The sequence below is a fragment of the Hylemonella sp. GW821-FHT12C09 genome (assembly GCF_058807395.1).
Genome location: NZ_JBXAQQ010000004.1, coordinates 302,405 through 352,800, shown reverse-complemented (window position 1 = coordinate 352,800; position 50,396 = coordinate 302,405). Strand labels below are relative to the sequence as shown.

General features: G+C 62.9%; 34 protein-coding genes (1 of these 34 cut by a window edge). 10 read left to right on the top strand and 24 right to left on the bottom strand.

The window, feature by feature from the left end:
- Nucleotides 1-100 precede the first annotated feature (100 nt).
- The 8 genes from gph to AC1RRP_RS09535 form a co-directional block, all read right to left on the bottom strand.
- The gene (gene gph / locus AC1RRP_RS09570) at nucleotides 101-784 is read right to left on the bottom strand and encodes a phosphoglycolate phosphatase (protein ID WP_493035512.1); all 684 of its coding nucleotides are present in this window, start codon (nucleotides 782-784) and stop codon (nucleotides 101-103) included.
- Between the two features lie 19 nt (nucleotides 785-803).
- Nucleotides 804-2,852, bottom strand: coding sequence for a transketolase (gene tkt, locus AC1RRP_RS09565; protein ID WP_493035510.1), 2,049 nt, complete (start codon nucleotides 2,850-2,852; stop codon nucleotides 804-806).
- 1 nt (nucleotide 2,853) lies between these two features.
- Nucleotides 2,854-3,738 carry a phosphoribulokinase gene (locus AC1RRP_RS09560; protein WP_493035508.1) on the bottom strand — a complete coding sequence of 295 codons (885 nt, stop codon included), beginning with the start codon at nucleotides 3,736-3,738 and terminating at the stop codon, nucleotides 2,854-2,856.
- 147 nt (nucleotides 3,739-3,885) lie between these two features.
- Nucleotides 3,886-4,980 (bottom strand): class 1 fructose-bisphosphatase, encoded by a 1,095-nt coding sequence (locus AC1RRP_RS09555; protein ID WP_493035506.1) that lies wholly within the window; start codon nucleotides 4,978-4,980, stop codon nucleotides 3,886-3,888.
- Between the two features lie 15 nt (nucleotides 4,981-4,995).
- Nucleotides 4,996-5,751, bottom strand: coding sequence for an HAD-IA family hydrolase (locus tag AC1RRP_RS09550; protein ID WP_493035504.1), 756 nt, complete (start codon nucleotides 5,749-5,751; stop codon nucleotides 4,996-4,998).
- 8 nt (nucleotides 5,752-5,759) lie between these two features.
- Nucleotides 5,760-6,725 (bottom strand): CbbX protein, encoded by a 966-nt coding sequence (gene cbbX / locus AC1RRP_RS09545; RefSeq protein WP_493035502.1) that lies wholly within the window; start codon nucleotides 6,723-6,725, stop codon nucleotides 5,760-5,762.
- 65 nt (nucleotides 6,726-6,790) lie between these two features.
- The gene (locus AC1RRP_RS09540; protein WP_493035500.1) at nucleotides 6,791-7,225 is read right to left on the bottom strand and encodes a ribulose bisphosphate carboxylase small subunit; all 435 of its coding nucleotides are present in this window, start codon (nucleotides 7,223-7,225) and stop codon (nucleotides 6,791-6,793) included.
- Between the two features lie 121 nt (nucleotides 7,226-7,346).
- Nucleotides 7,347-8,804 (bottom strand): form I ribulose bisphosphate carboxylase large subunit, encoded by a 1,458-nt coding sequence (locus AC1RRP_RS09535; protein WP_493035498.1) that lies wholly within the window; start codon nucleotides 8,802-8,804, stop codon nucleotides 7,347-7,349.
- A 102-nt stretch (nucleotides 8,805-8,906) separates the two neighbouring features.
- On the opposite strand from AC1RRP_RS09535, the gene AC1RRP_RS09530 reads away from it, so the two are divergent.
- Complete coding sequence (locus AC1RRP_RS09530; RefSeq protein ID WP_493035496.1) at nucleotides 8,907-9,854, top strand: LysR family transcriptional regulator; 948 nt, start codon at nucleotides 8,907-8,909, stop codon at nucleotides 9,852-9,854.
- A 64-nt stretch (nucleotides 9,855-9,918) separates the two neighbouring features.
- Nucleotides 9,919-10,830, top strand: coding sequence for a LysR family transcriptional regulator (locus tag AC1RRP_RS09525; RefSeq protein ID WP_493035495.1), 912 nt, complete (start codon nucleotides 9,919-9,921; stop codon nucleotides 10,828-10,830).
- A 22-nt stretch (nucleotides 10,831-10,852) separates the two neighbouring features.
- On the opposite strand, the gene AC1RRP_RS09520 is transcribed toward AC1RRP_RS09525, so the two are convergent.
- Nucleotides 10,853-11,560 (bottom strand): Crp/Fnr family transcriptional regulator, encoded by a 708-nt coding sequence (locus tag AC1RRP_RS09520; protein WP_493035493.1) that lies wholly within the window; start codon nucleotides 11,558-11,560, stop codon nucleotides 10,853-10,855.
- A 98-nt stretch (nucleotides 11,561-11,658) separates the two neighbouring features.
- On the opposite strand from AC1RRP_RS09520, the gene AC1RRP_RS09515 reads away from it, so the two are divergent.
- The 4 genes from AC1RRP_RS09515 to AC1RRP_RS09500 are packed head-to-tail and all read left to right on the top strand — an operon-like array spanning nucleotide 11,659 to nucleotide 15,792.
- Entirely contained in the window at nucleotides 11,659-12,462 is an 804-nt protein-coding gene (locus AC1RRP_RS09515; protein WP_493035491.1) for a class II glutamine amidotransferase, read from the top strand.
- A 48-nt stretch (nucleotides 12,463-12,510) separates the two neighbouring features.
- A complete protein-coding gene (locus AC1RRP_RS09510) occupies nucleotides 12,511-13,074 on the top strand; it encodes a TlpA family protein disulfide reductase (protein ID WP_493035489.1) in 564 nt (187 codons plus the stop codon).
- A 25-nt stretch (nucleotides 13,075-13,099) separates the two neighbouring features.
- On the top strand, nucleotides 13,100-14,008 hold the full coding sequence (locus AC1RRP_RS09505; protein WP_493035487.1) for a 5'-nucleotidase: 909 nt from the start codon (nucleotides 13,100-13,102) through the stop codon (nucleotides 14,006-14,008).
- A gap of 20 nt (nucleotides 14,009-14,028) precedes the next feature.
- Nucleotides 14,029-15,792, top strand: a complete 1,764-nt coding sequence (locus tag AC1RRP_RS09500) for an ABC transporter ATP-binding protein/permease (protein ID WP_493035485.1) — start codon at nucleotides 14,029-14,031, stop codon at nucleotides 15,790-15,792.
- Here AC1RRP_RS09500 and queC read toward each other — a convergent pair.
- From queC to AC1RRP_RS09465, 7 genes are all read right to left on the bottom strand, one after another.
- On the bottom strand, nucleotides 15,783-16,487 hold the full coding sequence (queC, locus tag AC1RRP_RS09495; RefSeq protein WP_493035536.1) for a 7-cyano-7-deazaguanine synthase QueC: 705 nt from the start codon (nucleotides 16,485-16,487) through the stop codon (nucleotides 15,783-15,785). The two genes, AC1RRP_RS09500 and queC, sit on opposite strands and share 10 nt — an antisense overlap.
- 47 nt (nucleotides 16,488-16,534) lie before the next feature.
- Nucleotides 16,535-17,059, bottom strand: a complete 525-nt coding sequence (locus AC1RRP_RS09490) for a hypothetical protein (protein WP_493035483.1) — start codon at nucleotides 17,057-17,059, stop codon at nucleotides 16,535-16,537.
- Between the two features lie 242 nt (nucleotides 17,060-17,301).
- Nucleotides 17,302-29,631: a putative Ig domain-containing protein gene (locus tag AC1RRP_RS09485; RefSeq protein WP_493035481.1), complete on the bottom strand. Its 12,330-nt coding sequence runs from the start codon at nucleotides 29,629-29,631 to the stop codon at nucleotides 17,302-17,304.
- The gene (locus tag AC1RRP_RS09480) at nucleotides 29,628-30,530 is read right to left on the bottom strand and encodes a hypothetical protein (RefSeq protein WP_493035479.1); all 903 of its coding nucleotides are present in this window, start codon (nucleotides 30,528-30,530) and stop codon (nucleotides 29,628-29,630) included. The genes AC1RRP_RS09485 and AC1RRP_RS09480 overlap by 4 nt, the downstream gene beginning before the upstream one ends.
- A gap of 265 nt (nucleotides 30,531-30,795) precedes the next feature.
- Nucleotides 30,796-35,490: a calcium-binding protein gene (locus AC1RRP_RS09475; protein WP_493035477.1), complete on the bottom strand. Its 4,695-nt coding sequence runs from the start codon at nucleotides 35,488-35,490 to the stop codon at nucleotides 30,796-30,798.
- 193 nt (nucleotides 35,491-35,683) lie between these two features.
- The gene (locus tag AC1RRP_RS09470) at nucleotides 35,684-35,965 is read right to left on the bottom strand and encodes a response regulator transcription factor (protein WP_493035475.1); all 282 of its coding nucleotides are present in this window, start codon (nucleotides 35,963-35,965) and stop codon (nucleotides 35,684-35,686) included.
- Nucleotides 35,962-37,383, bottom strand: a complete 1,422-nt coding sequence (locus tag AC1RRP_RS09465) for an HlyD family type I secretion periplasmic adaptor subunit (protein ID WP_493035473.1) — start codon at nucleotides 37,381-37,383, stop codon at nucleotides 35,962-35,964. Before AC1RRP_RS09465 ends, AC1RRP_RS09470 begins: the two co-directional genes overlap by 4 nt.
- Before the next feature lie 60 nt (nucleotides 37,384-37,443).
- On the opposite strand from AC1RRP_RS09465, the gene AC1RRP_RS09460 reads away from it, so the two are divergent.
- Both AC1RRP_RS09460 and AC1RRP_RS09455 read left to right on the top strand, forming a co-directional pair.
- Nucleotides 37,444-37,707, top strand: a complete 264-nt coding sequence (locus AC1RRP_RS09460) for a type II toxin-antitoxin system HicA family toxin (protein ID WP_493035534.1) — start codon at nucleotides 37,444-37,446, stop codon at nucleotides 37,705-37,707.
- A complete protein-coding gene (locus AC1RRP_RS09455; RefSeq protein WP_493035471.1) occupies nucleotides 37,704-38,039 on the top strand; it encodes a type II toxin-antitoxin system HicB family antitoxin in 336 nt (111 codons plus the stop codon). Before AC1RRP_RS09460 ends, AC1RRP_RS09455 begins: the two co-directional genes overlap by 4 nt.
- An 11-nt stretch (nucleotides 38,040-38,050) precedes the next feature.
- On the opposite strand, the gene AC1RRP_RS09450 is transcribed toward AC1RRP_RS09455, so the two are convergent.
- From AC1RRP_RS09450 to AC1RRP_RS09420, 7 genes are all read right to left on the bottom strand, one after another.
- Complete coding sequence (locus tag AC1RRP_RS09450) at nucleotides 38,051-40,216, bottom strand: type I secretion system permease/ATPase (protein ID WP_493035532.1); 2,166 nt, start codon at nucleotides 40,214-40,216, stop codon at nucleotides 38,051-38,053.
- A gap of 414 nt (nucleotides 40,217-40,630) precedes the next feature.
- Entirely contained in the window at nucleotides 40,631-40,918 is a 288-nt protein-coding gene (locus AC1RRP_RS09445) for a hypothetical protein (RefSeq protein ID WP_493035469.1), read from the bottom strand.
- A 205-nt stretch (nucleotides 40,919-41,123) separates the two neighbouring features.
- Nucleotides 41,124-41,726, bottom strand: coding sequence for a chalcone isomerase family protein (locus tag AC1RRP_RS09440; RefSeq protein ID WP_493035467.1), 603 nt, complete (start codon nucleotides 41,724-41,726; stop codon nucleotides 41,124-41,126).
- A 116-nt stretch (nucleotides 41,727-41,842) separates the two neighbouring features.
- The gene (locus AC1RRP_RS09435) at nucleotides 41,843-42,835 is read right to left on the bottom strand and encodes a Bug family tripartite tricarboxylate transporter substrate binding protein (RefSeq protein ID WP_493035464.1); all 993 of its coding nucleotides are present in this window, start codon (nucleotides 42,833-42,835) and stop codon (nucleotides 41,843-41,845) included.
- 44 nt (nucleotides 42,836-42,879) lie between these two features.
- Nucleotides 42,880-43,998: an amidohydrolase family protein gene (locus AC1RRP_RS09430; RefSeq protein ID WP_493035462.1), complete on the bottom strand. Its 1,119-nt coding sequence runs from the start codon at nucleotides 43,996-43,998 to the stop codon at nucleotides 42,880-42,882.
- Nucleotides 43,999-44,006: 8 nt separating this feature from the next.
- Nucleotides 44,007-44,489, bottom strand: coding sequence for a (2Fe-2S)-binding protein (locus AC1RRP_RS09425; protein WP_493035459.1), 483 nt, complete (start codon nucleotides 44,487-44,489; stop codon nucleotides 44,007-44,009).
- A complete protein-coding gene (locus tag AC1RRP_RS09420) occupies nucleotides 44,486-46,693 on the bottom strand; it encodes a xanthine dehydrogenase family protein molybdopterin-binding subunit (protein WP_493035457.1) in 2,208 nt (735 codons plus the stop codon). Before AC1RRP_RS09420 ends, AC1RRP_RS09425 begins: the two co-directional genes overlap by 4 nt.
- 273 nt (nucleotides 46,694-46,966) lie before the next feature.
- Here AC1RRP_RS09420 and AC1RRP_RS09415 point away from each other — a divergent pair, with 273 nt between their 5' ends.
- Nucleotides 46,967-48,169 (top strand): tetratricopeptide repeat protein, encoded by a 1,203-nt coding sequence (locus tag AC1RRP_RS09415; protein ID WP_493035456.1) that lies wholly within the window; start codon nucleotides 46,967-46,969, stop codon nucleotides 48,167-48,169.
- Between the two features lie 163 nt (nucleotides 48,170-48,332).
- Here AC1RRP_RS09415 and glmS read toward each other — a convergent pair whose 3' ends face one another.
- Complete coding sequence (glmS, locus tag AC1RRP_RS09410) at nucleotides 48,333-50,183, bottom strand: glutamine--fructose-6-phosphate transaminase (isomerizing) (RefSeq protein ID WP_493035454.1); 1,851 nt, start codon at nucleotides 50,181-50,183, stop codon at nucleotides 48,333-48,335.
- A 134-nt stretch (nucleotides 50,184-50,317) separates the two neighbouring features.
- Between glmS and AC1RRP_RS09405 the strand changes: the two genes are divergently transcribed.
- Nucleotides 50,318-50,396: the 5' portion of an Lrp/AsnC family transcriptional regulator gene (locus AC1RRP_RS09405; protein WP_493035452.1), read on the top strand. The gene runs 410 nt beyond the window's last position; only the first 79 of its 489 coding nucleotides appear in the window; the start codon lies at nucleotides 50,318-50,320; its stop codon lies beyond the right edge, outside the window.

The window sequence follows — 50,396 nt, the reverse complement described above, 5'->3', positions numbered from 1 at the left end:
CTTGAAGTTCGCCACGGCCGACCGCAGCACGTTGCGTCCGATGCGGCCGAAGCCGTTGATGCCTACCTTGATCGTCACAAAACTCTCCTCGAATGCGTTGTCAATTCACTAACGGGCGGAAGTCGGGAATCACGCGATCGGGCCCGCAGGCCTCGATGGGCTGGCCCATGTTGTAGCCATAGGGCAGTGCCCAGACCGGTACACCGGCATTGCGCGCGCTGGCCACGTCGATCGACGAGTCGCCGACGAAAAGCGCGCGCGCGGCGTCCACCTGGAACTGCACCAGGCAGCTGTGGATGCCGGCCGGATCGGGCTTCTTGGTGGGCAGGGTGTCGCCACTGACCACGCGGTCGAACATCGGCGCCAGGTCGTGCGCAGCCAGCACGGTGCGCGTGTACCGCGCCTCCTTGTTGGTGACCACCGCCAGATAGATGCCCTGGGCGCGCAAGCTCTTGAGCACCTCGCGCACATGGGGATAGAGATGGCTGCGCGTGCCGCAACGGCGCTGGTAATGGCGATCGAATTCGGCGGCGATCAGGGGCAGGTCATCACAGCGGCGAACCTCCTCCGCCGTGAGCCGGCGCACCTGGGCCAGCGCCTGCACCAGCAGCTCGCGCGTGCCGTGGCCGATCCAGCGGTCCACCTGGTCCTGAACCACCTGCGCCAGGCCAAAGTGCTGCAGCGTGTCGTTGACGGCGTCGCAGATTTCGGGAGCGGTCTCGATCAGCGTGCCGTCCAGGTCGAACATCACCAGATCGAAAGATGCGCTTACTTGCTTATTCATGGAAGTCCATCTGAAAAAATCAGGCGACCGCTGGGGCACCTTGCTGCACCCGTTCCCGCACGGCCTGCACGATGGCTTGCACCGTGATGCCAAAGTGCGGGTACAGGTCCTTGGCCGGCGCCGACTCGCCGAAGCTGGCGATGCCCACCACGTGACCGCGGCGCCCGACGTACTTGCGCCAGAAATCCGGGTGCGCAGCCTCCACCGCCACGGCGGGCAGGTCCAGCGGCAGCACGGCGTCCTGGTAGGACGAAGGCTGGCGATCGAACACATTGCTGCAGGGCATGGACACCACACGCGTGCTGATGCCTTCCTTGGCCAGTTGCTCGTGCGCCTGCATGGCCAGCGTGGTCTCGGAGCCGGTGGCGATGATCACGGCCTCGGGCTCATCCCGCTCGGCCAGGATGTAGCCGCCGCGGCGGATGTGGGTGGCCAGCTCGGCACGATCGGCCAGGCGTGGCAGGTTCTGCCGCGACAGGGCCAGCGCGCTGGGGCCGTCCCGGCGTTCGATGGCGCAGACCCAGGCCACCGTCGTCTCCAGGCTGTCGGCCGGACGCCAGACGTCCAGGTTGGGAATGATGCGCAGCGAGGGCACGTGCTCGACCGACTGGTGCGTCGGACCATCCTCGCCCAGGCCGATGGAGTCGTGCGTGAACACATGCACCACACGCTGCTTCATCAGCGCAGCCATGCGGATGGCGTTGCGCGAGTAGTCGCTGAAGGTCAGGAAAGTGCCGCCGTAGGGGATGTAACCCCCATGCAGACCGATGCCGTTCATGATGGCCGCCATGCCGAATTCACGCACGCCGTAGGACAGATGGTTGCCCCAGACGTCACGCCCGGCCAGCGTACAGTTCTTGAAGTTGGTCAGGTTGGAGCCGGTCAGGTCGGCGCTGCCGCCGAAGAACTCGGGCAACAGCGGGGCCAGCAGGTCCAGCGCATTCTGGCTGGCCTTGCGCGTGGCCACGGCCTCGGTGCGCGCGGCAACGGACTCGAAGATCTGAGCCAGACGCTCGCCGAATGCGGGCAGCAGGTCGCCCTGCATGCGGCGCTCGAACTCGGCCGCATCCTCCGGGTAGAGCGTGCGGTAGCGCTCGAAACGCTGCCGCCACGCCTCCTGCAGGGCCTGGCCGCGCGCCACGGCATGCCAGGCCTGGGCCACGTCGGCTGGAATCTCGAAGGGCGCGGCGGTCCAGCCCAGCGCTTCGCGCGTGGCGGCCACTTCGGCCGCGCCAAGTGCCGCGCCATGCACGTCGTGCGTACCGGCCTTGTTGGGCGAACCCTGGCCGATCACGGTCTTGCAGCAGATCAGCGTGGGCTTGCCGTCGGAGCGCTGCGCCTGCGCGCGCGCCTGGGCGATGGCGCGGTCGATGGCGGCAGGGTCGTGACCATCGACATCGGGGATCACATGCCAGCCATAGGCGCGGAAACGCGCCGGCGTGTCGTCGGTGAACCAGCCTTCGACATGGCCGTCGATGGAGATGCCGTTGTCGTCGTAAAGCGCGATGAGCTTGGACAGGCGCAACGTGCCGGCCAGCGAGCAGGCCTCGTGGCTGATGCCCTCCATCATGCAACCGTCACCGAGGAAGGTGTAGGTGTGGTGATCCACGATGGTCAGCTCGTCGCGGTTGAACTCGGCAGCCAGCAGCTTCTCGGCCAGCGCCATGCCCACGGCATTGGCGATGCCCTGGCCCAGGGGGCCGGTGGTGGTTTCCACACCGGGTGTCACACCCACTTCGGGGTGGCCCGCGGTCTTGCTGTGCAGCTGGCGAAAGCGCTTGAGCTCCTCCATCGGCAGGTCATAACCGGTGAGGTGCAGCAAGGCGTAGAGCAGCATGGAGCCGTGGCCGTTGGAGAGCACGAAACGGTCGCGGTCGGCCCACTGCGGATTGGCCGGGTTGTGGCGCAGGTGGCGGTTCCACAGCACCTCGGCGATGTCGGCCATGCCCATGGGCGCACCGGGGTGGCCGGACTTGGCCTGCTCGACGGCGTCGACCGCCAGCATGCGGATGGCGTTGGCCATGCGGCGGGCGAGTTCGGGCGTGGGCGGTGTCATCACTGCGCTCATCTCAGTTCGCCCCCAGCGCGCGCTTGCGCCGTTCCATCATGCGCCAGACGAAGGGCGTGAAGATCAGCTGCATGGCCAGTTCCATCTTGCCGCCGGGCACGCAGATGGTGTTGGCCCGGCTCATCCAGGAGTTGTCGATCATGCCCAGCAGGTAGGGGAAGTCGATGCCCTTGGGGTTGGCGAAGCGGATCACCACCATGCTCTCGTCGGCCGAGGGGATGTCGCGCGAGATGAAGGGATTGGAGGTATCCACCATGGGCACGCGCTGGAAGTTCACATGCGTGTGCGCGAATTGCGGCACGATGTAGTTCACATAGTCGGGCATGCGACGCAGGATGGTGTCGGTCACCGCTTCGGTGCTGTAGCCGCGCTGGTGCTTGTCGCGCCAGAGCTTCTGGATCCACTCCAGGTTGATCACCGGCACCACACCGATGCGCAGGTCCGGGTGCTGGGCGATGTTGTGCTCGGGCGTGACCACGGCACCGTGCAGGCCTTCGTAGAACAGCATGTCGGTGTCGCCGGGCAGATCTTCCCAGGGGGTGAAGGTGCCGGGCTCCTGCTTGTAGGGCGCGGCTTCTTCATCGTTGTGCAGGTATTTGCGCGCCTTCCCGGTGCCGGATCTGGCATAGGTGGCGAACAGGCTCTCGAGCTCTCCGAACAGGTTGTTGTCGGAGCCGAAGTGGCTGAAGTGCTTGTTGCCCGTCTTCTCGGCCTCGGCCGCCTTGCGTTTCATCTCCTTGCGGTCGAAACGGTGGAAGCTGTCGCCCTCGATGATGGCGGCCTTCACGCCTTCGCGGCGGAAGATGTTGGCGAAGGTGCGCGTCACGGTGGACGTACCGGCCCCCGATGAGCCGGTGATCGCGATGATGGGATGACGTTCAGACACAAAGGTCTCCTGGAACTAAAAAATCCTGGTTGCACAACCCAATTGCCTGCTGCCTTGTGTTCGCGCGGGACACCGCGGAACCGGCTTCGCCGGGCCGCTGGTGTCGTCCCCCCTTGGGGGGAAGGGCCCGCAGGGCACTCAGGGGGGTCATACTCTAAAAAGGCCGCGTTCGGCAAACAGCGGGCTGTCGTTCTCGATCTTGATCGGCTCGGCGTGGTAGCGCTCGATGCGCTCCACTTCGTTCTTCGAGCCGAAGATCAGGCCGATGCGCTGGTGCAGCGAGGTCGGCTGCACCGCCAACATCGGCTGGCGCCCCGTGCTGGCGCGGCCGCCCGCCTGCTCCATGATGAAACCCACGGGGTTGGCCTCGTACAGCAGGCGCAGGCGGCCGTTCTTGGCCGGCTCCTTGCTGTCCTTGGGGTACATGAAGACCCCGCCGCGCATCAGGATGCGGTGCGCTTCGGCCACCATGGAAGCAATCCAGCGCATATTGAAGTCCTTGACCCGGGGGCCGGTCTTGCCCGCCAGGCACTCGTCCACGTAGCGTCGGATCGGCGCTTCCCAGAAGCGGCTGTTGGACGCGTTGATGGCGAATTCCTGGGTATCGGCCGGGATCTGCAGCTTCGGATGCGTGAGCATGAACTCGCCCAGGTTAGGGTCGAGCGTGAAACCATTGACACCGTTGCCCACCGTCAGCACCAGCATGGTGGTGGGGCCGTAGAGCGCGTAACCCGCTGCCACCTGCTGCGTGCCGGGCTGCAGAAAATCGGCCTCGACGACATCGCGACCCGAGGCCACCACCTCCTGCGGCGCCCGCAGGACGGAGAAGATGCTGCCCACCGAGACATTGACGTCGATGTTGCTGGAGCCGTCCAGCGGATCGAACACCAGCAGGTACTTGCCCCGTGGATGCTTGGCCGGGATCTGGTAGGGCAGGTCCATCTCCTCGGAGGCCATGCCCGCCAGGTGCCCACCCCACTCGTTGAGGCGCGTGAAGAGCTCGTTGCTCAACACGTCGAGCTTCTTCTGCGTCTCGCCCTGCACATTGATGGCCGCACCGGCTTCGCTGGCCTGGTTGCCCAGCACCCCACCGAGTTCGCCGAAGGCGACGGCGCGCGCGATGGCCTTGCAGGCCAGCGCCACGTCGAGGATCAGCGCATTGAAATCGCCCCGGGCGTCCGGGAAACGACGGCGCTCCTCGATCAGGAACTGGGTCAGGGTGGTGCGTTTGGACAGCGGCATGATGGATGGGTCTCTTTATTGATCGACGGTCAGGAGGCGTTCACCGGACCAGTGCGCCTGGTGCCATTGCTGCAGGTCCGCCAGGTGCACCTTGCCCAGGTCGGGCAGCACATGCATGGCGCGGCTGAAGTCGTGGTGGCGGGTGTACTGGGTGGGCGTGATCACCGTGGCCAGGCCGGCCAGGGTGGCCGCCTTCAGGCCGTTGCCCGAATCCTCGAAGGCCAGGCAGGCCCGCGGATCGAGCTGCAGGGTCTGCAGGATCTGGACGTACACCATGGGGTGCGGCTTCTTCAGCGGCGCCGTGGAGCCGTCCCCGATGGCCGCGAAGGCGTGGCGCCAGCCCGGCCCCATGGCCCGGCGCAGCAGGGCTGCGATGTTGACCGGCGAGGTGGTGGTGGCAATGGCCAGCTGCACGCCGGCGCCGGCGGCTTCATCGAACAGCTCGAGGATGCCCGGGCGCAGGCCCACGGCACCGGCGTTGATGGCCCCCTCGTAATAGGCGGTCTTGAGCTCGTGGATGCGGTTGACGGTCTGCTGCACCGCCTGCGCGTCCAGCGCCTTCACATCGGCGTTGATCCGCTTCCAGTAGTGCTGGACGCGCTCCTTGCCGCCGGAGACTTCCAGCAGCTCGGTGTACAGCGCCTCGTCCCAGTGCCAGCCCAGGTCCAGCTCATTGAAGGCATAGTTGAAAGCCTCCAGGTGCAGGCTCTCGGTATCGGCAATGGTGCCGTCGACGTCGAAGATCAGGGCTTGTAGCGTGGGCTGGGTCATGGTGAACCTCACTCGGTTTTGAACAATCGGCTGGCCAGGATGTCCTGCGCCTCGATGGTCGTCAGGTCGTCCCGGGTCAGTTCGCGGTCGCGCTCGGCAAACAGGCGGCTGGCCTGGCGCAGACGGGCCCGGTCCAGCGCGTTGCGCACGCTGCGTGCGTTGGCGAAATGCGGCTGGCCGATGCGCAGTTGCAGGTAGCGGTCGAAGGCCTCGGCCGCACCGGGGCCGAAGCGGTAATTCTGCGTCCCCAGCATTTTCCCGGAAATCTGCATCAGCTCGCCCACCGAGTAGTCGGGAAAGTCCAGATGGTGCGCAATGCGCGAGGACATGCCGGGGTTGGACTGGAAGAAGGTGTCCATCCGGTCCTTGTAGCCGGCCAGGATCACCACCAGGTCGTCGCGCTGGTTTTCCATCACCTGCAGCAGGATCTCGATGGCCTCCTGCCCGTAGTCGCGCTCGTTCTCGGGCCGGTAGAGGTAATAAGCCTCGTCGATGAAGAGCACGCCCCCCATCGCCTTCTTGAGCACTTCCTTGGTCTTGGGCGCGGTGTGGCCGATGTACTGGCCCACCAGGTCGTCACGCGTGACCGCCACCAGATGGCCTTTGCGCACATAACCCAGGCGGTGCAGGATCTGCGCCATGCGCAGGGCCACCGTGGTCTTGCCCGTACCCGGGTTGCCGGTGAAGCTCATGTGCAGGCTGGGCGCCTGACTCGTCAGGCCCAGGTTGATGCGCAGCTTGTCGATCACCAGCAACGCGGCGATGTCGCGGATGCGCGCCTTGACCGGCGCCAGGCCGACCAGATCACGGTCCAGTTCGGCCAGGACATCTTCGACCTGCGATTGCGCCAGCACCTGCGCCACGCTGCGCGCGCCGCTGTCCACCATCGCCAGGGTGGTGGCGTCTTCGGCGGCAGCCTCGGCGCGCGCAGGCGCCGACGTCACGCCGGGAATGGAATAGCTGGGGGCACTCATAGGTCGAAGCGGTCCTGTCGTGCCAGCCCTGATGCTCGTGGCAACAGGGCTGGACTGCTACTCAATTAATAGCGCTTGCCTTCGGGTTTGTCGGCACCGTAGCCGCGCGTGGTGTAGCGCAGCGAACGGCCCTGCATCTCCTGACGCTCCAGCATGAAGCCGGGCTCGTCCTTCGGCCGGTTGACGATGAAGCTCATCACGATGGACTCGACGCCACGCGTGGAGTCGAAGGCCATCAGGCGGATGTAGTGGTTCGGAAAAGCCTTGCGGCAGTTCTTCACTTCCATCAACACGCCGGCCGCATCCTGCAGGTCGAACATGGGCATGCCGAACATTTCCCAGTAGGTGTTGCGCGGGTGCGGATCGTCGGTGTATTCCACGCTCCAGGCGTAGCCCTTCTTGAGGCCGTATTCGATCTGCAGCGTGATCTCGGCGTCACTCAGGTCGGGCAGGAAGCTGAACTGGCCCTGGGTCAGGCGGCCGGTGGGGTTGGTCATCATGGTCGGTAACTCCAATTGTGTTGGTGATGCAGGTGCCCGCCGCCGGGCCGCCCCAAGGCGGGCACGGCCCCCTCGGGGGGCAGCGCAGCACGCGTAGCGGCAAGCGTGGGGGCCATGTATTTCAGGCCACAGCGGGCGTGACGGCGAAGTCGCTGCTGTCGGTGGACTGGTAGTTGAAGCTGATGTCGCCCCAGGTGTCCAGCGCGGCCTTCAGCGGACCACAGGTCTGGGCGGCCTTCTTCAGGATCTCCGGACCTTCGTTCTTGATGTCCTTGCCTTCGTTGCGCGCCTTGACCATGCACTCCAGCGCCACGCGGTTGGCCACGGCGCCGGCCTGGATGCCCTGCGGATGGCCGATGGTGCCGCCGCCGAATTGCAGGATCACGTCGTCGCCGAAGAGGTCGATCAGCTGGTGCATCTGGCCGGCATGGATGCCGCCCGAAGCCACCGGCATCACCTTCTTGGTGTCAGCCCAGTCCTGGTCGAAGAACAGGCCGCGCGGCAGGTCAGCCTTGGTGTAGCTGTCGCGGCAGACGTTGTAGTAGCCCTGCACGGTCATCGGGTCGCCTTCGAGCTTGCCCACGGCGGTGCCGGTGTGCAGGTGGTCGACACCGGCCATGCGCAGCCACTTGGCGATCACGCGGAAAGACACGCCGTGGTTCTTCTGGCGGGTGTAGGTTCCGTGGCCGGCACGGTGCATGTGCACGATCATGTCGTTCTTGCGGGCCCAGTTGGCCATGGACTGGATGGCGGACCAGCCGATCACCAGGTCCAGCATGATCACGACGGAGCCCAGCTCCTTGGCGAACTCGGCACGCTCGTAGATGTCTTCCATCGTGGCGCCGGTCACGTTCAGGTAGCTGCCCTTGACCTCGCCGGTCACGGCCTGCGCCTTGTTGACGCCGTCCATCACGTAGAGGAAACGGTCACGCCAATGCATGAAAGGCTGCGAGTTGATGTTCTCGTCGTCCTTCATGAAGTCCAGGCCGCCCTTGAGGCCTTCATAGATCACGCGGCCGTAGTTGCGGCCCGACAGGCCCAGCTTGGGCTTGGTGGTGGCGCCCAGCAGGGGGCGGCCGAACTTGTCCAGACGCTCGCGCTCGACCACCAGACCGGTCGGCGGGCCCTTGAAGGTCTTGAGGTAGGCCACCGGGATGCGGATGTCCTCCAGACGGGCGGCTTTCAGCGGCTTGAAGGAGAACACATTGCCGATCAGGCTGGCCGTCATGTTGGAGATCGAGCCCTCTTCGAACAGGATCAGGTCATAGGCGACCCAGGCGAAATACTGGCCGGGGTTGTTTGGCACCGGCTGCACGCGGTAGGCCTTGGCGCGGTAGCTGTCGCAGGCGGTCAGGCGGTCGGTCCATACCACCGTCCAGGTGGCGGTGGAGGATTCGCCGGCCACGGCGGCGGCGGCCTCTTCCGGATCGACGCCCTCCTGCGGCGTGATGCGGAACAGGCAGATCGTGTCCGTCTCCTTGGGCACGTAGTCGGGCATCCAATAGCCCATCTGCTTGTATTTCAGGACGCCTGCGCTGTAGCGCTTCTTGGCATCGGTGATCTGGGTCGAGTCGCTCATCTATCGCTCCTGGGGGATGAAATTCCTGATGGGTGAAATATAAGGATTTAGCGAAATAAGGTAAATTCAAACTTTATTTGCTTTTGATTAAGTGATTGCTTAATGAAGAACGCCACCTTTCGCCAACTCCGGGTGTTCAGCGAGGTCGCCCGCCAGCTCAGTTTCAGCAAGGCCGCGCTGGCCATGCACCTGACCCCGCCGGCCGTGACCATGCAGATCAAGGAACTCGAGGGCCACGTGGGCCTGCCGCTTTTCGAGCGCAGCGGGCGCCAGGTGGCGCTGACCACGGCCGGCGAGTACATGCTGGTCTACGCGCGCAAGATCCTGGCCACGCTCAAGGACGCCGAGGATGCCGCTGCGCGCCTGCAGAAACTGGAGATCGGCACGCTGACCATTGGCATGGTCAGCACGGCCAAGTACTTCCTGCCGCGCCTGCTGGCCGAGTTCCAGCGCGAGCACGAGGGCATCGAGGTGCGCCTGATCGTCGGCAACCGGGAGCAGTTGCTCAAGATGCTGCAGGGCAACGAGGTGGACATCGCCATCATGGGGCGCCCCCCGAAGGAAATGGCCACGCGCGCCGAGCCCTTTGCCGCCCACCCGCACGTCTTCGTGGCGCCGGTGGACCACCCGCTGCTCAAGCGCGGCCACCTGGATGTGCCATCCCTGCAGCCCTACAGCTTCATCGTGCGCGAGCAGGGCTCGGGCACGCGCGCGGCCATGGAGAAGTTTTTCGGCGATGCGAACTTCGAGCCCAAGGTCACGATGGAGATGTCGAGCAATGAAACCATCAAACAGGCCGTCATGGCCGGCATGGGCCTGAGCTTTCTATCGCTGCACACCATCGGCCTGGAGCTGGACAACCAGCTGGTGGCCATCCTCGACGTCCAGGGAGCCCCGGTGGTGCGCGCCTGGAACGTGGTGCACACCCTGTCCAAGCTGCTGTCGCCGCCGGCCGAGGCCTTCCGCTACTTCATCCTGGAGCGCGGCGAGGTCTTCCTGGCCGAGCAGTACGGCCGCCACATCCGCATGGCGCCGCTGGGCGCCAGCTGAGCCTGATTCATCAACAAATATAATATTTGCTTAAGCAAATATCAGCATTAACTGATTTGATTTCATGCGCAATTACACGCTCAAGCAACTGCAGACTTTCATCGAAGTCGCCCGCGAAAAATCGGTCTCCCGAGCGGCCGAACGCCTGTTTGTCACGCAGCCCGCCGTGTCCATGCAGATCCGCCAGCTGGAAGAGGCCTTCGGCCTTTCGCTGATAGAACCAGTCGGCCGTAACATCCAGCTCACGCATGCCGGCCTGGAGTTCCTGACCCACGCCATCGCCGCCCTGGGCAAGCTCAAGGACCTGGAAGCCAGCATGGCCGAGCACGTGGGCGCCAAGAAGGGCCGCATCGAGCTGGGCATCGTCAGCACCGCCAAGTACTTCGTGCCCATGCTGCTGGTGCGCTTCACCAAGCTGATGCCGGGTATCGACATCGCGCTGCACATCGACAACCGCGACAACATCCTGGGCATGCTTTCGCGCAACGAGCTGGACCTGGTGATCATGGGGCGCGCACCCGCCAACCTCGACTGCGAGGCCACGCCTTTTGCCAGCAACCCGCTGGGCATCGTGGCCCCGCCGGACCACCCGCTGGTGCGTCGCAAGCGCATGGCCTTCGACATCCTCAAGGACCACCCCTTTGTCGTGCGCGAGCAGGGTTCGGGCACGCGCGCGGCCATGGAACGCCTGTTCGAGCAGTACGAGATGCCGATCAAGGTGGCCATGGAGATGCCCAGCAACGAGACCATCAAGCAGGCCGTCATGGCCGGCATGGGCCTGGCCTTCCTCTCCATGCGCACGGTGCGCCACGAACTGGCAGCCGGCCACCTGGCCCTGCTGGACATCAGCGGCATGCCCATCGTCGGCAAGTGGTACGTCACCCACCTGAGCCAGAAAAAACTCTCGCCCGCGGCGCAATCGTTCAAGAAATTCCTGATCGAACAGGCCGAACCGCTGATCGACTCCTGGGCCTGAACAGCTGCGTTGCGCCCGCCGCTCAGGCGGCCTGCAAGAGGCGTTGCGGTTCGTGCAGGCGGTAGACGCGGCCGTGCTTGTCCAGCGGCTCGATCACCGCTTCACGCACCAGGCGGCTGACCTCGCGGCTCACGGTTTCCAGCTTCAGGTCCAGCATGGCGCCCATATCGTCGCGCGCGAACAGGGTGACGGTGTGGCCGTCGCTCGGGCTGCGCATCTTGAGGATGAAGTTGGAAACACGCTGGCGTGCCGTGCCGAAGTTCAGGTCGGCCAGCCAGTCATCGGCATCCTTGAGCGCCGCCTGCCACTTCTGCATCAGGCGCAGGTGCAGGCGCGGACTGCTCGCACCCAGAGTGTGGATCACTTCCAGCGGAATGCGACAGACGGCGATCCCGGTCAGCGCCACGGCATCACAGTCGAAATGCCCGCCACCCAGCGCCTCCAGCCCCGCCACGTCGCCCGGTCGCAGCACGCGCACGATGCGCTGGCGCCCGTCAGCCGTCACCCGCACCAGCTTGATCATGCCGCGACGCAGCGTGTAGATCCCCTGTGCCCGCGATCCCTCGTTGTACAGCGCCTCACCGGCTGCGAATTCGAGATCGTCGATCGGCGCATGGATCATGCCGAAATCCTGCTCGTTGAGGTCGGCGAACAGCACCATGTCGCGGATGCCGCAGCTGCGGCAATCAGAGGTGCCGCGCCAGGCGGATTCGGTCTTGATCGGAATCATGGCTGCATCGTGGATGGGGTCGCCCCAGGATACCCCCAAGTGTATAGTGGACCTTTTCATCCTGTCCGGATCGCCACCAGAACCTGACACCGCACCGCATGTGTGAACTGCTTGCCATCTCCAGCCAGCAGGCCACCCACCTGAGCTTCTCGCTCGCGGCCCTGGCCAGCCACAGCACGCCGGGCCACAGCGCGCGCGACGGCTGGGGAGTGGCCTGGTACGAAGACGGCCAGGTGGTGCTGCACCGGGAAGCCGGCCCGGCCAGCGACAGCCCCGAGGCCAGGCGACTCGCCAGCGCAGGGCCGCCCACCACACTGGCCATCGCCTACATCCGACATGCCACGCGCGGCGCCCGCACGCTGGCCAACACCCAGCCCTTCGTGCGCGAACTTGGCGGCCGCAGCCATGTGTTTGCCCACAATGGCGATCTGCCCGGCCTGGCCGCTGACCCGCGCTACACCCCCGGAGATTTCCAACCCGTCGGCGACACCGACTCCGAACAGGCTTTTTGCGCCCTGCTGGCGCGGCTGGCCCCCCTGTGGCAGCAAGGCACGCCCGACCTACAGGAGCGGCTCCACGCCATCGCAGGCCTGGCAGCTGAACTGCACGCTTACGGACCGGCCAATTTCCTCTACGCCGATGGCGATGCCCTGTTTGCCCACGGCCACCGTCGCATCCAGGCCGACGGACGCATCGCGCCGCCAGGCCTGCACTGGCTGCAGCGCAGCTGTGCACAGGAGAGCGAGCCGCTGCTGGCCGATGGCGTCTGCGTGGGCTGCGGCTACCAGAAGGTGCTGCTGCTGGCCAGCGTACCGCTGAGCAAGGAACCCTGGCAGGCGCTGGCCGAGGGCGAAACCGTGGCCGTGCGCGGCGGCGAGCTGCTGGCACGCCGCCGGGCCTGAGGGCCCGCCCCGATGGCGCGGCCCTGGTCAGGCGCTAAGATCATCGGCATGAATCCGCAACGCAGACAGCTGGTCGCCGGCAGTGCACTCTTGGCCGGCAGCCTGGCCCTGGGCCGGTCCGCACTGGCGCAGGTCCCCGCAGCCGCGCCCTCCTCGCCCAGGGTCGAGGCCAAGGCCGGCCCCCTGCCCGCACCGGGCACGCCATTGCGCCTGCCCGAGGTCCCGCTGTTCGATGGCACGGTGTTCCGCCCGGCCCAGGCCGAAGGGCGGGTGCTCGCGGTCTACTGGTGGGCCAGCACCTGCCCCTTCTGCGCGCTGCAAAGCCCCGAGATGCAAAAGCTCTGGGAGTCGCAGCGCGCCCTGGGCGCCAAGGGCCTGCAGCTGCTCACCTTGTCCATCGACCGCCGGCCCGAAGACGCGCAGAGCTATCTGCAGAAAAAGGGCTATACCTTCCCGGCAGGCTTCGTCACGCCGGAGATCCATCGCGTTCTCCCCAAGCCCAGGGGCCTGCCCATCACCCTGGTCCGCGGCCGCGACGGCCGTGTGCTGCAGGCCGAAAAAGGCCAGCTGTTCCCGGAAGACGTGGAACTGCTGGCACGCTGGGCCGCTTGAGCGACAAAAACACAAGGGAAGACACATGGGTGCATCACTGGACGGCAAGCTGGTCGTCGCCATTTCCTCGCGGGCCCTGTTCGACTTCGAGGAAGAGAACAAGGTCTTCGAGCACGGCCACGGCCCGCACAAGGACCGCGCCTACATGAAACTGCAGCTGGACAAGCTCGACGTTCCGGCCAAGCCCGGCGTGGCCTTCTCCATGGTCAAGAAACTGCTGGCCTTCAACGACCAGGAAGCCCAGCGCGTGGAGGTGGTGATCCTCTCGCGTAACGACCCGGTCTCGGGCATGCGCGTGTTCCGCTCGGCCCAGCACTACGGTTTGCCCATCGAGCGCGGCAGCTTCACGCGCGGCCAATCGCCCTGGCGCTACCTCAAGCCCCTGCACGCCAACCTCTTCCTCTCGGCCAACCCCGACGATGTGCGCGCCGCGCTGGCCCAGGGTTTCCCGGCCGCCACCGTGGCCACGCATTCGGTGCGCGCCCAGGACAACCACCCGCATGAGGTGCGCATCGCCTTCGACGGCGACGCCGTGCTCTTCAGCGACGAAGCCGAACGCGTGTTCCAGGCCGAAGGCCTGAACGCCTTCCAGCAGCACGAGCGCGACAAGGCCCACCAACCCCTGCTGGCCGGCCCCTTCAAACCCCTGCTGGCTGCGCTGCACCGCCTGCAGCAGGAAGGCACGCCCAGCATGCGCATCCGCACCGCGCTGGTGACGGCACGCAGCGCACCGGCGCATGAACGCGCCATCCGCACCCTGATGGACTGGCACATCGAAGTGGACGAAGCCATGTTCCTGGGCGGCCTGCCCAAGGGCGAGTTCCTGCGCGAATTCGAACCCGATTTCTTCTTCGATGACCAGACCGGCCACATCGAATCGGCCGCACAGCACGTGCCCTCGGGGCATGTGGCCAGCGGCGTCTCCAACCCCTGATCTTTCCGCGAGGCACATTCATGTCCCTGCTCAAGAAAGCAGCTGATTTCAAGGCCTTTCTCGTCCGCGCCTGGGCCTTGTCCCTGCCCTACTTCACATCCGAGGAAAAGTGGAAGGCGCGCGCCCTGCTGGCCTCCATCGTCGCGCTCAATCTGGCCTTCGTGTACACGCTGGTGCTGTTCAACGAGTGGAACCGCTTCTTCTACGACGCGTTGCAGGAAAAGAACTACCCGGTTTTCATCGAACAGCTGGTGCGCTACACCGTGCTGGCCTTCATCTACATCATCATCGCGGTCTACCGCTTCTACCTGACCCAGCAGCTCGAAATGCGCTGGCGCGCCTGGATGACGCGCCACTACATGCGGCGCTGGCTCGACCACCAGGTCTATTACCACCTGGAACTCACACGTTATGCCCAGCTGGCGCCCGACCAGTCGCCCGACAACCCCGACCAGCGCATGCAGGAAGACCTCAAGCTCTTCACCTCCAGCACCGTGGGCCTGAGCATGGGCCTGCTCAATGCCCTGGTCACCTTCGTGAGCTTCGTCGGCATTCTGTGGGCCCTCAGTGGCGAATTCACCTTCCAGTGGAACGGCACCGAGTTCGCCATCCCGGGCTTCATGCTCTGGGTGGCCATCCTCTACTGCGCAGTCGGCACCGTGCTCACGCACTACGTGGGCCGCCGCCTCATCCCGCTGAACTACGAGCAGCAGCGCCGTGAAGCCGACTTCCGCCACAACCTGGTGCGTGTGCGCGAGTACAGCGAAGCCATCGCGCTGGACCGCGGCGAGGCCGTGGAATACAAGCAGCTGGACCTGCGCTTCAGCCACGTGCTGGCCAACTACCTGCAGCTGATCGACGCGCAGAAGCGCCTGACCATGTTCACGGCCTCCTTCAGCCAGGCCTCCACCGTATTCCCCTTCATCGTGGCAGCGCCGCGCTTCTTCAGCGGCGCCATCCAGCTCGGCACGATGATGCAGATCGCCTCGGCCTTCAACCGCGTGCAGGACTCGCTCTCCTGGTTCATCGACAACTACGACAGCCTGGCCGCCTGGCGTGCCACCACCGACCGTCTCACGCATTTCGAGACCGCCATCCAGCGGGCCAGCCAGGCCGCCGCCCTGCAACATGAAGACAGCCGCGATGCCGGCATGCAGGTCAGCGACCTCTCGCTGGACCTGCCCACCGGCAGCCGCCTGCTGGCCCATACCGCGCTGCAGGTGCAGCCCGGCGACACCATCCTGCTCAGCGGCCCCTCGGGCAGCGGCAAGTCCACGCTCTTCCGCGCCCTGGCCGGCATCTGGCCCCTGGCCTCGGGCCGCGTGGCAATGCCGCCGTCGAGCATGTTCATCCCGCAACGGCCCTACTTCCCCAACGCCCGGCTGCGCGACGCGCTGGCCTACCCCGACCCGGCCGAGAAATACGACGACGACACCTTGAAACAGGCCTTGCGAGATGCCTTGCTGCCCCAGTTGGCAGACCAGCTGGACGACGTGGATGCCTGGAGCCAGAAACTCTCGGGCGGCGAGCAGCAGCGCCTGGCGCTGGCGCGCGTCTTCCTCAAGAAGCCATCCTGGGTGTTTGCCGACGAAGCGACCAGCGCGCTCGATGAGGAAGCCGAAAAGGCGCTCTACCGCAAGCTCATGGAGCTGGTGAAGTCAGGCAATGGCGCTATCGTTTCAATAGCACACCGGCACAGCGTCGCGACTTTTCACAGCCACAGCTGGACGCTGGAGAAACGCAGCGACGAAACCGTCGCCCTGTTCCAGCTGCGTCAGGCCTGAGGGCTGGCCCTGTAACGCTCCCAGCCGCGCGCGCGCAGCTCGCAGGCCGGGCAGGTGCCGCAGCCATACCCCCAGGCGTGGCGATGGGCGCGGTCGCCCAGGTAGCAGGTGTGGGTGTGCTCGACGATCAGGTCCACCAGCGCGGTGCCGCCCAGGGCCTCGGCCATGCGCCAGGTATCGGCCTTGTCGATCCACATCAGCGGTGTCTCGATCAGGTAGCGTTTGTCCATGCCCAGCGACAGCGCCAGCTGCATGGCCTTCATGGTGTCGTCGCGGCAATCGGGGTAGCCTGAAAAATCGGTCTCGCACACACCGGTCACGATGACCTGCAGGTCGCGCCGGTAAGCCACCGCAGCAGCCAGCGTGAGGAACAACAGGTTGCGCCCGGGCACAAAGGTGTTGGGCAGGCCGCTGGACTCCATCTTGAACGCGGTTTCGCGTGTCAGCGAGGTCTCGCTCACCGCGCCCAGCACCGCCAGGTCCAGCATGTGGTCCTGGCCCAGCTTGGGCGCCCAGTGCGGAAACTGGCGACGGATCTCGGCCAGCACCTGCACGCGGGCTTCCAGCTCCACATGGTGGCGCTGGCGGTAATCAAAGGCGATGGTTTCAACGCGCTCGTAGGACTTGAGGGCGTGGGCCAGACAGGTGGTGGAATCCTGCCCGCCGGAGAAAAGGACGAGGGCGGTCTTATGCAGCATGCCCCGATGTTATCGCCCCGCCTGGGGCTGCTGACGGCTGGCGTCTATTCCGGCTTCTCGGTCTTCTTGATCCGGTTCGGCGAGTAAGTCAGGACCTCCTTGGCGATCACCCCCGGTGTGGCGGTCGGATCGACGTTCCGGTTGGCGGCCTGGCTCTGCGCCTGGATCTGCTGGTTCACACTCGGATTCTGCGCCGGGTTGTTCTGCATCCAGATCTCGACCACGCGCGCGCTGGCGCTCCAGACCGCGTGCATGTGGTCGATCAGCATCTTGGACAGGGGCTCCTTGGGCGGCGCTTCTTCCTGCCGGGCCACGGTTTCCTTGCGCTGCGTCCAGTCCTTGGACGAGTTGTCGGCCTGGCTGCCGCCCTGCAGCGGGTCGGCCTTGGCAGCCGCCTGGTTGGCCTGGGCCTGCACCACGGGGTTGATGTCGTTCACCACGCTGGCAGTTTCCTGCACCGGCGCCGGCGGATTCACCGGCGCCACCGGGATCACCCTGGCAGCGGCAGGTACAACTACCTCCGAGCCGGCCGGCCGGATGGCAGTTCGCTCCAAGTTAGGTAGTTGCATGATGGCTATTCACCTCAGCCCGGAAGCGGGAGGCTTTTATCCTGTTACGTACATTGGTTAACGGCAGAAATGAGGGCTTATTTAGGCCTATTTTCAAAAAACTTGGGGTTTGGGCGCTCCAAAACCCCAAAAAATGTCGCCCATCTGTTATCAAACAGACTTTTTGACTTGTTTCAGCCCAAAAACAAGGGCGCCCGGCTGGTGGCCGGGCGCCCTTGGGATCTGCCTGGGTCGAGGGACTTCTACTGCCAGTTGGCCGCAATCACCGGGGTCAGGGTTGCAGCGTAGCTTTCCGGCAAGGTAGTCTGGCCAGCGGGTGGCGGCGTGAACGACGCCATGGCTTGGGCGAGGTTTTGCACTTGGCTGTCCAGCAATTGCCGCCCGTCTGAAAGCTGCAGCGCTTCCACATGGCGATCTGCTCCGAGATACCAATTGGCAACCGTCACTTTGTCGCCGCTGCCAATCAGAGAGATCTCCAGGCTATTCCCCACTTGTCGCAACCAGATCTGTTCCGCGGTGATGTCATGGCCGAATTGCAGGACATCCACGACGCCAGCCGTGGCGTCGGTCTCCACCAGCACATCCTGGCCTTCGCCGCGCGCGAAGAGATAAGTGTCAGCGCCGGCACCACCTTCAAGCCGGTCGTTGCCCACACCACCCTCCAAGGTGTCCGCCTCCAGGCCCCCCCGCAGCGTGTCGTTGCCGCCCAGGCCCCGCAGCGTGTTACCCGCCGCGTTGCCAACGATCACGTTGTTGAGTTCGTTACCCGTGCCGTTGATGACGGCCGTACCCGTCAGCGTGAGGTTCTCCAGGTTGGCGCCCAGGGTGTAATCCACCAACGATTGCACGGTGTCCGTGCCTTCGTCAGCCAGTTCCGTCACTGCATCGCCGGCTTCATCGACCACATAGACGTCGTTGCCCAGGCCGCCCAGCAGTTGGTCGGCCCCGGCACCGCCATCGAGCCGGTCGTTGCCCTCGCCACCTTCGAGAACGTCTGCCTCCAGCCTGCCACGCAAGGTGTCGTTGCCACCCAGGCCCCGCAGCGTGTTGCCCACCGCGTTGCCGGTGATCACGTTGTTGAGCTCGTTGCCCGTGCCGTTGATGGCAGCCGTTCCCGTGAGCGTGAGGTTTTCCAGATTGGCGCCCAGGGTGTAGTCCACCAACGATTGCACGGTGTCCGCGCCTTCGTCAGCCAGTTCCGTCACCACGTCACCCAATTCGTCAACCACGTAGACGTCGTTGCCCAGGCCGCCCAGCAGTTGGTCGGCCCCGACACCGCCATCGAGCCGGTCATTGCCTTCTCCGCCTTCCAGGATGTCAGCCTCCAACCCACCCCTCAACGTATCGTTGCCACCCAAGCCCCGCAGCGTGTTACCAGCGGTATTGCCCGTGATGACGTTGTTGAGCTCGTTGCCGGTGCCACTGGTCGCGGCCGTACCCGTCAGCGTCAGGTTCTCCACGTTGGCACTCAGGGTGTAGTCCACCAGTGACTGCACGGTGTCCGTGCCTTCGTCGGCCAGCTCCGCCACCGCATCACCCATTTCGTCCACCACATAGGTGTCGTTGCCTGCTCCGCCCAGCATCTGATCAGCTCCGGCGCCGCCCTCCAGACGGTCATTGCCTTCGCCACCTTCCAACCTGTCGGCTTCGAGGCCACCTCTGAGGGTATCGTTGCCACCCAAGCCGCGCAGCGTATTGCCAGCGGTATTGCCCGTGATCACGTTGTTGAGTTCGTTACCCGTACCGTTGATCGCGGCCGTGCCGGTGAGTGTGAGATTTTCTACATTGGCTGTCAGCGTGTAGCTCACCAGCGACTGCACGGCATCCGTGCCTTCATCGGCCAGTTCCGTCACCAGGTCACCAGCGTCATCAACCATATAGGTGTCGTTACCCAGCCCACCCAGCATCTGGTCAGCTCCAGCGCCGCCCTCCAGGCGGTCATTGCCTTCGCCGCCATCCAACACATCGTTACCACTCAGCCCGTAGAGTTTGTCTGCGCCAACTCCGCCGTAGAGCTTGTCGCCACCGACATTGCCATTGAGGGTATCGTTGCCGTCCAACCCCATGAGGATGGAGCCGGTCGCTTGCGCGTTGAGTGTGTTGTTGCCGGTGGTTCCGGAAACCACTGGCAAAGCCTGCACGCCAATATGCAGAGCGTGTGTTGCAGTGGCCCCGGCCGTATCGGTCGCGATCAGCAGCAGGTCCAAGCCCCCAATAGCATCACCAGTTGGCGTACCCGACACGGTCATGTCCGTCGCATTGAATATCAGCCATGCAGGCAAGGCCGATCCATCTGCCTGAGTAAGCGTGTAGCTCAGGGAGTCGTCCACATCAATGTCCGCAAAGATTCCCGTTGGCAAGGTGTAAACGAAGGGCTGTTGTTCAACTGCGGCCTGGGGCATCAGCGTCAGCAAGGCCACAGGAGCATCGTTCGTGTTGGCTACGTTGATCTCGAAGGTTGCAGTCACAGACTCACCCGCCAAATCGGTAGCCGTCACAGCGACTGACACAGCCCCCACGTCAGCGTTTTGCGGTGTACCGCGGAAGGTCTGGGTCTGCGCGTCGAATGTCAACCATGCCGGTAACGCCGCACCATCAGCCAACATGGCGCTATAGCTCAGAACATCTCCGGCATCGGGGTCGATAAAGCTGCCCTCCGGAATATGAAATGCATAGGCCACGCCCTGTTGAGCGACTTCTGCGGCAACGAGGCTGGCCTCGGGCGCGGCGTTGGAATGTTCCCAGCTGTCTGAGATCAGGTTTCCTGCGGTATCGAAAATGGATGTGTGAACATTTCCATGGCCATCATCGTTCGCAACAACATAGTTCAGCAGATTGCTGTCAGCGTCAAAGAACTGTGTTGTCGTGTTGCCTTGACCATCGTTGAAGTAAGTGCTGTGAGTGCCATCCTCCAAATGAGACTCACCACTGCTACCACCATCGGCATGAATACTGTCATATCCATAGCTGCCATCACGCGCTTCCCACCAGCCACCCAATTTCGTACCGTCAGCAGAGTACTCATAACCGACATACGAACCTTGCCCGTCGCCGGTGTACGTCTCGTAACTGCCATCGGGGTGGTAAACAGTCCCGCTGCTCGAACCATCCAGATTGAAGGTTTCAAACCCATGCGACCCGTTTGAATAGCTCCACTGTATTTCGGCGAGGTTTCCGTCTCCATCAAAGTAAGCTGTATCTGTGTATCCCCCAGGCTCCTCCGTCTGCCTGCTTAGGAAGACCCCGTTTGCATCAAAGAAGTTGGTCGTGACGGTGCCCGATGCATCCTGCACGAACGTGCTGTACCGCCCATCGGGATAGTGCCCAGTACCTCGCAGAATGCCGTCGGCGTCCAGTGCGCCACTGCCGTAGGAACCGTCTGTCTTCGTCCACGAAACGCTGGTCAGCACTTCGTCCGCGTCATAACTCGTGACCGTGACCAAACCCGTCCCGTCTCCTTCGGTATTAATGAAGCTGCCGTCCGCAGCGTAAACGTCCTCGCCATAGCTGCCATCGCTAGCCGTCCAACTGCTTCTGGTCAGGACATCGTTGACATCGTAATTCCACTTGCGGGTTTCCCCGTTGCCATAGTCATATTGCGCCCAGCGCCCCAAATAACTCCAACTGGCGTCATAGTGGTACGCATAGTTGTACGAGTAATCAAACCATGCGCCATAGGAAATTTCCTCGAAACTCCCATCCAGATAATTCGCCGTACCGTTGCCTGACCCGTCAGGATTGAAGGTGCTGCTGCCGTAGGAGCCGTCGGATTTGGTCCAGCTATTGCTGACCTTTAGATCGCTCGCATCAAAAATGGTGATCAACGTATTTCCCAGGCCGTCATCGCTTGCAATGACCTTTCCCAACAAAGCGCCCGCGTCATCAAAGTTTTGCGTTGTGATCGTTCCCGCCCCATCATTGAAATAGGCACTATGACCAGAGCCATTGTTGAAATAGCTGGCCCCGCTGCTAGTTCCATCAGCTTGGTAAAAGTCATTTCCATGGGCCTCAGGATTGGCCCAGGAGACCTCAATCTTCCTGCCCGTGGCGTCAAAAGCTGTGGTCGCGTATGAATAGGAGGCGCTCTGTGTCAACCTGCTCACCGACCCGAGCAGTTCACCGCTGGCGTCGTATTCGATCCAGTTTTCAAGGCCGTGCCCATCATTGCTATAGGCGTAGCTTGTACTACCCGGGAAATAGCCATCTGCGTCGGCGGGGTCGCTGTAATGTGCGGCTGCAGCTGATGAGCCATCAGGGTAGCGGGTAGAGGTTCCATGGGATCCATCAGGCCACTGCCACGACGTAACTTCGCTGACAAAGCTGCCTTTCACGTCAAAATTGGTCGTGATGGTGCCCCCATCCCCATCCCCGGCATAGACGAAGTAACTGCCATCCGGATGGCGCCCGCCCCCGCTTATGGCGCCGTCCGCACTGACGTTGGTGAAGTTGCCGTTTTCGTCGTGGGTCTGGGTGACAACCGACGAGACTACGCCGCCAACGTCGTAGGACGTGATGCTGGCGCTGCCAGGCCCAATTTCACGGTACTCGATGTAAGAACCGTCATAGAGGAAAATCCGATCAATTGCCTGGATGTTCTGGACAGCAAGCGCATCGTGCGTTTGTAGGTTGGAGATCAGTACGTCATTGCCAGCGCGGCCGAAGAATAAGTCGCTTGCGGCAACACCTGAGCCAAACTTGATCAGATCAGTTCCGACCAAGGTGCCTGCCTTGGCTGATTCGTCAATCACATCGCGGCCGTCACCCGCCTGAAACTCAAAGACATTGGCGTCGGCACCAGCGACCAGCGTGTCATCCCCCGCACCGCCGATCAAGATGTCGCTGCCACCTCCTGAATAGATGCGGTCGTCCTGATCTGTCCCTTCCAATATCTCGTCATCTTCTGTGCCATAGATGTCGAAACCTCGCTCCAACAGCTGATCGAGCGTCAGCGTCGCACCATCTGAAAATCGGAAGGTGGAGATCGCACTGCTGCCCAATGCATTCTGTGGATCGAACCCTTCAATATGAATCGCATCACCATTGGCGCCTACATAGAGCAACAAGGAGCCAACACTGAGCGAGATCTGGTCTGACGTGATGCCAGCGCCAAAAAGAAGGGTTCCTTCCCCGCTGTTGTCTTGAATATAAACGGTGCCAGAGCCCGCATCAAACAGATAAGTATTCTGTCCGCTCGCATCGCCGATCAAGGTGCTGTTGGGCCCGGCGATAAACGTGTTCGGATACCCGGCCATTCCCCTCAAGACCTGCCCCCCCGCCGATCCGTCGATGACGATACCGACATCCTGGAGATAATCGGGAAACTCCTGCGTAGCCTCGCCATCGAACTTGATATCGAGGGCAAAGTAGGCAGCTGGGTTTTCACACCAATCGAGCAGGCGGACCGAGTCTGTGGACCCCACCTTTGTCAGCAGCAGGTCCGCGCCGTCTTTCTTGACCACGAGCTCCGATGCGCTCAGATCAAACCGGAGCAGCTTCATTTCACTGGTCAGGTTTGTCTCACCAGATCCAGCGACGAATTCAAACAGAGCGTGCGGATCGAAATAGGGTGGCGTGGGAGCCAACTCCAGCATATCTGCCATCCCGAGCACTGTGCCGTCGGCAAATGTGAATTGCGATACTCCCGAGCCTATGAGGTCATCGCTGTGCGGAATGATGACCCCAATACTGCGCGTGCCATCGTCCCAGGTGATGTTCAGAACGGCGTGAAGCGACTCTCCCGTTCTCACGCCTCCATCGATGGATACATTCGATTCACTCCAAGAAAACTGGAGATCACCCAGGGCGACGCCGACACCAAATTGAACCGTATGGTGCTGCAACACACCCGATTCGTAGTAGGGCGTTAGCGCTTGGAAGTCATTTGCACTCTCAACCGGAATTGGAGGCAATGGCTCCAGAAAAACTATCCGGCCTTGTGCAAGGTCTTGCTCATACCGGTCCCCCCAAGCGGCTCGCACTTCTTCGTCCGTGCCATAGAACGGGGCAGAGTCCCCTATTTCGGCGCGCCAAAGTCCAGGATAACTTTTCCGGTCAACCCAATCATCAATATCGATGGAGCGATAATAGACATCTAGAAATTTGAAGGAATCGCCGTCTCCACCCAGGACGGCATTTTCGACCAGCGAGGGATCTACTTCGATCGTTGCGGCTGAGATTCCAGCATAGATTTGGTCGTACCCGGCACTGGCCACCATTGTCCGCCCGCCGATCAGTACGTCGTCACCCGCTCCACCCTCCATCAACTCGCCACCGGCGAGGCGATCGTTGCCATCACCACCTCTGAGCGTTCCGCCACCAATCAGCGCATCGTTTCCTGAGCCGCCATACGCGTAGCCCGCGTTGTACACCGTGTCATTCCCGCCACCAGCGTTCACGACGGCCATGTAGCCGGCACTGACTGTATTGTCCCCCTCACCAAGGTTGAGGGTCGTGAGCTTGTACGTTGATGTTATGACCCGATAGTCGATCGTTCGGTAATCGAGCGAGGCAGGAACATACCCAAATATGGGTGCCCCGACCATTACCCCCGTTACATGTTCATAGGTATATGTCAGGCTGGTGATTAACATCCTGTAGCCAAGGCGATCGGCGATCGGCACGCTCTCGCTATTGATGACTTCACCCGTGGGGGTGATATACCCCAAATATATTGCACTCGCTGCAGGACTAGTTGTGTACGTATAGTAGGGCTCATTCCACTGCATTTTGAACGTGGCGCTGCCGTAGTCCTGTGCCGTCGATTCATAAGTGTTTACCGACCCAATATTTTCCTCATCGGAAGAAATTTGGCTGCGGTCAATGTGGATATACCTTTGGTCGTAGACCGAACGCGACTGATCATGCTGATAGACATATGTTGAATCCTCCGTGCTGTAGGACATTGTCCTGCTTCCACCGCTGGCTGTGAGATAGTCTCTTATCTCCCTTGTGACCGTAGTCGTCTGCCACTTCTCGTACATCCCCCCCAAGTCGTGGCTTTCGATTGTTCCATCCGCTAATGTCACGTAAGGCGAGCTGTATGCACTGGAACCACCTGAATAGTTGGTGCGAAGTTGCAACTCCACAGCATCGAGATAGTCTTGCTCCTCCATCTGAACCTTGCTCCACTCGGCCTGCGCATTTGCAGCCAGTACAGCCGCCACCATTTCGGTCAGCGAACTGGTTGCGCCTTGCCCATCCTTGATCTGCCACGGACGCTCGTCGCCCAGGAAATAGCCATCAATCAGAAGACTGTTAGTGGCACCCAGCTTGAGCAGCAGCCCATCCCCCTGGCGTCTCAAAGACAGATCGCTAAGGTCCAGCCCCTGCGCCAGCTGCACGATGCCGCCGTCTGAGGACGCGTCAACGGCGCTGTCGGCTCCCATGCCATACGACATGTAGTAGGTGTCGAGGCCCTCGCCACCGGCAAGGACGTCATTGCTGGCGCCACCATCCAGAAAGTCATTGCCAGCGCCGCCGTAGAGGGTGTCGTTACCAGCGCCACCGTGCATTTCGCTGCCACCGTCTCCACTGCGCAGCTCATCATTGCCAACACCGCCATTCATCTGGACGAAGTTGCTGCCCCCGATGAGCAAGTCGTCGCCGGCAGCGCCATGCAGCGAGGCGCCAGCGTGGTCGGCCAAAAGAACGTCATTGCCCATGCCGCCTGAAAGCATCTGGTTCTCGCCTGTCGTGGCCAGGCTCACTTCGGTACCCAACCGACTGCTGATCCAATCGCTCGTGCTCACGCCATTGATCTGCCGGACGCTCCCGACCATGGCGCCTAAAATCGTCAAGACGCCGTTCGACCCGTAATCCAGGATCAGGTCGGCCCCATTGGCGGCCACGCTGATCGGTTCCCCATCGACCAGCGTCAAGGCATTGGCGCCGTTGCCATCGTCAACCACGGTGTCGCCCGCGCCGGCCATGTAAGTATCGTCTCCAGCCCCGCCGTCCATGTAGTCGGCGCCGGCGTCGCCGGCCAGCAAGTCGTTGCCCTTGCCCCCCAGCAGCACATCGTCGCCACCACCGCCGTAGAGCGTGTCGTCGCCGTCGCCTCCGTCCAAAAAGTCTTTGCCGTGGTATTGCTCCGCCAACCAGTCCGGCGTGTTGTCCCCAAGAAGAATGTCGTTGCCCGCGCCGCCCAGCAGCGTATCGGCACCACCATCCCCCACCAGGGTGTCGTTGCCTTCGCCACCGTCCAGGTAGTCGTTGCCGTGGAATACGCCAGACAGGTGGTTGGGCGCGCCGGGTTCGGCCGCGTTATCGCCCGACAGGTAGTCGTTGCCGGCGCTTCCGTACAGGGTGTCCGAGCCACCGTCGCCAATCAAAATGTCATCGCCGTCTTCGCCATCCAGGTAATCGTCGCCGAGGAATTCGGCCGCTAGGCCGTCAACACGACCGTCTCCCTGCAACTGGTCATTACCCGCGCCGCCGTAAAGGATGTCGGCCTTGCCGCCACCTATCAAGATGTCGTCGTCGTCTTCGCCATCCAGATAGTCTTCCCCGCTGAACTGGCCTGCCAGCTCTGCCCCTGCAGCATCGCCTTGCAAATAGTCTTTGCCCGCGCCACCGTAAAGCGTATCGTCGCCGCCAAACCCGACCAGTTCATCGTCGCCGTCTTCACCATCCAGATAGTCATTTCCGTGGAACTGCCCCCCCAGTTCGGACCCCTTCGCGTCGCCGTACAACTTGTCATTGCCAGCGCCGCCATAAAGGGTGTCGTTGGCCCCATTGCCCCAGAGCCTGTCGTTGCCGTCTTCACCATCCAGATAGTCGTCGCCATGGTATTGGCCAGCCAGTAGATCGCCCGAAGTGTCGCCGTACAAATCGTCATCGCCGCTGCCGCCGTACAGCACATCGCCCTTGCCACCACCGATCAGCTTGTCGTCACCGTCGCCGCCATCCAGAAAATCACTGCCATGTAGTGCCTCGGCCGCGGTCCCGTAGGTAGCGGGCGTAGTAACACCGTCGCCAAGCAGCGTGTCATTGCCGGCGCCGCCCTCCATCACATCGTCACCGCCCAGGCCGTACAACACATCAATACCATTGCCGCCGTCAATGCGGTCATCGCCATGACTGGCGAAGACCTGATCGTCGCCATCACCGGCGTCAATCACATCCGACGCCAAATCCATCTCAAGTGGGCCCCCATTGACGATGACATTTCCCACAATCCGGGCAGGGTCAGCCGGGTCGTCCGGCTTGCGCCGCGGCGGCGTCTCCATGGTGGTGGCGCTCAGAATCACGTCATTACCCGCACCGCCCAGGATGTGGTCTGAGCCTGCCCCACCGGCGATCAGGTCATCCCCATCACCACCATCTATGAAATCGTTGCCGCCGCGCCCGTCCAGCGCGTCATTTCCTCCTAGACCCTGGATCTTGTCGTTCTCGCTGGTGCCATAGATCACGTCACTGAAACCGGGTTCGGCCACACCGCCCGTGAGCGTGCCGTCCGCCGCCCACTCCGTCTTACTCCAGGCATAGGTGTTGTAGCGAGGGTCACCGGGCGCGATGATGTCTTGCGTGACACTGCCGTCTTCGTTCACCACGGGATCGGGTTGCAGATCAACGCCCCACAGCAAGGCGCGCTGGTCGCCGATGAAGGCCTGCGCGGTTTCGCCTGCATCCTTCACGTTCAGGCCCCAGGTGTTGCTGGTGGCGGTTTGGCCGCCCTCGGAGGCGTACGTGACACTCAGGCCCCCAGAAGTATCCGCTGTGACGTCGCCCTCTGTCACCAACGCAAAGCTGACGCTGGTCTGACCCTCTTCTAAAGTGATCACTGCGCCATTGGCGTCGACCTTGCGATCGCCCAGGATGGCCTTGGCCAGGGCGGAGTCGTCCAGAGCAAGGTGCAGCGTGATGGTGTCACCGGCTTTAGCTGGCTGGTTGAGGTCTACAGTAAAAGACTTGCTGCCTGAAAATAAATTCGAGACCTTGCCCGCAAGATCACTCAACTTGGCTGTCAAACTGCTCCAAAAGCTTTTTCCTTCTGCACCTCCAGCACTGAGCGATCCTGTTTCTCTCACCACGACCTCGGTCTTTGGCAGTTTGATGCCCAGATAGCCTTGGCCATCTGTGTCCTGAGCCCGAGTCAGATTGAAGTTCTGTATGGTGATAGTGTTGCTACTGTCACCCTCCACGCTAATGACCAATTTCTTGCCTGTGCTGCTGCGCGCGTCGTCAAGGAGTTGGAGACTCACGACGGTGTTGTCGGCAAGTGTGGTTTTCCAAGTGCGACTGCCGTTGCCCTTGATGTCTCCTAGTGTTTGGTCCTTTATCTTGATCTGGCCTTGGCCGTCGCTGTCGAGGATGGCGTCTTTTCCAAACTGACCGTCAAATCCATACGTGTCTGCGCCATCTCCGCCCAACAGGGTGTCGCCGCCTTCACCGCCATAAAGAAAATCGCCGCCCGCCCCACCTTCGAGTCGATCGTTGCCCTGATAACCAAGCAATGTGTCGATGCCACCGCCGCCATAGAGATGGTCACCCTTCAGATTGTCTGTGCCTGTCAGGGTGTCAGCTTCTTCACCTCCGAAGGCGTACTTGTTGGCTGGCGCATTTGCACCGGCACCGGAGACGCGTTGTTTCACCGTGGTATCGGTAGCAGCGTCGTAGTAATCGGTGCTGACACGCCCCGGAATGGCCTCGACGTTGTACGTATTTCTCCGGGCATAGGCCGTGAGCATGGCCGATCGGTCTTCGTACCAGCTGTCGCTGAAATTGGCCAACCCGTTAGCACGCCGCTCATCACCTAGCGCCGCGTCAGCCTCCCACTTCTGGGCCAGTGCTTCATTCACTTGCTTGAGTTTCGCAATCGCTGATGCATCCTGGGTATTCAGCACGAGCGAACTCAACGCGTTGAGACTGAGGAAGGCCGTGAAATCTGTCTTTGCCCTACTTGCGAGAGCGGCGTCAGCCAGGGCGAGGGAGACCTTGCCAGCAAGGTCTTTGAAGATCCCCGAATTCATTAACTTGGCAAGAGTGGCGTGAAACACCTTGCGTCCGGTGTTCCCATCTTTGCTTTCGAGTTCGAACCAGGTCCCTCCCTGCGTGCTCCCATTGAGCCGGGTAAAACCTTCTGCGCCCTTCAGACCAAGAAGGTCCACCAGACTGTTGACTACCGTTTCCAATGAATTGCCATCAGTCGCCCCGGGCGTTCCATAGCTCGACTCCGATTTGTCGTTAGCAGCACCTTTAAGAATATTGACCAGCGCCGTTGCCGTCGCATTTGGATCGAGCTTCGCCAGGGCGTTTTGGACGCTCAAGGAATCGATGAGCAACACCAGACTATGGGTGTCACCGAAATCATTCTGGCTGAAATTTGGAACTAACAGTTTCGCCTCTCCGACCTTCCATGAACTGGACACCGCTTCAAGAAGGTAGGACCCACGGTACAGCGGCTGGTCTTCGATAAAAATGGAAGTGGCTTTCCCGTAGTGCAATTGCGAATTGGCTACGGCCGAGAAGTCGTCCAACGTACCGAAGTTGGATCCATAGATGTCGTAGAAGTTGGAGAAATCGTCGCCAAACGCAGACTGCGGTACCGTATTTCGACCAGCCACGCTGGTGTAGACATTGGTTGACGTGGTGCGTCTGCCTGCCGATAACACCGCAAGCTGATAGTCCAGACCGAGCCCCGCGATCTTGTCAGCCTCGATGTTCGCCGCCCGCTCCCCTCCTTGATTGCTCAGCAAAGGCGCGCGTTCGGCCTCTGCTGCAATCGATTTGATGCGCTCCAACGCTTCCTTGAGCAGACCAAGTTCGAACTGCTTTTGCGCTGCGCGGACGGGATTCGCCAGTACCTCTAGCGCATCTATGCCTAGCAGACGCTGATCGATATCGTCCAGGGCCGACTGCGCACTAACTGCTGTTATTGCGCCGCCTTCGCGGAAGTCGGTTTTCAAGGACTGGTAGAGATCGGCATTCTCGCTGATCGTAAATCTGTCGGCATTTCCTTCGGTACGTCGTAGGATAAATTCATCCACAACACTGCGCAACGTGTTGCCTGAATCGACTTTGCCCACACCTGCCCCGTTGAAGGTATAGGTGGCTGAGATTTTTGGAACACCCCAGCTATTTCGATCGCCTGCGTGCAAGAGATTGAAGGCTGTTGCCAAATGGCCGCCCAGGCTATACCCAGTGACGGTCAAGGTATCGCTATCCTTGATATCGCCTTTGGTCTTGAGGCTGGCGTACCACGCCTCCATATCGGCAATCTGCCCGAAAGCCCAACCTTCTGCCTTAATTTCCAGGTCGTTGGTGGCTTGATTGTCACGCGCCGCGTCGTCGATAAACTCGGTGGAGCGGAAACTCATGACGAGCTCGCCGGTATTTCTATTTTTTAAAAGTGTTCCAGAAAACCCTGTTGACGTATTGGCGCGTTGATCGACTACGGTCCACTCTTCCGAGAAGGATTTAGCTAAAGCATCTGGAAACCTATTTGTCCGCGTATTGCCGTTAATAAGTGTCGTTTCGAGTTCTGGACCCGTCATTCCACGCGACAGATCAACCGCCTCAGAAGCCATTTGCACATTGGCATACTTGAGATATGTCTCGACTGCGTTTGTCATTTTTTATCTCCTCGGAGCAATTGGTTGGAACGAAGAACCTTTTCGACAAAAGTCTTTGTCTGCCCAATCTGGCGCGGATTCGTTTTGTTTGGCTTGGGGAACGCTGGGCACGCGTTGTATGCTGCAAAGAGCCATGGGGATCGGCCGCCATTGGTATTCCCTTGGCCTGCATCAAACATATAACCCACGCGCTCGGCCAAGACTTCACGTGTTTTCAGGTCAATCACCTTAAGCGAACTACCGGCGATCCAATAGTCTCTTTCCTCTTTCGTTGAAATGTCATCAAAGCTCACCCCGTAGCGAGGCATTTGCTTTTCATCTATCGGCTGTTGGACGATCGACATCTCGCCGCGACTTAATACTTCTGCGCTGAGTTCGTAGCGGTAGTTCAGCCCATCGCGAGGATCTTTGGTCACTACAAATTTATATGTCGCACCTTGACGCACATTGCTATTCGGAAACCCCTGTGCGTCCTTGCCTCCCAGCATTTGCTGGATGTACCCATCCCCCCACAGATCGGCACCATAAGGATCATTCATGGCATATTGATCGGCTTGATTCACCCCACCTGGCCTAACCTTCATTAAAACGAAGCCATCAACCCCATCAACCGTCTTGTAGATCTTCTCCCCCGCCGTCTTGCAGCGCTCATCAAACAACGCCTTGGCCTTGGCGTAGCGCTCCTTATAGTCATCCACTGCCTGCTGTTCCTGCGCCACTTCCTTCACGCCCTGGCGCACCGGAATCGAGATCAGGAAGACCACCACCGCAAGGGCCAGGCCCTTTTGCCACCACTTCTTAGGCAGCCACAGTGCCAGCACGATACCCAGCGCAGCTAGTGCCATAAGCCCAAATCCTGCTGCCTTGAGCAGGTCCTGTGTCAACCAATAGTCACGCATGTCGCTCTCCGATTTTTTCGGACATTATTTTCATGATGAGTCCCCACATTTCCCTCAAACTCTCACTTCCCGCCCGCTGGACTGGCGAGAGCAGTTACTCAATCACCCGACTCCCTCATCTTGATCTCCGTCGTGCGTTCATGTTTGGGCTCCAGATTCGACAAGGCTTACATCGCATGAGAAAACTTCAACCCTTCCGTGCGATGGAAAGCACGCCGCCAACACGGCGCGCACTCCCATGACATGGCCCCCATGACACTGCTACTTACTGCCAGTTCGCCGCAATCGCCGGATTCAACACTGCTGCATAACCTTCCGGCAATGTAGTCTGCCCGGCAGCCGGGGGCGCAAAAGCGGCCATGGCCTGCACAAGGTTATGGACATCGTTGTCCAGCAAGGTCTTGCCGTCGGCCGTCTTGAATTCTTCAATCCGGTAAGCGCCGTACCAGCCGGAGAGGGTGACCTTGTCTGCAGTACCGATCACGCTGATTTCCAGGCTGCTGCCCGTCTTGCGGAACCAGAGCTGATCAGCTTCGATGCCGCTGTGGAAGCTCATGACATCGGCATTGCCAGCGGTGTCCTGCACCACATCGGCCCCGTCTCCGCGACCGAACTGATAGACATCGTTGCCGGAGCCGCCCAGCAGGACATCCGCACCGAGCCCACCCGCCAGAGTGTCGTTGCCGGAGCCGCCATCCAGCCGATCGTTGCCGGAGCCGCCGTTCAAGATGTCGTGCCCCCCAAAACCGTTCAGGAAGTTGTTGCCGTCATTCCCGAGCAAGACATTGCTCAAGCCATTGCCATCGCCATTCAGCGATGCACTGCCTGTCAGCGTGAGGTTCTCCACATTGGATGCCAGGGTATAGCTCACGCTCGACAGCACTGCGTCGGTCCCGGCGTCGGAAGCCTCGACCACCCGATCCCCGGAGCGGTTCACGAGATAGGTGTCATCGCCCAGACCGCCATTCATCGTGTCGTTGCCGGCACCGCCGTCCAGCACATCGTTGCGGGCCGTGCCCGTCAACACGTCATCGCCGGCCGTCCCTTCGATCAGGCGAGCGCGCCAATCGATGGTGGCACGGTCCCACACCGTGCCGTCGGCGAACTCTATGGAATCGATCGCAGAGAGCTGGGATCCGTTCGGCGAGAGCACGAAGTGATCGCGCACCAGCAAGGTCTCACCCGTGGCAAGCACGCGCAAAAGCAGCGAGTCCGGGATAGGCGCGCCAGCCTGGTCCTGAGCCACCACCTCCAGCTTCACCCCTAGTGGCGTGATGCCCGGCTTGAGCAGGATGCGGTCGGTGGAGGTTTGTCCCTCAGGCTCCTGGTTGTGGATCACATCATGGCCATAACCTTCGCCGAACACATAGGTGTCGCTGCCCAGGTTGCCCAGCAACACATCGTTGCCGGCGCCGCCGTCCAACACGTCGTTGCCTTCCGTCGCCGTGATCACGTCATCGCCCGCCGTACCTTCGAACAGGTGGACACGTCGCTCGATCTCGGCCCGATCCCACACCGTGCCGTCGGCAAACTCGATCAAGTCGATGGGCCCGATATTTCCCCCACCATTCGGATCAAAGTGACCGAATACCACGAGGGTATCGCCGGTGCTGCGCAAGCGCAGTTGCAGCGACGGTTGCATGTACCACCCGGCCGGGTCTTCGGTGACGAGCCTCAGCTCCACGTCATCTGCCGATACGCCGGACTTGAGCAGGATGCGATCGACTGACGGGTCACCTATGGGTTTGTAGTTGGAAATGTAGTCATGGCCCGAGCCCTGTCCAAAGAGGTAGGTATCGCTGCCCTGGTCCCCCAGCAGCATGTCGTTGCCCTCGCCACCGTCGAGCACGTCATCACCGCCCATACCCTGGAGCTGATCGTTTCCTGAGCCGCCGTTGATCACGTCGTTGCCATTGGAACCCAGAATGAAGTCATCACCGGTTGTCCCTTCGAACAGGTGCGCCCGGCGCTCGATCTCGGCCCGATCCCACACCGTGCCGTCAGCGAACTCGATTGCGTCGATGGCCGAGGTGGTGGGCGAACCATCCCAGGTTCCGAACTGGTCGTGCACCAGCAAGGTCTCCCCCGTGCTTTTGAGGCGCAGCTGCAGCGAGTCTGGAATCGAGTTGCCGTAGCTGTCCTGCTGCACGATCTTGAGCTCCACATCCGCAACACCCACCCCCGGCTTGAGCAGAATGCGGTCTAAGGACTGATTGAAATCGGGCTCGTAGTTGTAGATCTGGTCGTGGCCCGAGCCCTGGCCGAACACATAGGTATCGCTGCCCAGGTCGCCAGCCAGCATGTCGTTGCCGGCGCCGCCATCCAGCACGTCGTTACCCGTCGTTCCCATGAGCCAATCGTCGCCAGGCGTGCCCTCGAACAGGTGAGCCCGGCGCTCGATTTCCGCTCGATCCCACACCGTGCCGTCCGCGAACTCGATCGTGGTGATCGCCGCCTCACCCCACACGTTCGGATCGAAGTGGCCATGCACCACCACCGTCTCACCCGTTCTCTTTAGCCGCAGCTGCAACGACGGCGGGATGCTCCAGCCATTGGCATCCATGGTCACGACACGCAGTTCCACGTCCGCAACCGTCATCTCCGGTTTGAGCAGAATGCGGTCGGGCGCGGTCATGCCTTCTGGTTCGTAGTTGTAGATCTGGTCATGGCCCGAGCCCTGGCCGAACACATAGGTATCGCTGCCCAGGTCGCCAGCCAGCATGTCGTTGCCGGCGCCGCCATCGAGCGTGTCGTTGCCCATGCTCCCCATGATCCAGTCATCGCCCGGCGTGCCCTCGAACAGGTGAGCCCGGCGCTCAATCTCGGTTTGGTCCCACACCGTGCCGTCGGCAAACTCGATCGTGGTGATCGCGGCCTCACCCCACACATACGGATCGAAATGGCCCATCACCGTCACGCTCTCGCCGGTACTCTTGAGCCGCAGCTGCAACGAGGGGGGGATGCTCCAGCCGTTGGCATCCATGGTCACGACGCGCAGTTCCACATCGGCTGCCACCACCTCCGGTTTGAGCAGGATGCGGTCGCTGGAGGTCATCCCCTCGGGCTCCTGGTTATGGATCACGTCATGGCCCGAGCCCTGGCCGAACACATAGGTGTCGCTGCCCAGATCGCCGGCCAGCATGTCATTCCCCGCGCCGCCATCGAGCGTGTCGTTGCCCATGCTACCCATGATCCAGTCGTCGCCGGGCGTACCCTCGAACAGGTGAGCACGGCGCTCAATCTCGGTTTTGTCCCACACCGTGCCGTCTGCGAATTCGATCGTGGTGATGCCCAGCTCACCATACGCATCGGTCAGGAATTGCCCCATCACGATCATCGTCTCGCCGGTGCTCTTGAGTCTGAGCTGCAGCGAAGGCAGCAGGCTGTTGCCGTTGGCATCCGCGGTCGTGATGCGCAGTTCCACATCGAAGGTCGTCACGCCCGGCTTGAGCAGGATGCGGTCGCTTGAGGTTGCGCCCGGAAACTCCTGGTCGAGGATCAGGTCGTGACCCGAGCCCTGGCCGAACACATAGGTGTCGCTGCCCAAGCCGCCCATCAACTGGTCGTTGCCCGCGCCGCCATCCAGGACGTCATCGCCGTCGGAAGCGATCAGCCAGTCATCGCCGGCCGTGCCCTCGAATAGATGAACACGGCGCTCGATTTCCGCCTTGTCCCACACCGTACCGTCGGCAAACTCGATGAAATCGATGGCGTCGTTGCCCATATTGAATTCAACGGAACCCAGCACAATCAGGGTCTCTCCCGTGCTGCGCAAACGCAGCTGCAAGCTGGCAGGCAACATGAAGCCGTTGACATCCTGCACCACCTCCCGGAGTTCTACGTCTTCCGGGGTCACGCCTGGCAGCAGGCGAATACGATCGATGGCCAGATTCTCGTAGGGCTCGGTGTTCGAAATCCGATCATGGCCGTAGCCCTGGCCGAACACATAGGTATCGCTGCCTTCACCACCCCACATGTAGTCATCCCCGGAACCGCCGTCTATGACGTCGTTGCCGGAGGTTCCCCACAATGTGTCGTTCCCCGGGGTCCCCGTGATGTAGCTCACCGGCTCGCTGCGACCGACGAGTTGCTGGATATCGGAACGGCTCCAGACCGTGCCGTCGGTGAATTCAATGAAATCAATGGCGGAAGTGGTCGGCGCCCCCGACTGGGACTCGAAATGCTCGCGCACCAGCAGTGTCTCGCCCGTGCTGCGCAACGTCAGGAGCAAGGACGCAGGAATGGCCATGCCCCGGTGATCCACAGTCACCACGCTCAACGCCACATCCGATGGCGCCACGCCGGCAAGATGGATGCGATCCACCGACTGTTCCGATTCCAACTCGCTGTTGATGACAACATCGTGTCCCGCGCCATAACCGAAGACATAGGTATCACTGCCGCTCTCACCCACCAGCGTGTCACGCCCTTCGCCACCAATCAGCACGTCATTGCCTGCGCCGGCCATGATGACCTCGTCACCACTACCCCCCACCAGGACATCGTCCCCGGAGGTGCCATTGATCTGGTGACTGCGCTGCTCGATCTCCATCCAGTTCCAGACGGTGCCATCGGCAAACTCGATGCTGTCAATCGCCGCATTCAAGTAGCCGCTGGGCGACATGTCGTAGTTCCCGTAGACCAACAGCGTCTCGCCGCTCGAACGCAAGGTCAGCAAAAGAGAAGGCGGAATGGCATTGCCCTGCGCGTCCTGGGTGACCACTCTGAGGTCGACATCTGCAGGACTGACGCCCGGATTCAGCAAGATGCGGTCGACCGATGGGCTCTGCTCGGGCTCGGCATTGAAGATGCGGTCATGGCCATACCCCAGGCCAAACACATAGACATCGCTGCCCAGATCCCCAAGCAGCTGGTCGTTGCCGGCTCCGCCGTCAATGACATCGTTATCCGAAGTGCCGATCAGCAGATCGTCGCCCGTGGTGCCGTCAATTGTGGCCATGATGCTTCCTCCCTGGAGCTTGTTGAGTGACTTGCCAATCTTTGCCGCGGACTTTCATGCCTGCCACACGTCGCTTCGTCACCCACGGGCGCCCACGCCGATCCGGCCATAGGCCGAGCCGTTTAACCTGGGCGGAAGGGAGGATCGATGTCCATGCCTGTCTGGCAGAGCAGCAGGCGCGGCAGCATGCGTGCTATCGGTTGATTCTCTGTTCGGAGTACAGGGGGAACAATGGTACGGATGTACCAAGACCACGTTCTTCCCGTGCGACCAGATAGGCCCTGAACCAGAAAGCCGCCTGCATGCGGTTCACGACGCCGATCTTCTGGAAGGCCACGCTGAGCTGGTTGCGCACCGTGAACTCGCTCTTGCCCAATTCCCGCGCGATCTGCTTGTTGCTGGCACCCGACAGCAGCGCCTGCAAGAGCTGCCATTCAACGGCAGTGAGGTCGAATTCCTGGATCATGGTTTTCATCTTTCCCTCAAGCTTTCATTGCCTGCACGCTGCACGGGGCTCAACAGATACTCGATCACCCGCCTCTTCCCCGTCTTGATCTCCGCCGTGATGTTCATGCCCGGACTCAGCGGAATGCGCTTGCCGTCGATGTCCATGTCTTTCTGGCTCAGCGTCAGGATGGCCGGGTAGTAGGAGCCCTTCTTCTCGTCTGTCACCGCATCAGCCGTGACCACCTCCACCCTGGCATCCACCGTGCCATAGCGGGTGTAGGGAAAAGTCTCCAGCTTCACGGTGGCCGTCTGGCCGGCGTTCACAAAACCGATGTCCTGGTTGGCCACCGTGATTTCAGCGGTGACGGTGGGGCTGTCGGGCACGACGATCATCAAGGGCTGGGCGCTGGTGACGACGCCACCGGTGGTGTGGATGGCCAGCTGCTGCACGATGCCGTCCACCGGGGCGGTGAGTTGCGTCAGGCGTTCGCGCTGGCTGGCCTTGCTGTGGTCCGCGCCAAACTGCAGGCGCTTGGTGGCGGCCTGGGCGTTGCGGTCGTTGAGCTGACGCACGGTCTCGGCGCGGAAGGAGGCGCGCGCGCCTTCGGACTCGCGCAGCATGGCCTGGGCCTCCGCGAGGCGGGCACGCTGGGTGGAGAGATCGCGCTCCAGCTCGATACGCTCGCGGGTCTTGTCCTGGGTGGCGTGGCCGGAGATGTAGCCCTGGTCCACCAGGCGCTTGAAGTCAGCTTCACGCGCCTGGGCCATGGGTACGGTGTCTTCGAGCTTGGCGATGGTAGCCTGCACGGTGGCCATTTCGGCCTGGCGGCGGGCCGTTTCCGCATCCAACTTGGCGAGCTTGGCGCGGATGTCCTGCCACTCGCTTTGCAGCAGGCTGCGCGTGCCGGCATCGGCCTCCTTGGGCAGGCTGGACGCCTGCCCTGTGGCCAGGGTCTTGAGCAGCGCGGCGGTGCGCTGCTCTTCGCTGATGGCAGCGTTGAGCTGCTCCTGCACGCTGGCCTTGTCGGCGCTGGCCATGGTGGGGTCCAGCTCCACCAGTACCTGGCCGGCCCGCACCCGGTCCCCATCTTTCACCAGCACGCTTTTCACGACGCTGGCTTCCAGCGGTTGGATGACCTTGGTGCGGTCGCTCACGATGATGCGCCCCGGCGCCACGGCCACGATGTCTACCTGGCCGAAGATGGACCAGACCAGTGCCAGCACGAACAGCACCATGATGGTCCAGGCCAGGCGACGCGGGGCCGGGTGCACCGGCGTTTCCTGCAGGCTCAGCGCCGCGGGCAGAAAGGCCGTTTCATCCGACAGCCGTTGCGGGCCAGCCAGTTCGGCGCGGTGTTCCCAGGCGGCCTTGAAAACGGCCCGGTAGCGAGTCCACAGCTCAATGAAGGGGTGGCGCGGCATGGGGGCCGCGGTGTTCGTGCTCATGTGTACCTCCTCACCCCATTTAGGATTGAAAATCGCCTTTGTGACATCATTTTTGATATCATGCTAGGCGTGAACAGCAAGCACCGCAAAACCCTGGCGCGCATATTTGAGAAACCTGTTCCGAGAAACATGGAGTGGGTAGACATTGAGTCCCTGCTGATTGCGCTGGGAGCCGAATGCGTGAACCGCGGCGGTTCGATGGTGAGTTTTTTCCTGAAAGGCGAGCGGGCTGATTTCCACCGCCCCCATCCCGCCAAGGAGGCCAAGCCATACCAGGTGCGTTGCGCACGCGAGTTTCTGGAACTGATTGGAGTCAAGCCATGAGCAATGCCATGACCTACAAGGGCTACACCGCCAAGGTGGAATACAGCGAAGAGGACGAGTGCTTCATCGGGCGCATCGCTGGCATACGCGCCATCATCGGCTTCCACGGTGGCAGCGTCACCGAGCTGAAAAAGGCTTTCCGTGCCGCGGTGGACAACTACATCGACGTGGCACAGGCGCGAGGCGAAGAGCCCGAGAAGCCCTTCTCGGGCCGCATGATGTTGCGCCTGCCCAGCCAAGTGCATGCGCGCGTCAGTTTTGCCGCTGAGCGCGCGGGGCTGAGTGTCAACCAGTGGGCCGCCCAGGCCCTGGAGCAGGCTGCGCAATCCTGAAAGTGTGCGCTTCATGGCGCACCTCCTGGGACAGGTGTTGCGGCCTGGCCGCCCTGCATCTTCCAGAGGTGGGCATAAAGACCCTGCGGCTTGTCGATCAGTGCGTCGTGTGGGCCGGCTTCGACGATGCGGCCTTTCTCCAGCACGATGATGCGATTGGCGTGGCGCACGGCGCTCAGGCGGTGCGCGATGATGAGCACGGTACGGCCCTGGCAGATGCTGGCCATATTGCGCTGGATGATGGCCTCCGACTCATAGTCCAGCGCACTGGTGGCCTCGTCGAAGATCAGGATGCGTGGGTTGGCAAACAGGGCGCGGGCGATGGCGATGCGCTGGCGCTGGCCACCGCTCAGGGAACCGCCCTGCTCGCCCACGAGGGTGTCGTAGCCTTCGGGCAGTTCGCTGATGAAGTCGTGCGCGCCAGCCAGCTGGGCCACGCGTACCACGGCTTCGATGGGGGCGGCCGGGTCGGTGATGGCGATGTTCTCGCGCACGCCGCGGTTGAACAGCAGGTTCTCCTGCAACACCACGCCCACCTGGCGGCGCAGCTGGGCTGCGTCGATGAGGCTGATGTCGATGCCGTCCACCATCAGCCGGCCCTGTTCGGGAACGTAGAGGCGCTGCACCAGCTTGGTCAAGGTGCTCTTGCCGGAACCGGAGCGGCCGACGATGCCGATCACCTCGCCGGGGCGCACGTCCAGGCTGACGCCGTTGAGCACCGGCGCCGCTTCGGGCCGGTAGCGGAAGGTGACGTTGTCCAGCGTGATGCGGCCCTTCACCGGCGGCAGCTGGGCCGCGCTGGTGGGGGGCACTTCGGTGCGGGTGTTGAGGATGTCACCCAGACGCGCCACGGAGATGCCGGTCTGCTGGAAGTCCGTCCACAGCTGGGCCATGCGCATGATGGGTTGCGAGACACGGCCGGCAAACATGTTGAAGGCCACGAACTGGCCCACGGTGAGCTGATTGTCCATGACCAAGTGGGCACCGTACCAGAGCGTCGCGGCGTTGACCAGCTTGCCGATGAGGTTGACGCCCTCATGCGCCACGCTGGCCAGGTTCTGCGTCTTGAAACTGGCCGAGACATAGGCGGCCAGCTGCTTGTCCCAGCGGCGGGCGAAAGCCGGCTCCAGGGCGGTGGCCTTGACGGTCTGGATGCCGGTGACGGTTTCCACCAGCATGGCCTGGTTCTCGGCGCTGCGGGCAAACTTGGTGTCCAGCCGCTTGCGCAGCACGGGCACCACCGCCAGGCTCAGGCCGAAATACAGCGGCAGGCTGACCAGCACGATGAGGGTGAGCGGCACGCTGTAGAACAACATGACGGCGATGAAGACCACGGAGAAGAAGACGTCCAGCACCACGGTGAGTGCGTTGCCGGTCAGGAAGCTGCGGATGTTTTCCAGTTCGCGCACGCGCGCCACCGAGTCGCCCACCCGCCGCGCCTGGAAGTAGGCCAGGGGCAGGGCCATGAGGTGGCGGAACAGGCGTGCGCCCAGCTCCACGTCGATGCGGCTGGTGGTGTGGCTGAAGACGTAGGCACGCAGGGCGTTGAGCACACTCTCGAAGATGACCACACCCACCAGCCCGATGACCAGCACGTCCAGCGTGGTCAGACCGCGGTGCACCAGCACCTTGTCCATCACGACCTGAAAGAACAGGGGGCTGACCAGCGCAAAGAGCTGCAGCATGAAGGAGATGAGCAGCACCTCGCCCAGCAGCTTGCGGTGCTTGACCAGACTGGGGATGAACCAGGAGAAGTCGAACTTGGCGAGGTCGCCAGCCATGCTGGCCCGACTCGTGATGAGAATGAGCTCACCGGTCCACTGGCTGTTGAAGACCTCCAGCGGTTCGATGGTGGGGCGCGCGTTGCCCGCACCTGCGGCGGGATCCTGCAGCAGCACACGCTGGCCGTCGCATTGCGCCAGGATGACCACGCGCAAGCTGCCATCGCCGGTGCGCATCAAGGCGAGCGCCGGCAAAGGTGTCAGCGCCAGGCGCTCCATGCCTGTTTTTGACCGTTTGGCCTTCAGGCCCAGATGCTGGGCGGCCTGCAACAAATCGTCCAGCTGGAACGGCTCATTGCCTGAGAAACCCAGCTGATGGGCCAGCGTGGCCGGATCGGCCGCCACCTGATGCAGGCGGGCAATGGCACACAACGCGGCCAAAGGTGCCAGCCCCACTGTTGACGCTGCCGTCTGCGGCGGCCGGTCGGCCGCCTCAGGATGAGCCCCTGGGGATGCCCCCGCATCCAACTCACCACCAGATTTGGGCTCGCCTGCGGCCGCCACTCCTGCACTCGATGTCACGTGCTCACTCCCTGTCAGACCATTCATGTCGAACGGCTTGTTTTGATAGCGCGGACTGTATCGATTTACATCGGGCTTGCCTATCCCCCAAACGAGGGGTTCATCCGGTCATTTCCTATGGCCCTGTATCTGCAAAGCCATGGACTCACATCTCCTTACAAAGGTGACGGGGCACTGACAGCCAACTGATTGCGCAATCAGTGAACTACTGATCTGTGAGGTTCCATCGGCACACCGAACACCTCGGCGACAGCTGAGGCAAAGGCGATACTGAATGTCAGCTGATCGTCAGCGCTGCAGCCGGCTCGGCCTGGAGTTCAGGGCCTTGGGCAGCAGGCCTTCGAACATGGCCGAGATTTCGTCGACCATCTGATGCGCGGCCTGTTCGCCGCAGCGTGTTGCCACCGCCATCAGCAGTTCGGGCCGCAGGAACCACAGCGCCGGCACATTGGACGCCATGAGAATGCGCCGCTCGACCTGCGGGAAGCGCTCGGCGCACTCCGCGTCCAGGCACTTGAGCATGGCCTGACGGATGTCGTCGATATGGAAGGCGGCAACGACGGAGTCGTCACGCAAGGGATTGAGCCTCTCCTGCATGGTGGAGAGGAATCTGGTGGCAGCACTGAACATTTTTATACGAACCAACGAACCCAACGAAGCCGGAATCTTAGGTCAGCGTGTACGTATTTTTACTAGGGAATTGCTCTTGGGTAGTAACCCTGATAGCCGATCCCCCGGTGCAGCGCAGCCCGCGCGGGGCCTTGGCGGCGAAGAGCCGGCCTTATTGCGCCACGACGGCCAGGACGGCCGATTGCCCAAGCAAACGCGCACGCAATTCGGGGCGTTTGGTCGCGGGGTCCAGCCAGATCTTGAAAAAAGCCTCGCTGAAGACCGCATCGGCGGACTCACCCCGCAGCCGGCCGTTGAGGAAAAAGCGCACGCCACGGCCCGGCAGATGCAAACCCACCAGACGGTCACCGGGTTTGACATCGGTGAAGATGGTGCCCAGCAGCGCGCTCCATCGGCCCAGCTGTTCGGGCGCCGTGGGTGTGATGCGGGAGAGTTCGATCAGGGACGTGTTGACGATATCGCTGCCCTTGATGTTCATGTCGTAGCGGATATCCAGGGCAAACGGCCGCGCATAGGAAAACTCCGCGGCCCCTGGCAATTGCCAGAGATGAGCGTCATAAGCCTTGAAACCAAAAAAGCGCAGCACACCACTGCCGCGCAGATTCCATCCGTTGCCGAAAGGCGTGAGCTCTTCGGGGACCGGCAAGGCTGTGGCTGGCGCTACGGCCGGTGTCACGGGCGTAGACGCCGAAACGGCCAGCGGCAAGCCCAGCAAGGCCAGGGTCAGCAACAGGGCAGGCATCGACTTGTACATGGGGCGAGTGTCTCAGCAAAGCCCGACAGCCCGCCAGGCCCTCGGGCCAAAAGCCTGCTTGACCTAGGGGAATCGGCCCGGAGGTCAGCAGGTCTCAGCAGTGGCCAGACTGACCCTCACTCGGCCTTGATGTTGTTGTCGCGGATGGCCTTGCCGTAGCGGGCCAGCTGGTTGCCGACCAGCGTCGTCAGCTGCTCCGGCGTGGTGCCCTTGGGCAGCAGGCCCAGGCCGGCATAACGCTCCTTGACCATGGGATCGGTCAGGGCCTGGGCCACCTCACGCTGCAGGCGATCGACGATCTCCTTGGGTGTGCCCTTGGGCGAAGTCAGCGCGAACCAGGTGCTGTACTCGAAGCCCTGGATGCCCTGCTCCTTGAGTGTCTGCGCCTCCGGGTATTCGGGATTGCGGGCGTCCGCCATCACGCCGACGATGCGCAGCTTGCCGGCCTTGGTGAGGGAAGCCACCGTGGCGATGCCCTGCACCGTCATGTCGACCTGGTTGCCGGCCACACCCTGGGCGGCCTGGCTGGCGTCGCGGTAGGGCACGTGCTTGAGGTCCACGCCGGTGTGCGCCGCGAACAGCGCGCCGCCCAGGTGCTGGGGGCTGCCGTTGCCGCCCGAGGCATAGGTGATCTGGCCCGGTGCTGCCTTGGCCGCAGCCACCAGTTCGGCCGCCGTCTTGTATTTCGAATCGGCGGGGACAGCAACACTGAACACGATGGTGGCCACCTGCGAGATGTGGGCGAAGTCGGTGACGGGGTTGAAAGGCGTGTTCTTGTTCAGGTTGGGCACCATGGTCAGCACGCTGTCGTTGAAGCCGCCGATGGTGTAGCCATCCGGTGCGGCCTTGGCCAGACGGTCGGCACCGATGATGCCCGCGGCCCCCGTGATGTTCTCGATCACGATGGCCTGGCCCATGTTCTCCGACATCTTCTGCGCCAGCAGGCGCGCCGCCACATCGACCGCGCTGCCCGCGCCCAGCGGCACGATCATGCGGATGGGTTTGTTGGGGTAAGTGCCCTGGGCCAGCACGGGGGCGGCCAGGGTCAGGCCGGCCGCAGCGGCCAGGGTGAGCGCGAAACGTCGCGTGCAGGTGGAAAGTTGTTGCATGGTGTCTCCTTCTGAGTTGTGTAGACGGGTTGGGCGAGCGGCCTTCAGACCGTGAGCCCCAGCACGCGGATCGCGTTCTCGCCCAGGATGGCGAGGCGGTCTTCGTCGCTGAGTTCGGGGGTGACCATCACATGGCCCACGGGGTCTTCCACCCAGGGAATGGGGTGGTCGGTGCCGATCATGATCTGGCCCGCGCCCACTTCGGCTGCGAGATGGCGCAGCGCTTCGCCGGTAAAGACCAGCGAGTCGAAGTAGATCTGGCGGATGTATTCCGTCGGTTTCTTCTTGAGCACGATGTCGGGGTTGCAGTTCTGTGGCGAGACAAAACAGCTGCGGTCCATGCGCGGTGCATAGGAGCCGAGGAAACCGCCGCCATGGGCACCCAGCACCTTGAGTTCGGGGTATTTGTCGAACACGCCTTCGAAGATCAGCTTCTGCAGCGCGATGGTGGTGTCCAGCGGGTTGCCGATCACGTTGGACAGCCAGCCATTGCCCTTGAGACGGGCCGCCAGCTCGGGCGTGCTCTGCGGGTGGATGAAGAGCATCACCCCCAGCTCCTGCGCCTTGGCCAGCACGGGGTGGTATTGCGGATTGGCGAAGTCGTCACCGGCGACGCTGCCGCCGATGGCCGCGCCCTTGAGGCCGTACTTCTTCACCGCTTCTTCGAGCATCTGCACGGCAAGCTCGGGGAACTGCATGGGCAGCGAGGCGAAGGCGGCCAGGCGCTTGGGGTGATTCGCGCACAGTTCGGCAGAACTCTCGTTGTGCACGCGGCAGATGGCCTCGGCGGTCTCACGATCTTTTTTGTACCAGAAGGGGTTGATGCTGAGCACCTGCAGGTCGATGCCCATGGCGTCCATGGCCTCGAAGCGCGCGGCCAGCTGCTGCTCCATCTGCAGGAAGTGCTCGGGCACGCCCTTGACCGGCGGCAGCACGCCCTTGGCCTCGGCGCCCATCAGGTCCAGCCCGGCCTGGAAGTAGCAGTGCGCGTGCGCGTCCACCGTGCGTGCGCGCTTGCCGCGGATGATCACTGGCGCGCGGCTGGTGGCGGTGGTGCTGCCACCGCCACCGCCGGGCACGATGGGCAGGCCCGCGCAACTGCAGAACCAGAAGCCATTGCAGCCATGGGCGTGGGTTTTGGGAGAGAGCCAGTTCTTGAGCATGGAGGGATTCAGGCGTTTGATTTCGTTGCGGCCGCTGCGCGCTCGATGGCGCGCACCATGCGCGTCTGGGCGCCGCAGCGGCACAGATGTTTTTCCAGGCCCGACACGATGTCGTTGCGACTGGGCTGGGGATTGCGCGCCAGCAGCGCGCAGGCCGAAGTGATGATGCCGGCCACGCAGTAACCGCACTGGGCGGCGCGCTCTTCGATGAACGCGGTCTGCACCGGGTGCGGATGGGCCGGCGTGCCCAGGCCTTCCAGCGTGGTCACCTGCCGGCCCTGGATGGACCACACGGGCAGATTGCACGACGTCTGCGGCTGGCCGTCCACCAGCACCATGCAGGCGCCGCATTCGCCCTGGCCGCAGCCGAACTTGGGGCCGCTCAGATTCAATTCGTCGCGCAGCACCGAGAGCAGCGTGGCCTTCTCGTCGCCGTCAAAGTGGACTGGCTGCTGGTTGACCCGGAACAGGGTCTGTTTCTTGTCGCTCATGCGGCCTCCGCGGCATGCACAGCGCGCAGCAGGGTGTCGGGGGTCAAAGGCAGTTCGCGCACGCGCACCCCGAGGGCGTCGAACACGGCATTGGCCAGCGCGGCCGCCACCGGGCCCTGGGCGGCTTCGCCAGCGCCCAGCGGGGGTTCGTCGGGCCGGTCGATCACATGCACCCGCACCTCGGGCACCTCGCTGAAACGCAGCACCGGGTAGCTCAGCCACTCGGTGCTGGTGATGGCCTCGCGGTCAAAGGTGACCTGCTCCTTGGTCGTCCAGCTCACGCTCTGGACGGCGCCGCCTTCGATCTGGTTGATGACGCCATCGAGGTCCACCACCATGCCCACATCGACCGCGAGGTCGAGCTTGAGCACACGCACCTGCTCGTCCACCTGCACGCGCGCGATGACGGCGCACCAGGCGCCTGTGTTCTTGTAGCGGGCCCAGGCCAGGCCGTGGCCTATGCCTTCGGGCTCCTGCGTACGCTGGCCCCACCAGCTGGAGCGCTGCACCACTTCCTGCAGCACGGCCAGGGCGCGCGGGTCTTCGAGGTGGCGCTGGCGGAAGGCCAGCGGCGACTCACCGGCCTGCAGCGCGAGCTCATCGACAAAGGACTCGATCGCGAACACATTGGCGTAGGCGCCCAGCGCGCGCATGGCCGAGGTGCGCAGGGGCATCACGGTCAGGCGGTTATGGATGACCTGGAGATTGGGCACCACATACGCCGGCACGGCATTGCGCTCGGCACCACCACCGGCCGCCAGCGGGGGGTTGATGGGCAGGGGCAGGGCCGTGGCGTCGGCGCGTTCGCTGGCCGCCAGCAGGGCCGGCACGGGCGCACGGCCCGGGCGCGAGCTGTAGCCGTTGGCCCAGAGTTCGTGCTGCCAGTGGCTCAGGCGGCCCGTGTCGTCGAGCCGCGCGCGCAGCGCGACGCGGTGTGCGGCACCCAGCGGGCTGTGCGTGAGTTCATCCGCGCGCGACCACAGCACGCGCACCGGCTGGCCAGGGCAACGCAAGGCCATCAGCACGGCGTCCAAGGCCACATCGTCGGCACCGTTGTGGCCATAACAGCCCGAGCCCTCGACGTGGTGGACAACGATGTCTTCCTTGGCCACGGGCGGGGTTTCGCGGGCCAGGGCCTTGACCAGATCGTCGCGCAGGTTGTGGATGCCCTGGCTGTGCGTCCAGACCTCCAGGCGCCGGCCGTCCCACCGCGCCAGCGCGCAAGACGTGCCGATGGAGGCGTGGGCCAGATAGGGCTTGAGGTAGACCGCCTGGTGCTGCAGGCCGTCGCCGGGCCACGCTGCTTCACCGCGCTCGGCCGTTGTCGTGGTCTCATGCGGGGCCGACGTGAGGAAAGCGTCCAGCGCATGCACGTCGGGCAGGGGTGCACCGGCCTGCCACTGGATCTTGCCCGCCAGGCGGGTGGCTGCCGTCTCGGCATCGGGCTCCGAGCTGGCAACGATGGCGATGAAACGTCCGTCGGCCCAGCAGCGCACCCCGGGCGGCAGCGCTGCCACCTCGTCGGCCGGCCAATGGGCCAGCGTGGCGTCCAGCGTGGGCGGGCGCAGCACGCGGCCGTGTTGCAGCCCCGGCAGTCGCAGGTCCTGGATGAAACGGGCCTGGCCAAACACCTTGTCGGCCAGGTCGATGCGCTCGGGACGCGCCTGCCCCAGCAGGCTGCGCTGCGCGGCCGTCTTGGGCCGTGCCGCGCCTGCGCACTCGATGTCGAGATCCAGGCCTTGGAGCAAGCTCGTGTAGTCACCGAGGTCCTGCCCCTGCGCAGAGCGGAAGCGCCCGGCCTGCACCACGATCGTGTCGAGGCTCTCGCCGGCGAGTACCGCCGCACGTTGCAAGGCCATGGCGCGCACCTCGGCGCAAACCTGGCGCAGGGCGCCGCCGCTGTCCTGCACCGAAAGACTGCCGGAGGTCACACCTTCATCGGGGCCCTGCGCAGTGCTCGCGCTGCGGATGTGCACGCTCTCCAGCGGCACGTCCAGCTCTTCGGCCACGATGAGCAGCAAGGCCGTGAGGATGCCCTGCCCCAGCTCGACCTTGCCGGTGTATACATGCACCCGGCCAGGCACATCGAACCCCAGCCATTGCGCGAGGCGGCGGTTGGTGTGCAGGCTGCCGGGCAATTGCGGGCGGCCGTCCTTGCGGTCGATCACAAAGCCGCGGGGCTGGGGGGTGGAAACGTCAGGCATGGTGATGAAAAGACTCGCTGGCCCAGGCCTCAGGGCGCTGGGAAGTCGAAGTGGAGCAATGCCTGTTTGCTATCTGTGGCCATTGTTCGTTGAGAGGGGTACTGGCTGCTGCGCAAGCTCTGAGTTTAGAAACGTCAGCGACCTGGGTCCAATGCCGATTACGTCCTATTCCATATCATCATGCGATGGATGAGCGCCCGGGTAAACCCGCATGAAACGCTGGCCGTGCTGCGACCAAGCGCCCCTCCACCTGAGGCGCCAGATAATTCCGGCATGAGCGCAGACCCCCTCGAACAAGCCAAGGCCGCATTCCTGCAAGGCCTGCATGCCCTGGAAACCAGCGACTGGCCGGCGGCCGAAAGCCATTTCGAGCGAGCGCTCGCACTCGCCCCAGGACGGATTTCGGTGATGCAGAACCTGGGCATCACGCGGGTCAGGCTGCAGCGCTATGCCCAGGCCGAGCCCCTGCTGCGCGCGGCGCTGGCGGCCGAGCCGGACCAGGCAGGCGCCTGGTTGGCCCTGGCTGAGGCACAACAGGGGCTTGAGCGTTTCGAGGCAGCGATCAGCAGCTTCGAACGCGGTTTTGCCCTGGGCAGCGATACGGTCACTCTGCGCGCCCAATATGCGCAATGCCTGGCACGGCTGGGCCGCATTCCCGAGGCCAGGCAGGCCTACCAGGAAGCCCTCAAGCACGATGCGAATCACACAGCCACCTTGACCGAACTGGGTGGCCTGTACCGGGAAGCGGGCCAGTTTGAAGAGGCAGCCGCCTGCTTCCAGCGCGCACTGGACAGCGGCGGCGACCCTGACGTGCTGCGGTATTTCCTGGCCGCCGTGACACACAAGGAGGACGTTGCAAGCCCTCCGCCGCAATATGTCAGGCAGCTGTTTGATGACTACGCCGAAGAGTTCGACGCGCATCTGGTCCAGCAGCTGGGTTACCAGGGCCACCAGCTGCTGATCGACCGGCTGCCGCCCGAAGCAGGCCCGCGCTTCCCCCGCGTGCTGGACCTGGGCTGCGGCACCGGCCTGTGCGGCGCCCATGTGCGTGCGCGTGCGGACCACCTGAGCGGCGTGGACATCTCACCCGCCATGGTCGACAAGGCCAGGCAACGCGCGGTGTACGACACGCTGCATGTCGGCGACATCCACGACTTCCTGGCGACCGTGCAAGAGCCCTATGACCTGGTGCTGGCCGCCGACGTCTTCATTTACGTGGGCGCGCTGGAGCAGGTCTTCGGCCTGCTGGCGCCCCGCATGCGCAAGGGTAGCTGGCTGGCCTTCACCGTGGAGGACGCCGCGCCGGACCAGACCGTGCAGTTGCTACCCAGCCTGCGTTACGCCCACTCACCCGCCTATCTGCGGGAACTCGCGCAGCGGCATGGCTACGACATGGTGAGCAGCCACGAGGAAGCCATACGCTTCGACCAGCAACGCCCGGTACAGGGGCGTTATGTGTATCTGAAGCGGCGCTGACGCGTTGCGGTCATTCGACCGTGACACTCTTGGCCAGGTTTCTCGGTTTGTGGCTACGGCCGGCCCTGCGGGCCTTAACTTCACGATGTGAAGTTAGCCTGCGCCGCAAGCCGCGCATTTGGTTGCGGCTAACGCCGCATGGCGCGATGCGCCACCAAAAGCGTCACTCAACCGTGACGCTCTTGGCCAAATTACGCGGCTTGTCCACATCCGTCCCACGCGCGCAAGCCGTGTGATACGCCAGCAGCTGCAGCGGCACCACGTGCAGCAGCGGTGACAGCGCACCATAGTGCTCGGGCATGCGGATCACGTGCAGGCCTTCGCCGCTTTCGATGCGCGTGTCGCTATCGGCCAGCACATAGAGCACACCGCCACGCGCGCGCACCTCGTGCAGATTGCTCTTGAGCTTTTCGAGCAGCGCGTCGTTGGGCGCCACCGTCACCACGGGCATGGCGCTGGTCACCAGGGCCAGGGGGCCGTGCTTGAGTTCACCGGCGGGGTAGGCCTCGGCGTGGATGTAGCTGATTTCCTTGAGCTTGAGCGCGCCTTCAAGGGCGATGGGGTAGTGCAGGCCGCGGCCGAGGAAGAGTGCGTTTTCCATGCGGGCGAAGTCCTCGGCCCAGCTCATCACCTGCGGCTCCAGCGCCAGCACGGCCTGCAGGGCCACGGGCAGGTGGCGCATGGCCTTGAGGTGTTGCGCCTCGTCGGCATCGCTCAGGTGCCCGCGCACCTGGGCCAGGGCCAGCGTGAGCAGGAAGAGCCCGGCGAGCTGGGTGGTGAAGGCCTTGGTGGAGGCCACGCCGATCTCCACGCCCGCGCGTGTGATGTAGGCCAGCTTGCATTCGCGCACCATGGCGCTGGTGCTCACGTTGCAGATGGTCAGCGTCTGCTGCATGCCCAGGCTCTGCGCGTGGCGCAGGGCGGCCAGCGTGTCGGCCGTCTCGCCCGACTGGCTGATGGTGACCACCAGCGTGCGCGGGTTAGGCACCGAGTCGCGGTAGCGGTATTCGCTGGCCACTTCCACCTGGGTCGGGATCTTCGCGATGCTTTCCAGCCAGTACTTGGCGGCGCAGCCGCTGTAGTAGCTGGTGCCGCAGGCCAGGATGAGCACGTTGTCGATGTCCTTGAACACTCTGTACGCACCGTCGCCGAACAGCTCGGGCACGATGCCCTCCACGCCTTCCAGCGTGTCGGCGATGGCGCGCGGCTGCTCGAAAATCTCCTTCTGCATGTAGTGGCGGTAGGGGCCAAGTTCGGCTGCGCCGCTGTGCGCCAGCACGGTCTTGACGGCGCGCTGCGCGGGCTTGTGGTCGCGACCCACCACCCAGAACTTGCCCAGCTGCAGGTCCACCACATCGCCCTCTTCGAGGTAGACGATCTGGTCGGTCACGCCGGCCAGGGCCATGGCGTCGCTGGCCAGGTAATGCGAGCCGTCACTGCCCACGCCCAGGATCAGCGGCGAGCCGGCGCGCGCACCCACCACGCGGTGCGGCTCGTCCTTGTGGAAGACGGCGATGGCGTAGGCGCCATGCAGCTGTTGGGTGGCGGCCTTCACGGCCTCGAACAGGTCACCTTCGTAGATGGAGTCGACCAGGTGGGCGATGACCTCGGTGTCGGTCTGGCTGACGAAGACGTAACCCTTCTTTTGCAAGGCGGCGCGCAGCTCGTCATGGTTTTCGATGATGCCGTTGTGCACCAGGGCCACACGGGCCGCGCGCTGCGCAGTGTCAGCGCCCGCGCCGTGGCTGAAGTGGGGGTGGGCGTTGTGCACGGCGGGTGCGCCATGGGTGGCCCAGCGGGTGTGGGCGATGCCGGTGTAGCCGGTCACGTTATCACGGGCCACCTGCTCGGCCAGCTCGGCCACGCGCGAGGTGCTGCGCGCGCGCTGCAGGCCGCCGGCCGCATGCACGGCCACGCCACAGGAGTCATAACCGCGGTACTCCAGCCGCTGCAGGCCCTGGACCAGCACGGGGACGATGTTGTGATTGGAAACGGCGCCGACGATGCCACACATAAGGGTGTCTCCTGAACTCGATGGGGCGATGGTAGAAGCAGTAATGAAAAATATCTGATTGATTTTTTGTGTTTTATGCACTTAAATTTCACAAAACACATGACAAGACCAGATATTTCAAAAATAATCACAATATGGAACAAATCACCATAGATGCCACGGATCTGCTGCTGCTCGACGCCTTGCAAAAAGACGCCAGCCTGAGCAACCAGG

Excerpts from the sequence above, each read along its gene's own strand:
- AC1RRP_RS09530 (WP_493035496.1), top strand. The coding sequence starts at position 8,907 with ATGAAGAACGCCACCTTTCGCCAACTCCGGGTGTTCAGCGAGGTCGCC.
- AC1RRP_RS09440 (WP_493035467.1), bottom strand. The coding sequence starts at position 41,726 with ATGTACAAGTCGATGCCTGCCCTGTTGCTGACCCTGGCCTTGCTGGGC.
- AC1RRP_RS09535 (WP_493035498.1), bottom strand. The coding sequence starts at position 8,804 with ATGAGCGACTCGACCCAGATCACCGATGCCAAGAAGCGCTACAGCGCA.
- AC1RRP_RS09540 (WP_493035500.1), bottom strand. The coding sequence starts at position 7,225 with ATGATGACCAACCCCACCGGCCGCCTGACCCAGGGCCAGTTCAGCTTC.
- AC1RRP_RS09475 (WP_493035477.1), bottom strand. The coding sequence starts at position 35,490 with ATGGCCACAATTGACGGCACCACGGGCGACGATCTGCTGATCGGCACT.
- tkt (WP_493035510.1), bottom strand. The coding sequence starts at position 2,852 with ATGAGCGCAGTGATGACACCGCCCACGCCCGAACTCGCCCGCCGCATG.
- AC1RRP_RS09505 (WP_493035487.1), top strand. The coding sequence starts at position 13,100 with ATGGGTGCATCACTGGACGGCAAGCTGGTCGTCGCCATTTCCTCGCGG.
- AC1RRP_RS09430 (WP_493035462.1), bottom strand. The coding sequence starts at position 43,998 with ATGCTCAAGAACTGGCTCTCTCCCAAAACCCACGCCCATGGCTGCAAT.
- AC1RRP_RS09420 (WP_493035457.1), bottom strand. The coding sequence starts at position 46,693 with ATGCCTGACGTTTCCACCCCCCAGCCCCGCGGCTTTGTGATCGACCGC.
- AC1RRP_RS09415 (WP_493035456.1), top strand. The coding sequence starts at position 46,967 with ATGAGCGCAGACCCCCTCGAACAAGCCAAGGCCGCATTCCTGCAAGGC.
- AC1RRP_RS09485 (WP_493035481.1), bottom strand. The coding sequence starts at position 29,631 with ATGACAAACGCAGTCGAGACATATCTCAAGTATGCCAATGTGCAAATG.
- AC1RRP_RS09555 (WP_493035506.1), bottom strand. The coding sequence starts at position 4,980 with ATGCCGCTGTCCAAACGCACCACCCTGACCCAGTTCCTGATCGAGGAG.
- AC1RRP_RS09425 (WP_493035459.1), bottom strand. The coding sequence starts at position 44,489 with ATGAGCGACAAGAAACAGACCCTGTTCCGGGTCAACCAGCAGCCAGTC.
- AC1RRP_RS09510 (WP_493035489.1), top strand. The coding sequence starts at position 12,511 with ATGAATCCGCAACGCAGACAGCTGGTCGCCGGCAGTGCACTCTTGGCC.
- AC1RRP_RS09465 (WP_493035473.1), bottom strand. The coding sequence starts at position 37,383 with ATGAGCACGAACACCGCGGCCCCCATGCCGCGCCACCCCTTCATTGAG.
- glmS (WP_493035454.1), bottom strand. The coding sequence starts at position 50,183 with ATGTGTGGCATCGTCGGCGCCGTTTCCAATCACAACATCGTCCCCGTG.
- AC1RRP_RS09470 (WP_493035475.1), bottom strand. The coding sequence starts at position 35,965 with ATGAAAACCATGATCCAGGAATTCGACCTCACTGCCGTTGAATGGCAG.
- AC1RRP_RS09500 (WP_493035485.1), top strand. The coding sequence starts at position 14,029 with ATGTCCCTGCTCAAGAAAGCAGCTGATTTCAAGGCCTTTCTCGTCCGC.
- AC1RRP_RS09525 (WP_493035495.1), top strand. The coding sequence starts at position 9,919 with ATGCGCAATTACACGCTCAAGCAACTGCAGACTTTCATCGAAGTCGCC.
- AC1RRP_RS09550 (WP_493035504.1), bottom strand. The coding sequence starts at position 5,751 with ATGACCCAGCCCACGCTACAAGCCCTGATCTTCGACGTCGACGGCACC.
- cbbX (WP_493035502.1), bottom strand. The coding sequence starts at position 6,725 with ATGAGTGCCCCCAGCTATTCCATTCCCGGCGTGACGTCGGCGCCTGCG.
- AC1RRP_RS09520 (WP_493035493.1), bottom strand. The coding sequence starts at position 11,560 with ATGATTCCGATCAAGACCGAATCCGCCTGGCGCGGCACCTCTGATTGC.
- AC1RRP_RS09435 (WP_493035464.1), bottom strand. The coding sequence starts at position 42,835 with ATGCAACAACTTTCCACCTGCACGCGACGTTTCGCGCTCACCCTGGCC.
- AC1RRP_RS09490 (WP_493035483.1), bottom strand. The coding sequence starts at position 17,059 with ATGCAACTACCTAACTTGGAGCGAACTGCCATCCGGCCGGCCGGCTCG.
- AC1RRP_RS09515 (WP_493035491.1), top strand. The coding sequence starts at position 11,659 with ATGTGTGAACTGCTTGCCATCTCCAGCCAGCAGGCCACCCACCTGAGC.
- gph (WP_493035512.1), bottom strand. The coding sequence starts at position 784 with ATGAATAAGCAAGTAAGCGCATCTTTCGATCTGGTGATGTTCGACCTG.
- AC1RRP_RS09460 (WP_493035534.1), top strand. The coding sequence starts at position 37,444 with ATGCTAGGCGTGAACAGCAAGCACCGCAAAACCCTGGCGCGCATATTT.
- AC1RRP_RS09480 (WP_493035479.1), bottom strand. The coding sequence starts at position 30,530 with ATGCGTGACTATTGGTTGACACAGGACCTGCTCAAGGCAGCAGGATTT.
- AC1RRP_RS09455 (WP_493035471.1), top strand. The coding sequence starts at position 37,704 with ATGAGCAATGCCATGACCTACAAGGGCTACACCGCCAAGGTGGAATAC.